At 62.5% G+C, this 54719-nt stretch carries 61 protein-coding genes and 1 tRNA gene (2 of these 62 only partly in view); 31 read left to right on the top strand and 31 right to left on the bottom strand.

What is annotated here, in order from left to right:
• Positions 1-5, top strand: partial view of an alpha/beta hydrolase gene (locus tag C7441_RS07430; RefSeq protein ID WP_109612325.1) — the end only. The gene continues 628 nt to the left of window position 1, outside the view; the window shows 5 of its 633 coding nt (coding positions 629-633); the start codon falls outside the window, past its left edge; the stop codon is at positions 3-5.
• Entirely contained in the window at positions 2-301 is a 300-nt protein-coding gene (locus C7441_RS07425; protein WP_019172316.1) for a GNAT family N-acetyltransferase, read from the top strand. The genes C7441_RS07430 and C7441_RS07425 overlap by 4 nt, the downstream gene beginning before the upstream one ends.
• A 43-nt stretch (positions 302-344) precedes the next feature.
• Here the strand turns inward: C7441_RS07425 and C7441_RS07420 are convergent, their stop codons facing one another.
• Genes C7441_RS07420 through C7441_RS07405 form a run of 4 tightly spaced genes read right to left on the bottom strand, consistent with a single transcriptional unit; the run spans position 345 to position 5179 of the window.
• Positions 345-596 carry a hypothetical protein gene (locus tag C7441_RS07420; protein WP_109612323.1) on the bottom strand — a complete coding sequence of 84 codons (252 nt, stop codon included), beginning with the start codon at positions 594-596 and terminating at the stop codon, positions 345-347.
• Between the two features lie 2 nt (positions 597-598).
• A complete protein-coding gene (locus tag C7441_RS07415) occupies positions 599-1852 on the bottom strand; it encodes an aminomethyl transferase family protein (protein ID WP_109612322.1) in 1254 nt (417 codons plus the stop codon).
• Positions 1853-1854: 2 nt separating this feature from the next.
• Positions 1855-3573 (bottom strand): phytoene desaturase family protein, encoded by a 1719-nt coding sequence (locus tag C7441_RS07410; protein WP_109612321.1) that lies wholly within the window; start codon positions 3571-3573, stop codon positions 1855-1857.
• Complete coding sequence (locus C7441_RS07405; RefSeq protein ID WP_109612320.1) at positions 3560-5179, bottom strand: phytoene desaturase family protein; 1620 nt, start codon at positions 5177-5179, stop codon at positions 3560-3562. The genes C7441_RS07410 and C7441_RS07405 overlap by 14 nt, the downstream gene beginning before the upstream one ends.
• 258 nt (positions 5180-5437) lie before the next feature.
• Between C7441_RS07405 and betI the strand changes: the two genes are divergently transcribed.
• The gene (betI, locus tag C7441_RS07400) at positions 5438-6127 is read left to right on the top strand and encodes a transcriptional regulator BetI (protein WP_244916081.1); all 690 of its coding nucleotides are present in this window, start codon (positions 5438-5440) and stop codon (positions 6125-6127) included.
• Between the two features lie 30 nt (positions 6128-6157).
• Entirely contained in the window at positions 6158-7240 is a 1083-nt protein-coding gene (locus C7441_RS07395; RefSeq protein WP_109612444.1) for an extracellular solute-binding protein, read from the top strand.
• Here the strand turns inward: C7441_RS07395 and C7441_RS07390 are convergent.
• The 4 genes from C7441_RS07390 to C7441_RS07375 all read right to left on the bottom strand — a co-directional run bounded on the left by C7441_RS07390 (position 7224) and on the right by C7441_RS07375 (position 10748).
• Positions 7224-7637: a VOC family protein gene (locus C7441_RS07390; protein WP_109612318.1), complete on the bottom strand. Its 414-nt coding sequence runs from the start codon at positions 7635-7637 to the stop codon at positions 7224-7226. The two genes, C7441_RS07395 and C7441_RS07390, sit on opposite strands and share 17 nt — an antisense overlap.
• A 261-nt stretch (positions 7638-7898) precedes the next feature.
• On the bottom strand, positions 7899-8972 hold the full coding sequence (locus tag C7441_RS07385) for an ABC transporter ATP-binding protein (RefSeq protein ID WP_109612317.1): 1074 nt from the start codon (positions 8970-8972) through the stop codon (positions 7899-7901).
• 37 nt (positions 8973-9009) lie between these two features.
• Positions 9010-9831 carry an ABC transporter permease gene (locus C7441_RS07380; RefSeq protein ID WP_109612316.1) on the bottom strand — a complete coding sequence of 274 codons (822 nt, stop codon included), beginning with the start codon at positions 9829-9831 and terminating at the stop codon, positions 9010-9012.
• Positions 9828-10748, bottom strand: a complete 921-nt coding sequence (locus tag C7441_RS07375) for an ABC transporter permease (protein WP_109612315.1) — start codon at positions 10746-10748, stop codon at positions 9828-9830. The genes C7441_RS07380 and C7441_RS07375 overlap by 4 nt, the downstream gene beginning before the upstream one ends.
• A gap of 237 nt (positions 10749-10985) precedes the next feature.
• On the opposite strand from C7441_RS07375, the gene C7441_RS07370 reads away from it, so the two are divergent.
• Positions 10986-12407, top strand: coding sequence for an aminotransferase (locus tag C7441_RS07370; protein ID WP_109612314.1), 1422 nt, complete (start codon positions 10986-10988; stop codon positions 12405-12407).
• An 18-nt stretch (positions 12408-12425) separates the two neighbouring features.
• On the opposite strand, the gene ybaK is transcribed toward C7441_RS07370, so the two are convergent.
• From ybaK to C7441_RS07330, 8 genes are all read right to left on the bottom strand, one after another.
• Positions 12426-12899, bottom strand: coding sequence for a Cys-tRNA(Pro) deacylase (gene ybaK, locus C7441_RS07365; RefSeq protein ID WP_109612443.1), 474 nt, complete (start codon positions 12897-12899; stop codon positions 12426-12428).
• A 111-nt stretch (positions 12900-13010) separates the two neighbouring features.
• Positions 13011-13664, bottom strand: a complete 654-nt coding sequence (locus tag C7441_RS07360; RefSeq protein WP_109612313.1) for a hypothetical protein — start codon at positions 13662-13664, stop codon at positions 13011-13013.
• A 173-nt stretch (positions 13665-13837) separates the two neighbouring features.
• Positions 13838-14356 carry a hypothetical protein gene (locus C7441_RS07355; protein WP_109612312.1) on the bottom strand — a complete coding sequence of 173 codons (519 nt, stop codon included), beginning with the start codon at positions 14354-14356 and terminating at the stop codon, positions 13838-13840.
• 140 nt (positions 14357-14496) lie between these two features.
• Positions 14497-15696, bottom strand: coding sequence for an aromatic ring-hydroxylating oxygenase subunit alpha (locus tag C7441_RS07350; protein ID WP_109612311.1), 1200 nt, complete (start codon positions 15694-15696; stop codon positions 14497-14499).
• Positions 15697-15924: 228 nt separating this feature from the next.
• A complete protein-coding gene (locus C7441_RS07345) occupies positions 15925-17190 on the bottom strand; it encodes an ABC transporter substrate-binding protein (protein ID WP_109612310.1) in 1266 nt (421 codons plus the stop codon).
• 87 nt (positions 17191-17277) lie between these two features.
• Complete coding sequence (locus tag C7441_RS07340) at positions 17278-18327, bottom strand: aldo/keto reductase (RefSeq protein WP_109612309.1); 1050 nt, start codon at positions 18325-18327, stop codon at positions 17278-17280.
• 4 nt (positions 18328-18331) lie between these two features.
• Positions 18332-18682 carry a TIGR04076 family protein gene (locus C7441_RS07335; protein WP_109612308.1) on the bottom strand — a complete coding sequence of 117 codons (351 nt, stop codon included), beginning with the start codon at positions 18680-18682 and terminating at the stop codon, positions 18332-18334.
• Complete coding sequence (locus tag C7441_RS07330; RefSeq protein WP_109612307.1) at positions 18675-19400, bottom strand: GntR family transcriptional regulator; 726 nt, start codon at positions 19398-19400, stop codon at positions 18675-18677. The genes C7441_RS07335 and C7441_RS07330 overlap by 8 nt, the downstream gene beginning before the upstream one ends.
• A gap of 184 nt (positions 19401-19584) precedes the next feature.
• Between C7441_RS07330 and C7441_RS07325 the strand changes: the two genes are divergently transcribed.
• Genes C7441_RS07325 through C7441_RS07305 form a run of 5 tightly spaced genes read left to right on the top strand, consistent with a single transcriptional unit; the run spans position 19585 to position 24510 of the window.
• Positions 19585-20397: an ABC transporter ATP-binding protein gene (locus C7441_RS07325; protein WP_109612306.1), complete on the top strand. Its 813-nt coding sequence runs from the start codon at positions 19585-19587 to the stop codon at positions 20395-20397.
• A complete protein-coding gene (locus C7441_RS07320) occupies positions 20394-21134 on the top strand; it encodes an ABC transporter ATP-binding protein (RefSeq protein WP_109612305.1) in 741 nt (246 codons plus the stop codon). Before C7441_RS07325 ends, C7441_RS07320 begins: the two co-directional genes overlap by 4 nt.
• Positions 21131-22042: a branched-chain amino acid ABC transporter permease gene (locus C7441_RS07315; RefSeq protein WP_109612304.1), complete on the top strand. Its 912-nt coding sequence runs from the start codon at positions 21131-21133 to the stop codon at positions 22040-22042. The genes C7441_RS07320 and C7441_RS07315 overlap by 4 nt, the downstream gene beginning before the upstream one ends.
• The gene (locus C7441_RS07310) at positions 22039-23037 is read left to right on the top strand and encodes a branched-chain amino acid ABC transporter permease (RefSeq protein WP_109612303.1); all 999 of its coding nucleotides are present in this window, start codon (positions 22039-22041) and stop codon (positions 23035-23037) included. The genes C7441_RS07315 and C7441_RS07310 overlap by 4 nt, the downstream gene beginning before the upstream one ends.
• A gap of 12 nt (positions 23038-23049) precedes the next feature.
• Positions 23050-24510: an aldo/keto reductase gene (locus C7441_RS07305; protein WP_109612302.1), complete on the top strand. Its 1461-nt coding sequence runs from the start codon at positions 23050-23052 to the stop codon at positions 24508-24510.
• Here the strand turns inward: C7441_RS07305 and C7441_RS07300 are convergent.
• The 3 genes from C7441_RS07300 to C7441_RS07285 form a co-directional block, all read right to left on the bottom strand.
• Positions 24474-25064 (bottom strand): DNA-3-methyladenine glycosylase, encoded by a 591-nt coding sequence (locus C7441_RS07300; protein ID WP_109612301.1) that lies wholly within the window; start codon positions 25062-25064, stop codon positions 24474-24476. The two genes, C7441_RS07305 and C7441_RS07300, sit on opposite strands and share 37 nt — an antisense overlap.
• A 192-nt stretch (positions 25065-25256) precedes the next feature.
• Complete coding sequence (locus C7441_RS07295; protein ID WP_146201436.1) at positions 25257-26360, bottom strand: helix-turn-helix transcriptional regulator; 1104 nt, start codon at positions 26358-26360, stop codon at positions 25257-25259.
• A gap of 228 nt (positions 26361-26588) precedes the next feature.
• Positions 26589-27806, bottom strand: a complete 1218-nt coding sequence (locus C7441_RS07285) for a tyrosine-type recombinase/integrase (RefSeq protein WP_109612299.1) — start codon at positions 27804-27806, stop codon at positions 26589-26591.
• A 307-nt stretch (positions 27807-28113) separates the two neighbouring features.
• Here C7441_RS07285 and C7441_RS07280 point away from each other — a divergent pair, with 307 nt between their 5' ends.
• The 11 genes from C7441_RS07280 to C7441_RS07230 all read left to right on the top strand — a co-directional run bounded on the left by C7441_RS07280 (position 28114) and on the right by C7441_RS07230 (position 37899).
• Positions 28114-28317 (top strand): helix-turn-helix transcriptional regulator, encoded by a 204-nt coding sequence (locus tag C7441_RS07280; RefSeq protein ID WP_109612298.1) that lies wholly within the window; start codon positions 28114-28116, stop codon positions 28315-28317.
• Positions 28318-28440: 123 nt separating this feature from the next.
• Positions 28441-28683 carry a hypothetical protein gene (locus tag C7441_RS23730; RefSeq protein WP_146201435.1) on the top strand — a complete coding sequence of 81 codons (243 nt, stop codon included), beginning with the start codon at positions 28441-28443 and terminating at the stop codon, positions 28681-28683.
• Positions 28664-30232 (top strand): AAA family ATPase, encoded by a 1569-nt coding sequence (locus C7441_RS07275; RefSeq protein ID WP_109612297.1) that lies wholly within the window; start codon positions 28664-28666, stop codon positions 30230-30232. Before C7441_RS23730 ends, C7441_RS07275 begins: the two co-directional genes overlap by 20 nt.
• A gap of 223 nt (positions 30233-30455) precedes the next feature.
• Positions 30456-31547: a hypothetical protein gene (locus C7441_RS07270; protein ID WP_146201434.1), complete on the top strand. Its 1092-nt coding sequence runs from the start codon at positions 30456-30458 to the stop codon at positions 31545-31547.
• 313 nt (positions 31548-31860) lie between these two features.
• Positions 31861-32370, top strand: coding sequence for a hypothetical protein (locus C7441_RS07265; protein WP_109612295.1), 510 nt, complete (start codon positions 31861-31863; stop codon positions 32368-32370).
• A 2-nt stretch (positions 32371-32372) separates the two neighbouring features.
• Complete coding sequence (locus C7441_RS07260) at positions 32373-32681, top strand: hypothetical protein (RefSeq protein ID WP_109612294.1); 309 nt, start codon at positions 32373-32375, stop codon at positions 32679-32681.
• A 2-nt stretch (positions 32682-32683) separates the two neighbouring features.
• Complete coding sequence (locus tag C7441_RS07255) at positions 32684-33799, top strand: phage major capsid protein (protein WP_109612293.1); 1116 nt, start codon at positions 32684-32686, stop codon at positions 33797-33799.
• Positions 33800-34506: 707 nt separating this feature from the next.
• Positions 34507-34719: a hypothetical protein gene (locus C7441_RS07245; RefSeq protein ID WP_109612291.1), complete on the top strand. Its 213-nt coding sequence runs from the start codon at positions 34507-34509 to the stop codon at positions 34717-34719.
• The gene (locus tag C7441_RS07240) at positions 34709-35125 is read left to right on the top strand and encodes a hypothetical protein (RefSeq protein WP_109612290.1); all 417 of its coding nucleotides are present in this window, start codon (positions 34709-34711) and stop codon (positions 35123-35125) included. The genes C7441_RS07245 and C7441_RS07240 overlap by 11 nt, the downstream gene beginning before the upstream one ends.
• Positions 35112-35528 (top strand): HK97-gp10 family putative phage morphogenesis protein, encoded by a 417-nt coding sequence (locus C7441_RS07235; RefSeq protein WP_109612289.1) that lies wholly within the window; start codon positions 35112-35114, stop codon positions 35526-35528. Before C7441_RS07240 ends, C7441_RS07235 begins: the two co-directional genes overlap by 14 nt.
• A complete protein-coding gene (locus C7441_RS07230; protein WP_109612288.1) occupies positions 35518-37899 on the top strand; it encodes a phage tail length tape measure family protein in 2382 nt (793 codons plus the stop codon). Before C7441_RS07235 ends, C7441_RS07230 begins: the two co-directional genes overlap by 11 nt.
• 27 nt (positions 37900-37926) lie before the next feature.
• Here the strand turns inward: C7441_RS07230 and C7441_RS07225 are convergent, their stop codons facing one another.
• Positions 37927-38178, bottom strand: a complete 252-nt coding sequence (locus C7441_RS07225) for a hypothetical protein (RefSeq protein ID WP_109612287.1) — start codon at positions 38176-38178, stop codon at positions 37927-37929.
• A 343-nt stretch (positions 38179-38521) separates the two neighbouring features.
• Here C7441_RS07225 and C7441_RS07220 point away from each other — a divergent pair, with 343 nt between their 5' ends.
• Together C7441_RS07220 and C7441_RS07215 are read left to right on the top strand one after the other, a co-directional pair.
• A complete protein-coding gene (locus C7441_RS07220) occupies positions 38522-38932 on the top strand; it encodes a TIR domain-containing protein (RefSeq protein WP_109612286.1) in 411 nt (136 codons plus the stop codon).
• On the top strand, positions 38929-39813 hold the full coding sequence (locus tag C7441_RS07215; protein WP_109612285.1) for a DUF4231 domain-containing protein: 885 nt from the start codon (positions 38929-38931) through the stop codon (positions 39811-39813). Before C7441_RS07220 ends, C7441_RS07215 begins: the two co-directional genes overlap by 4 nt.
• 130 nt (positions 39814-39943) lie before the next feature.
• Here C7441_RS07215 and C7441_RS07210 read toward each other — a convergent pair whose 3' ends face one another.
• The 4 genes from C7441_RS07210 to C7441_RS07195 form a co-directional block, all read right to left on the bottom strand.
• Positions 39944-40603, bottom strand: a complete 660-nt coding sequence (locus C7441_RS07210) for a 3'-5' exonuclease (RefSeq protein ID WP_109612284.1) — start codon at positions 40601-40603, stop codon at positions 39944-39946.
• 51 nt (positions 40604-40654) lie between these two features.
• The gene (locus C7441_RS07205) at positions 40655-40858 is read right to left on the bottom strand and encodes a hypothetical protein (protein ID WP_109612283.1); all 204 of its coding nucleotides are present in this window, start codon (positions 40856-40858) and stop codon (positions 40655-40657) included.
• Complete coding sequence (locus tag C7441_RS07200; protein ID WP_109612282.1) at positions 40855-41379, bottom strand: hypothetical protein; 525 nt, start codon at positions 41377-41379, stop codon at positions 40855-40857. Before C7441_RS07200 ends, C7441_RS07205 begins: the two co-directional genes overlap by 4 nt.
• A 192-nt stretch (positions 41380-41571) precedes the next feature.
• Positions 41572-41778: a helix-turn-helix domain-containing protein gene (locus tag C7441_RS07195; protein WP_109612281.1), complete on the bottom strand. Its 207-nt coding sequence runs from the start codon at positions 41776-41778 to the stop codon at positions 41572-41574.
• Positions 41779-41896: 118 nt separating this feature from the next.
• Here C7441_RS07195 and C7441_RS07190 point away from each other — a divergent pair, with 118 nt between their 5' ends.
• Complete coding sequence (locus tag C7441_RS07190) at positions 41897-42322, top strand: hypothetical protein (RefSeq protein ID WP_109612280.1); 426 nt, start codon at positions 41897-41899, stop codon at positions 42320-42322.
• Entirely contained in the window at positions 42319-42591 is a 273-nt protein-coding gene (locus C7441_RS07185; protein ID WP_109612279.1) for an HNH endonuclease, read from the top strand. Before C7441_RS07190 ends, C7441_RS07185 begins: the two co-directional genes overlap by 4 nt.
• Before the next feature lie 243 nt (positions 42592-42834).
• On the opposite strand, the gene C7441_RS07180 is transcribed toward C7441_RS07185, so the two are convergent.
• Both C7441_RS07180 and C7441_RS07175 read right to left on the bottom strand, forming a co-directional pair.
• Positions 42835-42911 (bottom strand) — tRNA-Arg (locus tag C7441_RS07180).
• A gap of 160 nt (positions 42912-43071) precedes the next feature.
• Positions 43072-44235 (bottom strand): M20 aminoacylase family protein, encoded by a 1164-nt coding sequence (locus C7441_RS07175; RefSeq protein WP_109612278.1) that lies wholly within the window; start codon positions 44233-44235, stop codon positions 43072-43074.
• Positions 44236-44463: 228 nt separating this feature from the next.
• On the opposite strand from C7441_RS07175, the gene C7441_RS07170 reads away from it, so the two are divergent.
• Complete coding sequence (locus C7441_RS07170) at positions 44464-45609, top strand: D-alanyl-D-alanine carboxypeptidase family protein (protein WP_109612277.1); 1146 nt, start codon at positions 44464-44466, stop codon at positions 45607-45609.
• A gap of 2 nt (positions 45610-45611) precedes the next feature.
• Positions 45612-46721, top strand: a complete 1110-nt coding sequence (locus C7441_RS07165) for a CobW family GTP-binding protein (RefSeq protein WP_109612276.1) — start codon at positions 45612-45614, stop codon at positions 46719-46721.
• Positions 46722-46823: 102 nt separating this feature from the next.
• On the opposite strand, the gene C7441_RS07160 is transcribed toward C7441_RS07165, so the two are convergent.
• The 5 genes from C7441_RS07160 to C7441_RS07140 all read right to left on the bottom strand — a co-directional run bounded on the left by C7441_RS07160 (position 46824) and on the right by C7441_RS07140 (position 50701).
• Positions 46824-47057 (bottom strand): sulfurtransferase TusA family protein, encoded by a 234-nt coding sequence (locus tag C7441_RS07160; protein WP_170125038.1) that lies wholly within the window; start codon positions 47055-47057, stop codon positions 46824-46826.
• Positions 47058-47064: 7 nt separating this feature from the next.
• Positions 47065-48345: a L,D-transpeptidase family protein gene (locus C7441_RS07155; RefSeq protein WP_109612274.1), complete on the bottom strand. Its 1281-nt coding sequence runs from the start codon at positions 48343-48345 to the stop codon at positions 47065-47067.
• A 239-nt stretch (positions 48346-48584) separates the two neighbouring features.
• The gene (locus tag C7441_RS07150; RefSeq protein WP_019172287.1) at positions 48585-49535 is read right to left on the bottom strand and encodes an acetyl-CoA carboxylase carboxyltransferase subunit alpha; all 951 of its coding nucleotides are present in this window, start codon (positions 49533-49535) and stop codon (positions 48585-48587) included.
• A gap of 86 nt (positions 49536-49621) precedes the next feature.
• Positions 49622-50545 carry a site-specific tyrosine recombinase XerD gene (locus C7441_RS07145; protein WP_109612273.1) on the bottom strand — a complete coding sequence of 308 codons (924 nt, stop codon included), beginning with the start codon at positions 50543-50545 and terminating at the stop codon, positions 49622-49624.
• A 6-nt stretch (positions 50546-50551) separates the two neighbouring features.
• Positions 50552-50701 carry a hypothetical protein gene (locus tag C7441_RS07140; RefSeq protein ID WP_019172285.1) on the bottom strand — a complete coding sequence of 50 codons (150 nt, stop codon included), beginning with the start codon at positions 50699-50701 and terminating at the stop codon, positions 50552-50554.
• A 120-nt stretch (positions 50702-50821) separates the two neighbouring features.
• Between C7441_RS07140 and C7441_RS07135 the strand changes: the two genes are divergently transcribed.
• The 4 genes from C7441_RS07135 to C7441_RS07120 form a co-directional block, all read left to right on the top strand.
• The gene (locus C7441_RS07135) at positions 50822-51445 is read left to right on the top strand and encodes a shikimate kinase (RefSeq protein ID WP_425326567.1); all 624 of its coding nucleotides are present in this window, start codon (positions 50822-50824) and stop codon (positions 51443-51445) included.
• Positions 51442-52563 (top strand): 3-dehydroquinate synthase, encoded by a 1122-nt coding sequence (gene aroB, locus C7441_RS07130; protein ID WP_109612272.1) that lies wholly within the window; start codon positions 51442-51444, stop codon positions 52561-52563. Before C7441_RS07135 ends, aroB begins: the two co-directional genes overlap by 4 nt.
• Complete coding sequence (locus C7441_RS07125; RefSeq protein WP_019172282.1) at positions 52560-53831, top strand: HlyC/CorC family transporter; 1272 nt, start codon at positions 52560-52562, stop codon at positions 53829-53831. The genes aroB and C7441_RS07125 overlap by 4 nt, the downstream gene beginning before the upstream one ends.
• A gap of 112 nt (positions 53832-53943) precedes the next feature.
• Positions 53944-54719 carry the 5' portion of an AI-2E family transporter gene (locus tag C7441_RS07120; protein WP_244916080.1) on the top strand. Its footprint extends 427 nt past the window's final position, so only the first 776 of its 1203 coding nucleotides appear in the window; its start codon is at positions 53944-53946; its stop codon lies off the right edge, out of view.

Genomic DNA, 54719 nt, shown 5'->3' with positions numbered 1-54719 from the left:
CGTGACGGAAGCGACTACGGAAATCGAACTCGAGGGAAATGATGCTGGCGGCCGTTATGTGCTGCGTGGGCCCGGTGGCGCCGAGGCGGAGATCACCTTCAGGCGCCCGGACAGGCATCAGCTTATCATCGACCACACCACAGTGCCGGATGTGTTTCGCGGGCAGGGCGTCGGCACGAAACTGGTCGCGCGCGTCGTCGAGGATGCCCGCGCAGCCGGCGTGAAAATCGTTCCGCTATGCCCTTTCGCGGCGGCGCAGTTCGCCCGTCATCCCGAATGGGCGGACGTGCTGAAACAGTGATCTGGAGCGTAGCGGGACGAAGAGGGGGACGCTTTGAGCATGATCAGCCTTGCTTCCCCTTCTCCATCCTCCCCAGCCAGTCCTTGCCGACGCCGCGGTCGCGGATGATCGGTAGCGGGTCCTGGCTGTCGAGCCGCGAGCAGGTGCGGTAGATCTCCAGCACCTCGGCATCCATGTCGCCGCGCTTGTGAAAATACATCGCCGCCGCATAGCGTGTGCGGCCCGACCATTCCTCGCCCAGCGGCGTATTTATGAGCCGCCACTGTTCGGCGAATTCGGCGTCCGCCCCGGTCATGCTCAGAACTCCGGCGGCGGGCTCGCGGTGCGGCGGTCGAGTTTTACGAAGGGCCGCGCCACCACCTTCGCCCGCTTCATGAGCCGTTCGTATTTCAGCTCGCGCATGGCATAGATCTCGACCCAGAGGTCGTCGGAAATCGTGTCGCCATAGGGCCGCACGAGACTTGCCAGCGCGATGTTGCGCTTGGCCATGGGCGACCAGATGGCGGCACTCACCAGCCCGACTTCCTTCCTTTTGCGATGATAGACGATGGCGTGCTCCGCGGGAATATTGCCCTCGATCTCCAGCCCGACCAGAACGTGCTGCAGCCTGCCTTTCGCGCGCGCCTCGACGATGGCGCGGCGGCCGTTGAAATAGCCCTTTTCCAGATCGACCATGAAGCCAAGCCCGATCTCGTCGGGCATGCGCACGCGGTCGGCCCGGATGGCATGCTCGGCGGTGACGAAATCGGCATTGGCCACGATCAGCCCGGCCTCCAGCCTCGCGCGGTTCAGCGCAGTGTAGCCGATGGCGCGGATGCCACGCGACTGCCCGGCCTCCATCAGCCTGTCCCATAGCGACAAGGCCAGTTCGACGGGCATGAACAGCTCGTAGCCGAGATCGCCGGTAAAGCCGGTACGCGAAATGGTGACACTGCCGTCTCCATGCGGGAAGTCGGCAAGGTCAAAAACCTTCAACCGCTCCACGCCTTCGAAGCCCGCTTCGCGCAAAATGGCGAAGGAGGTCGGGCCCTGGAGGGCAAGTGCGGCGACCGCCTCGGTTTCTTCCGACACGGTGACGTCGAAGCCGATGGCGCTGTCGAGCAGCCAGGGCAAATGTCGCTCCTGGCAGCAGAGCCGGAAACGGGTTTCGGCAAGGCGGAACAGCGTGCCGTCGTCGAGCACATGGCCGGCATCGTCGCACCACGCGGTGTAGTGGACGCGGCCGGATTTCAACCTGGTCACGTCGCGCAGCGTGAGGCGGTTGAGGAAGGTTTCGGCGTCCGGTCCCTCGATCCGGTATTTTGTCATGGGCGAGATGTCGAAAAGTGCGGCCTGGCTACGGATCGCGAAATATTCCAGCTCCTCGTCCCACAGCGAGGCGGGCGCGCGATAGCCGCCCCAGTCGTACCAGTCATTGGTCTTCATCAGCGTGTCGATGCGCGGCTGGAACGGCGTGTCGAGGCGCAGCGTGCGGAAGTGGAGCTGGGCGGGGGAGTGAAGCGGCCGGACAGTCGGCTGCTCGGCGATGGGTTTCACGGCCGTCTTCGACATGCTTAGCCCCTCATCTCCAAAATCCGCCGCGCTGCGTTCAACCCCGGCACGCCGGAAACGCCGCCGCCCGGATGCGAGCCGGCGCCGCACAGGAACAGTCCGGCCACCGGCGTGTCGTAGCCGGCAGCGCCGAAGGCGGGACGCGACATCAGCATCTGGTCGGCCTGCAATTCGCCGTGGTGCCAGTGGCCGCCGGGCATGCGGTAACGCGCTTCGAGGTCGGCGGGTGTCAGCAGTTCGGCATGGCGCACCAGCCTGCCGACACCCGGGGCGTAAAGCTCGAGCTGGGCCATGATGGCGGCCAGAAACCTTTTCCGCCCCGCCTCCCAGCCTTCCTTCAGCGCATAGGGCGCATATTGCACCACGGCCGAGAGCACGCAGGCGCCATCCGGCGCGAGCGTGGGGTCAGACAGGCTCGGCAGGGTGATCTCCATCACCGGTTCGGGCGAAAACTCGCCATATTTGGCCGGGTTGAAGGCGCGCTCGACATGGTCGGATGAGGGCGCAATCACCAGGCGGCCTCGATGGCCGGCGGCCTCGAGGCCCGAAAACTCCAGCGGCCGGTCGAGCGCCAGATGGAGCTTTGCCGCATCGCCCTTCATTCGGATGTTTTTGATCCGCCGGACGAAACCGGTGTCGATTTCGCGCGTGCCGACGAGGTCCAAAAAGGTGTTTTGGGGATTGATGGCCGAGACAATTGTGCGGGCGCGGATTTCCTCGCCGCCATCGAGGGCCACACCTGCGGCGCGATCCTTTTCGACGAGGATTTTCGCCACCGATGCGTCGGTGCGAATGGTGACACCGGCAGCCTGTGCCGCGCGCAGCACGCTTGCCATCACCGCACCCATGCCGCCCACGGGCAGCGCCTGTGCGCCGGCCTGGCCGCCGATCTCGCCGGCAAGACGAAAGTAGAGGCCGAGCAGCGAGGTGGGCGAGCGAGGCCCGAGATGACTGCCGAGCGTGGCGTCGAAGGCAAGCAGGCCCTTCAGCCGGTCGTCCTCCAGATGTTCGTCGGCGACGTCCGAAACGTTCATCAGAAGCATACGCAGGAAATCGCGCATGTCCTCCTTGCCGAGCCGGCGCAGCGACAGGCCGGTCACGGCGAAGGCCGAACTTTCCATCAGCGACATATTGCCAAGGTCGGGCGGCCGGCGCGCCAGCAGCGGTTTCAGAATGCCGGCATAACGCAGGAGTTGTGCCCGCAATTCCTGCCACGCCGCCTGTTCGGAGGCCGAGGCGCCGGAGAGGCTTTCGCCATAGCCACCATGAAGCGTCAGCGGCTCGCCGTCGCGCGACAGCGCAACGCTGGGAGCAAACCGGATGCCCACACCCCTAGCCCCTCCTGACAAGGGGGAGGGGGATGTTGGTGCTGCTTCCGCCAAGGCCGTTGATGTTTCGCGATGGACAGAGCCGACGCCCGATTCCCCTCCCCCTTGCGGGGAGGGGGCAGGGGTGGAGGTAATTCCAGAGAAAACAAGCCCGTGACGCTCCAGCTCCAGCGTCTTCACCACCTCCGGATGCAGGCGGTTGAGCAGATGGGCGGTGGAGACGCGAAAACCCGGCGCGAACTCCTCAGTGCGGGCCGCGCCGCCGACCTCGCCGGCGGCCTCCAGAACCAGCACCTTGCGGCCGCTTTTGGCCAGCGTTGCTGCGGCGACAAGGCCGTTGTGGCCGCCGCCGATGACAAGCACATCCCATTTGGGTGCATCAAATGACATCATGGGCCGGGCTCATATGCTTGGTGGGGCGTGACAGGTCACGCAGGATTTCATTTGCCGCGTTGCGGCCGGGCGCACCCATCACGCCGCCGCCGGGGTGAGTTGAGGAACCGCACATATAGAGCCCGTCGACGGGCGAGCGATATTGCGCGTAGCCGGGCACCGGGCGGTTGAACAGCAACTGGTCGAAGGTCAGCTCGCCCTGGAAGATGTTGCCCTCGGTGAGGCCGACCTCGGCTTCGATCTCACGCGGCGTGCGCACCTCCATGTGGATGATGCGGTCGCGGAAGCCAGGCGAATAGTCGGCGATCTGCGAGACGACCGTCTCGGCGAAGGCGTCGCGGTCGGCGTCGGTCCAGTCGCGGCCTTCGACCTTGGGCGGGCAATATTGCACGAAGCAGCTCATGAAATGCTTGCCCGGCGGGGCCATGGTCGGATCGAGCATGGTGGGCATCATCATGTCGAGGAAGGGATCGGCCGACCAGCGCCCGGCCTTCCAGTCGTCATAGCCGCGCTCCATGCGCTCGACGGAATCGGTGAAATGCATGTCGCCGCGATAGCAGGGCGAATCCTTGGGCAGAGCGGGGAATTCGGGCATCGAATCCAGCGCGATGTTCACCTTGCCCGACGAGCCGCGCATCTTGAAGTTCTTCACGCGGCGCAGGAACCTGTCGGGCAGTTCCTTTTCCTCGACGAGCTTCAGAAAGGTGCGCTTGACGTCGGCATTGGAGACGATGAGCTTGCCGAAAATCTCCTCGCCGCCGGCCAGAACCAGCCCGCGCGCCTTGCCGTTCTTCACCAGCACCTGTTCCACTTCCGCGCTCGCGCGGATGGTGCCGCCGGAGGCGAGGAAACTGTCCGCAAGCGCCTTGGTGACGGCACCCATGCCGCCGCGCGCATAGCCCCAGGCACCGACCGAACCGTCTACCTCGCCCATATAATGATGCAGCAGCACATAGGCCGTGCCGGGCGACATGGGGCCGAGGGCGGTGCCGATGATGCCCGAAAGCGCGAAATTGGCCTTGATGACGTCGGTCTCGAAATATTCGTCGAGGAAGTCGGAGATCGACATGGTCCAGAAGCGCAGCGTGTCGGCCATTTCGGCCGCGCCCAGCCCGGCGAATTTTTTCCCGAGGTAGATCAGCTCGCCGATGTCGCGCGGACGAAAACTGGTCGGGTCAGGCGCGGTGCGCATCAGAAGTGGCTGGATGAAGCGGCACTGGCGCGTCACGTCGCGGGCGTAGCGGTCATAGGCCTCGGCGTCGCGGGCGGAGAAGCGCGCGAATTCTCGGCGGTGGGCGTGGTGGTCGCGGTAGTTGGCGAGGTAGTCGCCATCACGGGTGAACACCGCGCCGCCCTCATAGGAGATGACCTGCAGCCCGAAGCGTGGCAGTTCGAGGTCGCGCATGATCTCGGGCCGAAACAGCGAGCAGACATAGGAGCAGTTGGAGTAGAGGAAGCCGGGCGTGAGCGAGCGGCTTGTCGCGGCGCCGCCGATCCAGTCGTTCTTCTCCACCACCAGCACGTCGAGCCCGGCGCGCTGCAGGTAGCAGGCATTGACGAGCCCGTTGTGCCCGGCGCCGATGACGATGGCGTCCCAAGTCTTCATTCCGGTTCCCGCTCTTGTGTTCTTTTATGGCAAATCTGACACGACAATGCCGATGCTGTCCATAGATTCTGAATGAATGTTCAACAAATAAACGTTGCGTTTTGACTGAAGCGGAGTAGGCTTCCGTCGCAAGGGGACAATGAGGGCCGGCGGGCCATGCGGAAGTTTCTTGACAATGGCGCCTATCGTCTTGCTGATCTTCGTCGGTGGAAGCCGGGCGGGGATCGTTAACCGGCGATGTGGAGCATGACAGCGGCGATGAAGACAGTGCAACGGCCGGCCGAGAAGGCGGTCGAGAGGAACGACACGGAAAAACGCAGCCGCAAGGCATCGAAGGAAACGCGGCAGTTGCAGCTCATAGAGGCAACGATCGATTCGCTCGCCAAGCGCGGCTATTCCGACACCACGATGGCCGATGTGGCCGATGGCGCCGGGCTGTCGCGCGGCATCGTCAACTTCCATTTCGAAAGCAAGGAAAGGCTGCTCGTCGCGACGTTGCAGCATATGTATGACGAATATGCCGCCCATTGGCGCACTGCGCTCGACAAGGCCGGCGGCGACGCCGCGCGGCGGCTCCATGCGCTGGTCGCGGCCGATTTCGACCGCTCGATCTGCAACAAGCGCAAGCTGGCGGCCTGGTGCGCCTTCTGGGGCGAAGCCAAATCGCGGCCGACCTATCAGGCGCTGAGCGGGGCGCGCGACAAGGTCTATCAGCAGACCATCGTCGACCTGTGCGAGCGGCTCAAGGACGAGGCCGGCTATGGCTACGACGTGGAAGCCACCGCGCTGGCCCTGAGCGCGATGCTCGAGGGCCTGTGGCTGCGCCTGATGATAGGCGCCGAGAACGTCACGCGCGAAAGCGCCTTCCGCGCGGCTGCCGACTATCTCGCATCGGTTTTTCCCGATCATTTCTCGCGGGGAGGCGAGGCACGGGAGAAGATCGCCTGACACCAAAAACAAGACCAAAGGATGGGAACGATGAAAACACGCACCAAACGGCTTTCGCTCGCGCTGGCGTTGACAGGGGTTCTGGCGGCGTCCGTGGCCGGGCTTGCGAGAGCGGCCGACGACAATCTGCTGGTCTTTGACTGGGCCGGCTACGAAGACCCCAGCTTCCATCCGAAATATGCCGGGAAATATGGAGATTCGCCGAGCTTCGCCTTCTTCGGGGAAGAGGAGGAAGCGTTCCAGAAGCTGCGTTCCGGCTTCAAGGCCGACCTCGGCCATCCGTGCTCGCAGAATGTCGTGAAATGGCGCGAGGCGGGGTTGCTGCAGCCGCTCGACACGTCGCGGATCGAAGGCTGGAGCGATCTCAACCCCGACATCATGGCGATGAAGGACCTTGTCACCAGCGATGACGGCAAGGTCTGGCTGATGCCCTATGAATGGGGCAACACCCAGCTCACCTACAACAGCGACAAGATCGATGAGAAGGACGTGCAATCGGTAAGGGCGTTCGCCGATCCGAAATTCGAGGGCCGCGTCTCGATCGGTGACAATGTGGACGACGCCTATGCGCTCGCCGCCATCGCCATCGGCCTCAGGAACGGCGCCGTGATGAACGACGAGCAGTTCAGGCAGGCGTCGGATTTTTTGCGGCAGGTGCACAAGAATGTTCGCCTCTACTGGGCCGACACCACGGAAATCGTGCAGGCGTTGACCGGCGGCGAGGTCGATCTGGCATGGGCATGGAACGATGCGGTGGCCCAGTCGGTGGCCAATGGCGTGCCGATCAAGGCCAGGAAGGATACGGACGAAGGCTATTCCACCTGGGTCTGCGGCTATGTGATGTTCAAGGATGCGCCGGGTAACAAGGACAAGGCCTATGATTTCCTGAGCGCGCTGAACGACCCGGAAGTCGCCAAGACGCTGGTGGGCGACTGGGGCTACGGCCACGCCAATGCGAAAGGCATGGCAGGCGTAGACCCGCAGGTGCTGAAGGAACAGGGCTACGAAACCGCCCAGGAAAGTTCGGACAGGATCTGGTTCCAGTCGCCGGTGCCGTCAGACCTCAAGCAGAAGATGATCGCCGAATTCGAGAAGATCAAGGCCGGCTACTGAGCAGCCTATCCCGGGACCCCTGTTGCTCCATGGTTGCCTTGTCCTGGATCAGCTCGATGCGATTGCCGAAAGGGTCGCTGACATGGCAGCGGCGCGTGCCGGCAATCGCATTGTCGGGCGTTATCGCGATGCCGGCGACTTCAAGACGTGCCGTGAGGGTGGCGAGATCATCCGTTACCAGGGCGGGATGCGCCTTGCGGGCCGGCACGAAAACGGCCTCCACGCCGAGATGGATTTTCACCGTGCCTGCCTCGAACCAGCAGCCTCCGCGTGCCGCGAGCGCTGGCGGCTTGGGCGTTTCGGGGATGCCGAGCAGGCCTTCATAGAAGCGCCGGGCTTCTTCCTCGCCGCCCGCCGGCATGGCGAGCTGGACATGGTCGAGCGCGGTGATCGTCATGCGGGCGTCTCCCTGTTTCGGTCAGGCAATTGCATTTGAAATGCCCCACCCCAAACCCCTCCCCACAAGGGGGAGGGGAACCCAGCTGCATGTCCGGCTGGCACTGATCTTCACCGTTTTGGCGACTATGGCGACGAAAATCATTCTCCTCCCCCTCGCGGGGAGGGGGTAGGGCGAGAATAGGGCGGAGTAGATTCATCAAGGCGGGAGGGAGTCCGTGACGCGGAAGTTTCCAGACCCTGCCGGAAATAACCGGCCGGTTCAATCGGCCAGCGCCACCAGCGCATCGGGATCATAGGCCAGCCGAACGGCCGAGCCGACGGGAATGTCGTCGGCGCCGAAATCATTTGTCTCGGTCACCGACAGCGGCTTTTCAAGCCCCGGAATTTCGACGATCAGATGGGTGATCTCGCCGAAATAATGGCGCTCGACGACCCGGCCGGCCACCTCGAATTTCGACGTCGCGTCGTCCCACAGCACGCGCAGTCGTTCCGGCCGGATGCCGAGCGTGGCCGACCCGCCATTGCGCGTGAAGGCCGGCGGCTTGTCTGTCCTGACGCGGCCGAAGCCGAGGGTGTCGACCACGATCGAAGCGCCGTTTTCCTCCACGATCTCGGCCTTGACGAAATTCATGCCGCCGAGGAAGTCGGCCACCTGGCGGTTCACCGGGCGCTGGTAGATTTCCTTGGGCGAGGCGACCTGCGTGATGCGCCCGCCGAACATCACCGCGATGCGGTCGGACATGGCGAGCGCCTCATACTGGTCGTGCGTGACGAGGATGAAGGTGATGCCCACCGCCTGCTGCAACCGGCGCAGTTCCACCTGCATCTGCTCGCGCAGTTTCTTGTCCAGCGCCGACAGCGGTTCATCCAGCAGCAGCACCTTCGGCCGCATGACGAGCGCGCGCGCCAGCGCCACGCGTTGCCGTTGGCCGCCGGAAAGTTCGTTTGCGCCGCGTTTGCCGAGACCGGTGAGCGACACCTGCGCAAGCGCCTCCTCGACGCGACGTCTTTCTTCCGTAGCGCCGAGCTTCAGGCGTTTTAGCCCATAGGCGACGTTCTGCTCGACATTGAGGTGGGGGAAGATGGCGTAGCTCTGGAACACCATATTGGTGGGCCGGCGGTTCGCCGGAATGCCTTCCATCGGCTGGCCGTCAATGGCGATTGTGCCGGTGGTCGGATTGTCGAAGCCGGCGATCATCCTGAGCAGCGTGGTCTTGCCACAGCCGGAGGGGCCGAGCAGCGAGAAGAACTCGCCCTCGCGGATCGTCAGCGAGGCGTCGTCCAGCGCCTTGAAGGCGCCGTAACTGCGGCTGACATGCGAAATCTCGATCATCGTTCGATCGCTGAGCGGGCGTTCGGGCAGGGGCAGGTCAGGCATGGGCGCCTCCGGTGTTCTGGGTGCGGCGCGCGGCGCGCCGGCGCAGCACTTCGGCGATGGTGAGAAGCAGGAAGGAGCCCACCAGCAGCACGGTGCCGAGCGCCAGAACGCCCGGCAGCTTGGAAGCGAAGCGCAACTGGCCCCAGATATAGATCGGCAGCGTCGGCTCCGTTCCGGTCAGGAAGAAGGCGATGATGAACTCGTCGAGCGAAATGGTGAAGCTGACGAGCAGGCTGGAGATGATGGCCGGCGCCACCATCGGCAGCGTCACCCGCCGGAAGGTGCCGAAGGCGCTTTCACCGAGATCGGCCGAGGCTTCCTCCAGGCTGCGGTCGAAACCCTCGAAGCCGGAGGTCAGCACGGAGAGCGAATAGGGAATGCATATCAGCACATGGCCGAACACCACGGTGATCAGTGACAGGCTGAGTCCGAGTTGCAGCATCACCAGAAGCATCGACACCGCGAGTATGATCTCGGGCAGCACCAGCGGCGCCATGATGAGCCCGTTGATGGCGCGCCGGCCCGGAAAGCGATAGCGGGTGATGGCGCGCGCCGCGCAGATGCCAAGCAGGGTGGCCAGAAGCGCCGCCGAAACCCCCACCATCAGGCTGTTCCAGGCGGCGTCGATCAGCGCCGGCGTATTGGGCAGGTCGCGATACCATTTCAGCGTCAGGCCGGTGAGCGGAAATTTCGGCGAAGCCGTGGTGTTGACCGAGAAGATCGGCAGGAACACCACCGGCAGATAGAGAAAGACGATGTAGAGGAAGGCGTAGGCCGGCAGCCAGCGTGACAGCATCCTGTTCATCATCGTCATCGTGCCAGCCTCGCAGCGGAGCGGATGATGAGCACGGTGGCCGCCGCCATCGCCGTCACCACCAGCATGGTGGTGACCGACAACGCTGCACCCAGCGGCCAGTTCGACGCCTTGCCGAACTGCGCCTCGATGGCGTTCGCGATCATCACGCCATCCTTGCCGCCGACGAGTTTTGGGGTGACGAAATCGCCCACCGTCGGGATCATGACGATGAGTATGGCCGAGACGACGCCGGGCACGGACAGCGGCAGGGTAACGCGCAGGAAGCTGCGCAGCGGGCCGTCGCCAAGATCGGTCGCGGCCTCGATCAGCGAACGATCGATCTTTTCCAACGACACGAAGATCGGCAGGATGGCGAAGGCGGCCCAGGCGTGGGTGAGCGTGATGACCACGGCGCTGGTGTTGTAGAGCAGCGCCGTCGATGGCTCGCTGGTGATGCCAAGCCCCATCAGCCCCGAATTCAGCACGCCATTGTAGCCGAGGATCACCTTCCACGACATCACCCGCAGCAGGTAGCTGGTCCAGAAAGGAATGGTGATCAGGAACAGCCACAGCCCCTTGTGCCGGCCGCCGTGGAACGAGATGTAGAAGGCGATGGGATAGGCCAGCACCACCGTGAAGAAGCTGACCAGCAGCGAGATCCACAAGGAGCGCATGAGAAGGTCGCGATAGATCGGCTCGGTCAGCGCGACGCGGTAGTTTTCCAGTGTGAAGGTGCGGTCGATCGTGAGATAGTTCTGCGTCCAGAAGCTGTGCGCCAGGATCACGACGATCGGAACGACGAGCAGCACCAGCGCATAAAGAAAGGTCGGACTGATCAGGGCAAATCCCTGTGCGGCTTCCGATTGCAACAGGGAAGAACGCCCGCGATGCCGCCTCAGTGGCAGAGGTGACGCGTCTTCCGCAGCCGCCGTCATTGGTGCGGCTTTCCCGCATATGCAGGCTCGAAAACGTTCTGCATGATCATCCCATTCTGCGTCGGCGTCATGGTTCCCGCATGCGCCCGCTTTTCATCATCATGAGCTTATCCGCGGATTGAAATCAAGCGATATTTCTGTGATATTGATTGAACGGATATTCAAAATAAACGAGGAGCGCACCTTCCTTCAACGCCGGAACGGCGTAGCGGGACGGGTGTCGGAAAGGGGAAGGGCATGGCTGCGGTACATGATATGATGGCGGCAAGGGCAGGCGATGCGCCAACCGGTGAGGACGCTGTGGAACTTGCCAGGCGCCATCTGGTGCAGCCCTGGCCGACCGCCGGCGAGATCGGCGCTGAAACCCGCAGCCTGATCGGCGAGGGCGAGGGCATATACATCACCGACAGCGACGGCAAACGCCTGATCGACGGACCGGCGGGCATGTGGTGCGTGAATGTCGGGCACCGTCGCGAGGAACTGGCCCGCGTCATGTACGAGCAGGCTATGCAGCTTTCCTACAACACGCCCTGGTACACGATGAACGAAGCTTCCGCCGTGTTGGCAGGGCGCATCGCGGGGCATGCGCCGGGCGATCTCAACCAGGTCTTCTTCACCACCGGCGGATCGTCGGCGGTGGAAAGCGCGCTGCGTTTCATGCAGTTCTACAACAATGTGCGCGGCCGGCCGGAGAAGAAGCTGATCCTGTCGCGCGGCGGCGCCTATCACGGCTCGACCTATCTGTCGGCCTCGCTCAACGGCCGCCCGCGCGACCGCGACTGGATGGATGGCGCCGACGATCTGGTGATCAAGCTGTCGTCGCCCGATCCGTTCCGCCGGCCGGCGGGCATGAGCATCGCGGCCTTCGCCGACAGTCTGGTGGCCGAGTTCGAGGAGACGGTGAAGCGCGTCGGCGCGGAAAAAATCGGGGCTTTCGTAGGCGAGCCCGTGCAGGCCTCGGGCGGTGTCATCGTGCCACCGGAAAACTATCTGCCGCGCATCCGCAAGATCTGCCGCGACAACGATATTCTCTATGTGTCGGACGAGGTCGTCACCGGCTTCGGGCGGCTCGGCCACGTATTCGCCTCCGAAGAGGCGTTCGGCATCGAGCCCGACATCATCACCTTCGCCAAGGGCGTGACCTCTGGCTATTTCCCGCTCGGCGGCATGGTGGTTTCCGAGCGCCTGCTGGAAGAGTTGCGCCGCTCCAACCATCCGACGGCCATGTATGCTCACGGGCTGACCTATTCGAGCCATCCGGTGGGATGCGCGGTGGCGCTGAAGAATCTCGACCTGCTCGAAGGCGGCATCCTTGCCCATGCGCGGGCAGTGACGCCCTATTTCCAGGCGCGGCTTAAGACGCTGGAGGAATTGCCGCTGGTGGGCGAGGTACGCGGGCTCGGCCTCATGGCCTGCGTGGACTGCGTGGCCGATCGCGAAAGCAGGAACCCGCTGGAGCTCGACCGCAATGTCGGCATGCGCATCGACGCGCATTGCCATGAACTCGGCCTTCTGGTGCGGCCGCTCATCAATATGTGCGTGATGTCGCCGCCGCTTACGATCACCAAAGAGCAGATCGACGATATGGTTTCGATCCTGCGCGAAGGCATTTCGCGCACGATGGATGAGTTGAGGAAAGAAGGCGTCTGGCGGGGGTGAGGGGAGCGACGCCGGTTTCTAGCGAATAAGGTCGGCCATCCTGGCTCCAAGCGCCTGTGCGAGGTCGTCCGGACGCATGCGGATTTGCAGGCCCCGCTGGCCGCCATTGAGGAAGATTTCGTCTTCCAGCGTCGCCATTTCCTCGATTGCCGCCGGCACCTGCCTGCGCTGGCCGAACGGGCTGATGCCGCCGACCTTGTAGCCGGTCAGCCGCTCGGCGTCGGCAGGCTTCATCATGCTGGCCGACTTGCCGCCAAAGGCAGCGGCGACCTTCTTCATGTTGACCTCCTGATCGGAGGGCACCACCACGCAAGCCGGCTTGCCATCGACCTCCACCATCAGCGTCTTGAACACGATGGAGGCCGGCACGCCCATGGCCCCGGCAGCCTGCAGCCCGACGCGATCGGCATTGGGATCGTAGTCATATGTTGCGAGGGTGAAAGACACGCCAGCTTTCGTCAGCGCCAGCGTAGCGGGTGTGGTCTTGGACATGCCTTTGTCTAGCAGAGCCGGCGTGGCCCGCAAGATGGAAGGCCGTCCGGCAGGCGGCCTCGGGTCCAGACCTTCCGAAACGCCCGCCGGCCAGTCCGCGCCTGACACTCGTCAGGCAAACACCATGTCGCTTGCTGCAACATAGCCATAGACAGGTTCATCCTGCGTGCTGAACAGCGCCAGAATTTTAATCCAGTCGGTGTCCTGATAACGCACTTCCGCCACGGCCTCGTATTGCTGGGTGTCGAAGCATCCAAGCGAGGCGGATGCGCTGTGAGGAAGCGCATGGATCGCAGTGGTCCGTCGGAAGCCGACCAGGGCTGCCGAATCCAGCTTCCTTTCCTCCGATAGCATCCGGTCAAGCTCCTGACTGAAATCGGTGATCTCCGATCCCATCGACTGGAGGCTTCCCGTGAAGTCTTTCCAGGGCTTGTAGCCTTTGAAGATCGCGGCGCCTTCCCCGTCGTCGTAGACGAATGTGGGTGACGCCAGATTCTTGAACCTGGGCTTGAAGCCTTCGGCGGCGATGAAATTGGCATCGTGGATCAGTTTCTCCACCTGCGGCGGGAAACTGGGCGCGGGGGTGTTGTCGACAAACGTCCGCTTGATCCCGTCAACATTGTTCAGCACGATGTCTGCCATCTGGCGGCGATGCTTCATCTGAACGGCATCGAACGGGACGAACCGAAGCTCGAATTTCAGCTTGCCGTCGAAATACTCATTCACGGAACGGCGGCAAACCGGGCACCAGGGGCCGCCGATCATATATACGCAATCCTCATATTCGCCGGATGTCGATCCCCAAAGGGCATGCTTGATATCCCAAAGCAGGGTCTGTGGCCAAACTTCGCATAGGGACTGAGCGAAGGACCGCCCGGGAAGTGAGGCGGCAAAAGCTGTCCCCGCCAGGCCTACCATCACGCTACGTCTCGTTTGCATCATATCTCCCCGCAATTCACGTCGCCCTGCAATATCCTGGTTTCCGTTTCTTTCACGGAACGAAAGACATCCCACTCCTCGAATCGTGCGTACGCCTGATCATCGGCGTTTACTTTCAAAAGGACCTGGGACGGGTTTTCGGAAATCGTATTTCGAAGCGTCAAAGAATTTTCTTCCCGTCCGAAGTGACCCGACCCGAAGAAAATAAGGTCCTTGCCGCCGTCGCCTGCGCACATCCAGAGTTCGTACTCGAGCGGGTTTTCCGACCGGGCCTTCTGGAGTTGGATGGCAATATCCTCTCCGTCGCGGCTGGCCTTGCTGACATAGACAATGTCGGCCGCCTGGACCGCAGGGCCGAGGCGGTCCCTGATCTCCCTGAGGGTTTCCAGTTCCGGCGATATCGCCCAGGCGCCCCAGCAGAGGCCGGCGCAGCCAAGGCATAGCTGAAACTTGTCGAAGAGGCTGAGTGCGGACCACTCGCCTTTCAGGAACATCAGTATTTTGGCCTGGTTAATCATCAATCCCCCACACGCACCACCGATTGAGCTTGTATGGGGAAGTTTCCCAAGAAAGGGTGAACCGGCTTCGCCGGAATTGCCGCCATACCAGCGGCAATTCCGGCGTGACGTTCTGCCTGTTTCGCGCCGCGGCCTGGCGACTATTTCTGCGCCCGCAGCGCTTCGTTGACGCTCGCCATCTCCGTCTCGTCTGGCGCCGTGTCGAGGTTCAGCACCGGAAGCTGCGCGCGCAGATGGTCATGGTGCGTGCGTACGCCATATTCGAGGTCGGAGAGATAGAAGCCGCCGAAGGCCTCCGACAGCATGGACTCATTCGACCAGACCGAAAGTTGCACGTCCTCCGACATGGTCTCCCGGTCGATGCGGTAGGACAGGTAGCGAGCGGCGGCCTGTTCGCGGCTTTCGTCGCGATAGCGGTAGATCGCGCCGCGCAGCAGCGTCTCGCCGGTCGAGAGCGGGAACTCCTGATAGAACTGCACCGTCTCCGGCATCACCGAGATCACCGCGTTGGGGAAAATGCCGTAATAGATCCAGGCCTTCTTCAGTCGCTCGGGCAAATGCTTCGGCTCCGGTGCGACATTCACATAGCGCGCGACGCTCCAGCGCCGCCCGGCGTGAGGATTGTAGGTGGCGAAGGAACGCGACACGCCGTTGACGAAGGGCTCGTCGTAATAGCTGGCGCCATAGAGGTCCTGCAACGCCGGGTGGGCCATGGCGACGTGATAGCCTTCGTTGTCGACATCGCGCACGGACTTCCAGTTGACCGGGCTGGTCTGCGTCCATGGCTCCCCGGTCGGCACCATGTCGGCGACGCGGTAGTGCGACAGTTCCTCCTCGAAGGGCTTCAGCAGCTCGGCCATCGAAGGTTGCGGGCCTTTGCGGAAACGGATGAAGATCAGCCCCATCCAGATTTCCAGGTCGAGCGGCACGAGGCCGAACTCGGTTTTGTCGAGTTCCGGAAAGGATTTTGGCCGGGCCGCACCGCGCAGCGTGCCGTCGAGATTGTAGACCCAGCCATGGAACGGGCATACCAGCGCGTTCCTGCAACTGCCGCGCACGTCGGCGACGACGCGGCTGCCGCGATGGCGGCAGATATTGTGGAAGCCGCGCACCACGCCGTCCTTGCCGCGCACCACCAGCGCGCGCTCGCCCACCACATCCATGGTGAGATAGTCGCCCGGCTCCGGCACGTCGCAGACGTGGCCGATGATCTGCCAGTGATTGCGGAAGATGTGTTCCCTTTCGAGCTCCAGAAAGGCCGGGCTGTGATAGGCCCATCCGGGCAGTCCGCGCCGATCCCAGTCATCGGGAACCCTGATATCGCGAATGTGCGGGTTCATCGTTCCACCTCTTTATTGAATTATCATTCAATACGATCACATTTATTGTTTAATTGCAATATGTTATGGAATTTTGATGGGTTCGTTCAGACCGTGCCGGCCGGCGCGGCGCGGAAAAAGACCCGAGATTTCCGGGTGTTAATCGACAGCGCAGGGCGCAAAAAAAGCGCCGGCTCGAAGGCCGGCGCGGAGGGGAGTGCTTTCGGTTTTTGTGTGTCCTGGGAGGATTTATTTCTCCGTCTCGGCCTTGATCTTGCCGACCTCGTCGGCGCTCATCTCGCCGATTGTGGTGACCTTGCCGTCCTTGATCTGCCACAGGCGGAAGGGGCCGGTGATGTCGCCATACTGGTCGAAGCTGACCGGTCCGATGACGCCTTCATACTTGATCGGCTTGTCTTCCTTGATGAGCTTCAGCGCCTTGGCGAATTCCTCCTTGCCGGCGTGGATCGGCTCGCCGTCGGCGGCCACGACTTCCGGGATCGCCGCCTTGATCGCCGCGGCTTCGGGCTTGCCGGCCTTGGCGATGGCGAGCGCCACGATGGCGCCGGCGTCATAGGAGCGGTCGGCCGCCGGCGCATCGGGCTTGATGCCGCCGGAGAAGGCTTCGAAATTGCCGTTGAAATATTCGGTCGAGGACGTCGGACTGGTGCCGGACGAGGTGCCATAGGCTTCGTTAAGGTACTGTGCACCGACGCTTTCGATGAACTCGGAAGAGTTCATGCCGTCGTTGAGCAGGAATTTCTGCGCGCCGCCGCCCGAGATCCAGGCGCGGGCGATGGTCGCGCCGTCCACCGGATAGCTGATCAGGTAGAGCGCTTCGGGGTCACCCTGCATGGCGGCACTGGCTTCGGAGGCGTAGTTGGCCTGCTTTTCATTGTAGGGCGTGTCGGAGGTGATGGTGCCGCCGAGCTTCTCGTAGGCCGCCTTGAACTCGCGCACCATGTTCACGCCGAAATCATTGTTGACGTGGATGATGGCGATCTTCTTGAGCCCCTGGTCGATAGCGTATTTGGCGGCCGCCGTGCCTTGTAGCGCATCGGACGTGATGGTGCGGAAGAACACGCCGTTGGTCTTGCCGTCGCGGCCGAGCTCGGTGAGCGTCGGCGAGGTCGAGGCGGGCGAGACCTGTACCACGCCGGCAGGCGCCGTGACCGAGGTGAGGATCGGGATCGACACCGACGAGATGATGCCGCCGATGATGACCGGCACCTTCTTGATGTTGACGAGCTGGGTGGCCTGGTCGACCGCGACATTGCCCTGGCTCTGGCTGTCGCGGGTGTCGGTCACCAGCTTGCAGCCGTCCACGCCGCCCGCCTCGTTGACGTCGCGAAACGCCATTTCGACGGCCTTGGCCCCGGCCTGGCCGTATTCGCCGGCAGGGCCGGTCAACTCCATGACGAGGCCGACCGGAATGTTGCAATCGGCGGCAAGCGCGGGCAGGGCCGAGGCGCCGAGCGCCGTCAGCAGGGTGGTGGCGAGAAGCATGTTGCGCATTTCAGTTCCCCTTGGTTGTGGCCACCGGCTTTCTGCCCGGATGCCGTTCCTGTTTCGATTTCAGGCTGTCTGTCGAGGGTGCGGCGCTCATGCCGCCCCCTTGTTGAGATTGTATTTCATGATCGCGCCGTGGCGGCCGTGTCGGTCGCGCTCCAGCGTGTAGACATCGCCTTCGATCCCGTTTGCATCAGCCAGCACGCCATTGATCATCTCGTGGTCCTCGCTTGTGAGTTCGAGGTCCGAGATCGCAAGGTTCGAAGGCAGGTGCGAGCGGTTGCGCGCGCCGACGATGACGCCGGCGACGCCCGGCCGCTCGAGCATGACAGCACTCGCCACCGTGGCGATGTCGGTGCCGTGCCGGTCGGCGATGCCGCGCAGGGTCTTCAGCAGTGTCTGGAACAGCTCCCAGCCGCCGAAATCGTCTATGATCAGCTTGTATTTGACCAGCGAGCGGTTTTCGAGGGCGCCGTCCGGCTCGCTCGCGCCCAGCCACTGGTCGCTGAGGAAGCCGCCGGCCACCGTGCCGTAGCAGAGGAAGGAAACGCCGTGATTGGCCGCCGCCGCCGCCATGCGCTTGGCGGGGCGGTTGTCGAGCAGCGAATACTGCACCTGCATCGACACCAGCGGCACGCCCGCCGTGACGATATCGACCATATGGTCGGTGTCGAAATTGGTGCCGCCGATGTTGCGGATCTTGCCGGCCTGGCGCAGTTCGCCCAGCCACTGCGCCGTTTCCAGCCAGCGCGGCGCGTCATAGTCCCACCAGTGGAACTGGACGAGGTCGAGCCGTTCGAGGTTCAGCCGCTTCAGCGACTGGTCGATGACGCCTTCGACATAGGATTTGGTGATGCGCGGCAGCACGTCGAGGTCGGGCACGAATTTGGTGTGCACCTTGATCTTGTCCAGCGCTTCCTGCCCGCGAACGTCGCGATAGTGCAGGCGGAAGCGGCCGATCAGCTCCTCCACGCCGGTGTAGATGTCGGCACAGTCGAAGGTGGTGATGCCGGCATCGGCGAAGGCCACCATGTCGGACACCGGGTCGTCGCTTACCTGCGCGCCGTGGCCGCTGGCCATCTGCCAGCCGCCACGGATGACGCGGGAGATTTCGTGGTCCGGTGTCAGTTTAGTTCTTTGCATGCTCTCAATCGTCCTCAAGCGGCACGGCGGTCGTCGCGGCATGGCTGAAGCGGCGCAGGCCGGTGCGGGTGATGCGGAAGCGAGAGGTGCAGTTGGGGTCCGGGCAGGCCACTTCCGCGTCGGTGGTCATCCAGTCGTTCTTGTGGGTCGGCCGCTGCTTGGCCGGCAGAAGCGGCAGGAGCGAGGCCAGCGAATAGATCGAAAAACCCTGGTCCGGCGGCATATGCAGCATCTCGCCGCGCAGTTCGAAATAGTCGCCCACCTTGGCGCCGCAATAGATGGCGCCGCCTTCGGGCGCGACCACTTCGACCCGCAGGTCGTAAAGCTCGAAGGAATCGTCCCTGGCGTCAGCCATTGTTCGTGGCCCTTTCTGCGGCTTCCCCAGAGTCGAGGCGGCCGCGAATGAGATTGAAGGAGCGGGTGATGTCGTCGGTCAGCGCCTTGACGGAGCCGGCGGTGTCACGGCGTTCCAGCGCCCCGATCAGCGCCCAGTGATGATGGGTCGCGGAAATGTCGCGGAACTCGTCGTGGATATGGGCGGCCGCCCGCACATAGGGCCCGGATTGCAGCCACAGGCTTTCCACGATCGGAATCAGCACTTCCGAGCCGGCGGCGCGGTAGATATAGAAATGGAAGGCGTGGTTCAGTTCGGACGTGGCCTGCGCCTTGTCGATCTCGTCGTCATGGCTGCGGAAGGCTTCCTCGCAGGCGACCGTCAGTTCCTTCAGCCGGACAAAATCGTCGTCCGTGAGGTTCGGCACGGCCAGCGCCGTGATCTGGCCTTCGATCAGGCAGCGGGCGCGGGCGAGGTCTTCCAGCCGCTCGCGGTCGATGAGAGGCACGCGCACCGAGCGGTTGGGCAGCGCCTCCAGCGCCTTTTCCGATACCAGCCGGCCCAGCGCTTCGCGCACCGGCATGGTGCTGGTCTGAAGCGTTCCCGCCAGATCCTGGATGCGCAGCATCTCGCCGGCGTCGAACATGCCGTAGATCAGCGACCGGCGCAGCTCGGCATAGACGCGGTCCTGCAGCGTTTCGCGGCCGACCGGCGACAATGTGCTGCGACGATTGTTCATATACGCCGCTCCCGGCGGCGTGTGCCGTTTCGCACTGATTGCTGATGTTTCCGATCGGGCATGAGGACCGCCATTCGAAATTCGGATGCCGCAAGCTGTGCGGATGACAAATTTTTAGTTGCAATCGGGACCGGTGTAAAGTTTGATCAAACATCACCGATCAGAATTTGGTATCAGGAACCGGATGCCGAACACTCCCGCACATAACGGCCCGAAGGACATCGAAGCGCAGCCGCCGCTTATTGAGGCGCGCGATTTGGTGCGGAAGTTTGGCGGCGTGCGTGCCGTCGACGGCATGTCGATCACGCTGCGCCGTGGCGAGATGGCGGGGCTGATCGGGCCGAACGGGGCGGGCAAGACCACGCTGTTCAATCTTCTGGCCGGCAGCCTGAAGCCGAATTCAGGCTCGATCCGCATCGTCGGCCGGGAAGTGGCGCAGGAAGGGCCGGAGCGGCGTATTGCGCGCGGTGTCGGCCGCACCTTCCAGATACCGCGCCCCTTCGCCGAGATGACCGTGCTGGAAAACGTGCTGACCGGCGGGCAGGATCAGGCCGGCGAGCACATCTGGAAGAATTTTTTGCGGCCCGGCCGTGTCGCCGCGCAGGAAAAGGCGGCGGTGGAGAAAGCGCGCGCGCTGCTCGATTTCGTCACGCTCTCGGCGCTGGAGCATGAGCCCGCGCGGGTGCTTTCGGGCGGCCAGCGCAAGCTGCTCGAACTGGCGCGCATTCTGATGGCCGACCCGGAGGCTATCCTGCTCGACGAGCCGGCGGCCGGCGTCAATCCGAGCCTTCTGGAACTCATCATCGACCGCGTGCTGGAACTCAACGCGCAGGGCAAGTCGATTCTGCTCATCGAGCACAATATGGAGATGGTGGCGCGGCTGTGCGGGCGCGTCGTCGTCATGGCCACGGGCAAATATCTGACGGAAGGCGCGCCGGATGTGGTGGCGCGCGACCCGGCAGTCATCGAAGCCTATCTCGGCGGGGTCGCGGCATGACGGCGGCACTTTCCACGCGTGCGCTGGTCGCCGGTTACGAGCGCGATCTGCCCATCGTGCGCGGCGTCGATCTCGACGTGAAGCAGGGCGAACTGGTGGTGGTGCTGGGTCCGAACGGGGCCGGCAAGTCCACCTTCGTCAAGGCGATCGCCGGGTTGGTGCCGATCCATTCGGGCGCGACCGCGCTCGGCAGCCTCGACATCACCGCTGTCCCGGCGCATCAGAAGATCAGGCACGGCCTGGCCTTTGTGCCGCAGACCGAGAACATTTTTGGCACCATGTCGATCAATGACAATCTGCTGCTTGCCGCCAACATCCTGCCCAGGGAAAAGCGCGCCCGGCGCATTGCCGAGCTTTACGCCATGTTCCCCGACCTTGCCGCGCGGCCTTCGCTGCGCGCCGGCCAGCTTTCCGGCGGCCAGCGGCAGATGCTTGCGGTGGCGCGCGCGCTGATCGTCGAGCCATCGGTGCTGATCCTCGACGAGCCGTCGGCCGGTCTGTCGCCCAAAATCGTGGCGGACGTGTTCGCCCGGCTGAAAGAAATCAACGCCAACGGCGTCACCATCGTGCTGGTGGAGCAGAATGTGAAGGCAGCACTTGCCATTGCCGACCGCGCCGTGATCCTGGTCGAAGGCCGGTTGCGCCATGAAGGCCCGGCCGCGACGCTGGCCGACGACCCCATCGTCGCCGAGCTCTATCTCGGCGCGCGCCGCGAACCGAAGACGGTGACGCCATGAACCCGCAGGCACTCATGGACGGGCTGATCACCGGCTCGATGATCGGGCTCGGCGCCATCGGCGTGACACTGACCTATTCGATCCTGCGTTTCGCCAATTTCGCGCATGGCGAATTCATCGCCTGGGGCGCCTATATCGCGCTCGCCGTCAGCAGCGCGCTGGGCTACCTGTCCGGCGGCCTGCTTGCGCCCATCGGCCCGTTCTCCTTCGGCTGGTCGCTGCCTATCGCGGCGGTGGTGGCGGTCGCGCTTACCGGCGGGCTGGCGCTCCTGGTCGATGCGCTGCTTTTCGGCCGGCTGCGGGCGCAGCGCAGCACCGTCATCATCATGGTGATGGCAAGCTTCGGCGCGGCATTGACGCTGCGCAGCCTGCTCGAATTCATCTTCACCTCGAAACCGGCCTACTACACCAAGGCGCTGCAGATCGCGCTGCCGCTGGGCGGCGGCTTGCGCGCCACGCCCGACCAGATGCTGTCACTCGGGGTGGCCGCCGTGCTGGTGGTTGCGGTGCATCTCCTGCTTACGCGCACGGCCATTGGCCGCTCCATGCGCGCCGTCAGCGAAAACCAGCAGCTTTCCGGCGTCGTTGGCATCGACGTGCGCAAGGTGGTACGGATCGTCTGGCTGCTTGGCGCGGGGCTCGCCTGCATGGCCGGCATCATGGCCGGCTTGCTGGTCCAGATCCGCCCGCATATGGGCCTCGACCTGCTTTTGCCGCTGTTTGCCGCCGCGATCCTCGGCGGTATCGGCAGCGTGCCGGGCGCGATGCTGGCCGGGCTGATCGTAGGGCTGGCGGAAGCCTTCGCGGTGCAGATCGTCGGCGCCGAATGGCGCGCGGCGATTGCCTTCGTCATTCTTGTGCTGGTGCTTCTGGTGCGGCCGCAGGGTCTGTTCGGGAGGCCCGAATGAGCGTCGAACTGATCGGCTACGGCTGTTTCTTCCTCACCATGGCGCTGACCTATGCCATCATGTGCCTGGGCCTCAATGTGCAGTGGGGGCAGACCGGCCTGTTCAACGTCGGCATCGCCGGTTTCGTTGCTATCGGCGCCTATGTCTCGGCGCTTCTGACCACGCCCGATACCGCCAACCGCTTCGGCGGCTTCGACATGCCGATCCTCGTCGGCTGGCTGGGCGGGGCGGTCGCGGCCGCGCTGATCGCCTTCCTCATCGGCGCGCTGACGATCAGGCTCAGGGCCGACTATCTCGCCATCGCCACTTTCGGCGTGGCGGTGGCGGTACAGCTTAGCGCGCTCAATCTGGAGCGGATCACCGGCGGTCCCTTCGGCATCGGCTTCATCCCGCGCCCCTTCGGCGGTTGCGCGGGCGATCCGCTGCTGTTTTCGCTGTTCAATCTCGGCGTGCTTATCGTCGTGGTGGTGTTGCTCTATCTTGCGCTGGAACGGTTGGTGCGCAGTCCCTGGGGGCGTGTGCTGCGCGCCATCCGCGAGGACGAGACGGCGGCGCTGGCGCTCGGCAAGAGCGCGGTGAAATTCCGCCTGCAAGCCTTCGCCATCGGCGGCGGCATCATGGGGCTGGCGGGCGCGGTGCAGGCGCATTTCATCGGCTTCATCGCGCCGGAAAACTATCTGCCAATGCTGACCTTCCAGGTCTGGGCGATGCTGATCGTCGGCGGCTCGGGCAACAATCGCGGCGCCATCCTCGGCGCGGTGCTGGTGTGGGGGCTTTGGGCAGCCTCCGCCAGCGTGATTGCATCCCTCTTCCCGCCGGGCCAGCAGGCGCGCGCGGCCGCGCTCCAGATCGTCATGATCGGCGTCGGGCTTTGCGCCATCCTGCTGCTGCGCCCGCGCGGCATTCTGGGCGAGGAAAAGGTGGTGTCGCGCCATCTCGGCAAGCTCCCCCGCGCCCTGCGTCCCGGTACGAAGCCGGAAACTCCCAAGCAATGAACGGTGCCTCCCATGCAGAAAATTCCTGACCACATCGAACTCGGGGGCGGGCTGAACATCAGCCGCCTGGTCTGCGGGCTGTGGCAGGTGGCGGATCTCGAAAAAGACGGCGCCACGCTCGACCCCGAAAAGGCGGCCGATGCGCTCGAAGCCTATGCGAAAGCCGGCTTCGACACCTTCGACATGGCCGACCATTACGGCAGCGCCGAGATCATCACCGGGCGGCTGCTGGCCCGCTACGGCGGCGGCGAAACGCGCCCGCTCGCCTTCACCAAATGGTGCCCGGAGCCGGGGCCGATGACGGCAGAGATCGTGCGCAAGGGCGTGCAGGAGCGGCTCGACCGGCTCGGCGTCGACAAGGTGGACCTGCTCCAGTTCCACTGGTGGACTTTTGAGCATCCGGCCTGGCTCGACGCGCTGCACGAAATGGCGCGGCTGAAGGAGGAGGGGCTGATCGGCGCCATCGGCGTCACCAATTTCGACGCCGCGCATATGGCCGTGGCGCTGGCCGACGGCGTGCCGCTGGCCACCAATCAGGTGTCGTTCTCGCTGGTCGACCGCCGCGCCGCCGGCGCGCTTTCGGAGCTGTGCGCGCGCACGGGAACAAAACTGTTCGCCTATGGCACGCTGTGCGGCGGTTTCCTGTCCGACAAATGGCTGGGCAAGCCCGAGCCGACCGAGATTCCCGACTGGAGCCGCTCGAAATACAAGCGCTTCATCGACACCGCCGGCGGCTGGGCCCCGTTCCAGGGCATTTTGTCCGCCGCCGCCGAGATCGGCCGCAAGCATGGTGTCTCGATTTCCAACGTCGCGTCGCGCTGGGTGCTGGAGCACGAGGCGGTGGCGGCGACCATCATCGGCGCACGCATCAGCGAGAACGAGCACCGCGCCGACAACCTCAACGTCTTTTCCTTCGCGCTCGACGCCGAGGACAAGGCCCGGCTGGAAGAAGCTTTTGCAGGGACAAAACCGATCCCGGGCGATTGCGGCGATGAATACCGCCGGCCGCCCTATCTGACTGCCTCAGGCGATCTCAGCCACCATCTCGACGCCATCCCCTCGGTCTACAAGGCCGAGCAGGTAGCAGGCCGGCCCGACCGGCTGCGCGTCTCCTCCGGCAGCATCTGGGAGCCGATCGCCGGCTTCAGTCGCGCGGTGCGGGTGAAGGACGCGATCCGCGTTTCCGGCACCACCGCCACCCATGGCACCGACCGCTGCGTGGCGCCGGGCGATGCCGGCGCGCAGACCACCTACATCCTCGACAAGATCGCCGCCGCCATCACGGCACTCGGCGGCCGCATCGAGGACGTGACGCGCACCCGCATCTACATCCGCGACGCCGCCAAGTGGGAGCCGGTGTCGCGCGCGCATGGCCGCGTGTTCGGCGAGGTGCTGCCCGCCAATACGCTGATCGAGGCGGGTGATCTGATCGGCGACTACGAGGTGGAAATCGAGGCCGAAGCTATCGTCTGAGCCTCTTCATGGGCAAAGCGCCGGCTGACGAAGCGTGAGCCGGCGAGCCCGAAGCGCCATGGATGCTCGATGGCGCGGCTGATGCCGATGCGGCGCCCGGCCACGATGCCCACCTTGCCGTTGCGCGGCGACAGCGTGATCTCGGGTCCGTCGAGCGGCAGCCCGTCATGCGAGCGGTCGATGGCCAGCGCCTGGCAGAGTTTTCCGGGACCGGAGCAGAGTTGCTGCAAGTTCGACAGCCCGCGCCGCGCCTGCATCGTGTCGATGCCGGTGGTGGGCTCCAGTGCGCGGATCAGCACCGCGCTGCCTGGCAGACAAACGAAATTCAGGCACCAATGGATGCCGTAGGAGCGGTAGACATAGGCGTGGCCCGCCGGCCCGAACATGGCGGCGTTGCGCTCGGTCGGCCCGCGAAAGCTGTGCGAGGCAGGGTCGTCGCCGCGATAGGCCTCCGTCTCGACGACAATGCCGCCGACGCCATGGACGCGGATTTCGACGCCGATCAGGTCGGGCGCGACCGCAACGGCGTCCCGCTCGAAGAATTCTATATCCATATGCGTCTTCGGCTCCGGAAATGGGTCCGCTTGAGTTGCCGCCGAACTTATCAATACGGCTTCACGAGCGGCAACATCAGCGGGTTGGCGGCACAAACGGCCAGATGATCAAACTCACTGCAGATGCCAAGTCACTGGCCGCACCCGCGCTGGACGCGAATCGCGTTTTGTCGTTTCAAGCCCTCCCAGCCGTCAGGACGTCATCGTTCTGAGGCGGGCAATCAAAGCCACCAGGTCTTGCTGGTTGCGGGTGCTGGTCTTGCTGAAAATGGAACGAAGTTGCGTTCGCGCCGTCTCGTAGCCGATTGCCCGCTTCTCCGCAGCCCCGCGCAAGGACACGCCGTTCGCCAGGGTGGCGGCCAGCGCGGCTTCAGCCTTCGTCAGGCCCAGGACGTGAGCAAGATTTGCCGCGTCCGAAACTTTGGGTTGATCGAGGTCTTCGATCAGGCAAACCCCTGCGGAATGGGAGAATACATCCGGGAGGTTGCCTCCCAAGCGTTGGATGCGCAGCAGAATTGGCCGCGCATCGATCCGCTGTACCAAAATGGGCTTGGCGAGCTCGGGGTTTAGCCAAATGCTGGTCAGCACGGCGGCCATGCGCTTCTTTATCTGAACGGTTTCGGCGTGAACCCTTGATCGAAGCTCCCCACCCGAAACCTGCAGTTCACGACCAAGGAACGCAGATGCTGCGTCGTTCAAGGTTGTGACCTTCCCGAAGCGGTCGAAAAACACCGCCCCGATCTTTGCAACCTCGAATGCTTCCCGCATGCCTTCGATTCTGTGCGAGGCGGCATTGCGCATGATCGACGCCGACACCATCAGGCGATCGCGCACGGCACGGAAAATCTGTTCATCGTCGATGTCGAAGGGGTCTTCGTCTATCCGGCGGTGTAAGGCGAAGCAAATTGCATCACTGGGGTTGGAGATGCCGATGACACAGGTGCGCCCCAATCCGTATTTGGACTGGGCGCGATAGTATTCCTCGTCCTTGAATTCATCGCGCGTCGTGTAGTGCTGCTCGAGCACGGTGCCCTGTCGCTTGAGCAGCGGCAGGCCGCGCACGCGCCATTCTTTCGTATGCCACCCGCCGTCAAAATATCCTTCGATGGCGGGTTGGAGACTGTCGGTCATGACCAGCCCGCCAGGGAAGATGCCGCGCATGGACAGGATATTGACCCCGAAAGCCTCTGTTGCTTCGGCTACCTGCTCAAGGATGGCCGGCCATAGTGAATGATCAGCAGACGCCTCGATAGCCCGGTCGAGAGCGCTATCCAGCTTGGCTGTATTTACAAGCATCCCTGCAAGCCCCCAAAGCCGGATGCAGCTTCGCGCAGGCAGGGCAAGGCGTCAACCATGTTGCGTGGGTTCGCCTCGTGCAGTCGGGGCTCCTTGGAAATCAGTGAGACCGGTTGCCGCGCAACATGAAATCGAAGCGGGCGAATATTTAAATTGACGATCTTTATGGTGATCCCGACAGGAATCGAACCTGTGACCTACAGATTATGAATGCGCAGAAAAACCCATCTATTCTGCGGCTTTTGGCGTGTCATGCGCCATTTGTGCGCCATCTCTGAAAATGGACGCGGCGATTTTGTCCATCGTAGCTTTGTGGTCGTCGCTGGGAAACAGGTGTCCATAACGGTCCATCGTGATGGCCAGGGTGGAGTGGCCAGCGAACGTCTGGACCGTCTTCGGCGTGAGTCCGGCTTCGATCCACGTTGAGATGGCGAAGTGGCGAAGGGCGTGCCAACCAACTGACGAAAACTTGCGCTTCGCTTCGGCCTCCTTCTTGGCGGCCAATTTCAGGAGTGGCTTATATTTGCGCTTCATCATGTTGTCGTGGTTCGTAAAGGCACCCGTATTGTTCGGGAAGACGAGATCGTCGTCTTTCGTGTGCTTTGACCGTGTGCGCCATTCCTTCAACGCCGTAATGACCGCGGCACCAAGTGGCACGCTGCGCATGCCAGCGTCCGATTTCGTCACGTCAAGATTGCCGAATGCATCGACGCGCCGATCGACTTTTACGCTCCCCGATTCCAGATCAAGGTTGCCCCATGGCATGGCGTGCAGTTCGGATGCCCGGAGGCCGCTCGCCGCTGCGAACATGATTTTGATGCGGAAGTCCTGATCGGCGTATCTCAGAATGGCAGCCATCGCCTCCTTGGTCGGCGGAACGATCTTCTTAGGACCATCGTCTCGCTTGCCGATGACACGAACGCCGGCCGCCACGTTGACAGCAACCTTATCGCTGCTGACGGCGTAGCCGAGGGTTCGTGAAAGACTCCCGAGGATCTGGCGGGTTGTCGGTACGCTCACGCCGGCATCGCGCAGGCTGTCACGGAAATCGCCAACGCCGCGGGCCGTCAGTTGCGATAACTTGGTCGCACCGATTCCGCCGTCAAACTCGACGTTCTGGTCTTCGTTGGGCGATACGTAGTTCCGAAGGTGAGCCTTGGTGGTCTTCAGGTAGAGCTGCGTGACCTTTTCACCGCGCTTGTTGCGACCCTCGAGATACTTGACGTAATCGCCGACCGCGTCGTCGACCGTTGTATTGGCGGCGTCGGCCCGAAAAGTCCCCTTGCTGACCTGGCCCTCGACCTCGACACGCCTGGCATCCGCTTCGCGCTTCTTGGTGAATTGCTCCTTATGCCGATTGCCGCCAGCATCCGTGTAAGCCAGCACCCACGCCTCACGTGTTTCGCCCTTTGACGTCTTCCACTTGCGTTTGATGACGGTAGCCATGCGACCTCCAGATTGCGTGGATCATGGCTAGCATGGCGCATAAAAACTGGCAAACGCAGGTAATGAAAGAAAACGCTTGCAAACAAAACCGAGTCAAACACAGATGAACTTCGCGACTTAGTGGTGGGTCGCGATTCTGCCGGGGTGGTGCCTGGCTGTAGCTGCGGGTTACCCCGCCGGAAGGTTCCCGAGAAAGAACCGGCGCTTCGGCGTCAATCAACCCCAACCCGGCACGGCCGGCTTCTCATTCGAAAATCAACCTATTCGAACTGCGGTCGGACTCTGTCCGGCGCCAGAGGAGTGCCACATGCAATCAGACAATGACAATTCCGGCGATCTGCTTATGGGCGCCGACACAATCGCAAAGTTCCTTGGTATCTCGCGACGCCAGACTTATCGGCTCGTCTATGACGGGCTTATTCCATCGTTCAAACTTGGCGGCACCGTGTCCGCTCGTCGATCGTCTCTGACGAAGTGGCTGGCCGAGCAGGAGGCGAGGGCAGCGGCGTGAGCGAGATAGAGACAGTTCCCCAGCCGGATCCCGGAGAAGGTGCTTATCAGGCTAGCCGGATAAAACGTTCCCGCCTGCGGTCACGGCGGGAAACCAACCCCATACGAACGGAGAGGTAGACCCTTGCAAGTTCTCAACGTCCGGCCGGAGCCTTCCGGTCGGGGGAATACTGTTGCGCGCTTCGACGTCCAGATGGACGGCATGCGCCTTTTCAATCTCGCGCTGAAGCAGACGGCCAATGGCTATCGCGTTTTCGCGCCTTCCGCGTTCGGTGGCGCCGTCGCCACCTTCACCCGCGAAACTGCCACTGCCTTGGTAGAGGCTGCACTTGGAGAGATGCACCAGAATGACCAGCGCGCAGCCTAGAGCAACACCGGCCCCAGACAGCCGCGAGTCCTTGGTCTTCGGTATCTACGACCGACTGCGCGACCACGATCATTGCGCCGTAGACGTGGTGCTTGTGCCGACTATGGCTGATGGCGAGCCAGATTGGGCAAAAGCGGACCCTGCCAATGTCGAGGCTCTCCCTGCCGATGAGTGGCCGGAAGATGAGCGTGTGGCTAGCCGTGCTGCGGTCCTGGTTGACCATGTCGACGGTTGCTGGACTGATTCCTCGTTCGTCATTCGACTGAACGGCGACACACCGGAATTGATCCAGATTCACGGACGGGAAGAAGACCGCCCAGTTGCCGAGCAGATCATCGCGCGTGACATCGGTGCCGAGCCGCCGGTTTCCGTGGCCAGCAAGCTGCAGGAATCTCTGGCCAAGCTGACCGAAAAGTTCGCTCGCGAGCGCGAGGCCGCGAACGATAACACGCCTCCCGCCGGTGCCGTATTAGAAGTCGTGGACCCTGCCGATTTGGCCGACAAGCCTGTCCCGCCGCGCCAGTGGTACGTGGAAGGAATGATCCCGGCGCGGAACGTGACGCTTCTGTCCGGCGACGGTGGTACCGGCAAGTCGCTGCTGGCGCTTCAGTTCGCCGTGGCTGGCGCTCTTGGGATCGGTACGCTCGGCCTGAATCCGGCGCATGGCCGCACATTAGTACTGGCCGCAGAAGAAGAACTAGACGAGTTGCACCGCCGCCTCTCCGACATCTGCCACGCGCATGGTACTGGCATGGCCGGTTTGCGGAACATGATGCGGGTGATCCCAGCCGCGGGCCGTGACGTCGAGCTTGTGCGTGCTGATCCACGCAGCAAGGCCGTCCACCCTACGAAGGTTATGGAGGCCTTGATTGACCAGATCGTCACCTTCCAGCCGTCTATGGTCGTACTGGATACCAGTGCCGACCTTTTTGGCGGGGACGAAATCAATCGAAGCCAGGTTCGACAATTCGTTTCCATGTTGCGCGGCATCGCGCTGAAATTGGATGTGGCGGTGCTGCTGCTTTCGCATCCGTCTGTTGCCGGGATGCAGACCGGCACAGGACTGTCCGGCTCGACGGCGTGGAACAACTCTGTTCGCAGCCGGCTCTACCTTACCGCCGACAAGGACGACGAAGACGCGCGGCTGCTCAAAGGGATGAAGTCGAACTATGGCCGCAAGGGCGACGAGCTAAAGCTGCGCTGGCAGGACGGCGCTTTCGTCTTGGATGACGGCAAGCCGACCGCAGCGGCTGGCCTCCTGAACAGGAGGGCCGACGAGAAGTTCCGCGAACTGCTTTCCGCCATCAACAGGACAGGACAGCGCGTCGCCCCCACAAAGGGCGTGAACTATGCCCCGTCGATAATGGCGATGCGCCCGGATACGGACGGCCAGGACAAGAAGGCGCTGGAGGGCGCGATGCATCGGCTTCTTGCCGGTGGGCTTATCAAGGTAGTGCTCGACGGCCCGCGCTCCAAACAGCGGCAAAGGCTGATCGTTACAGCGGAAGATTTCGGGCCTGATAGAGAGTCGGAACAGGAGGCGGCATAGATGTTCCAGCATCCCTTCCACCCCTGTTCCACCCCATTCCACCCCCCTGTTCTTCCACCCCCCTATAACCCCCCGGTGGGGTGGAACACCCACCCCCGGCTGGAACCGGGGTGGAATTCCACCACCAGCAACGACGAAGCAGCTTGAGCCAGCTCGGAGGGAAACGAGCCATACAGCCGGTCTACCAACCCGGTGAACACCACGGGAGAGGAACAGAGCAACAATGAAAGCAGCTTCTTACGCTTCGGCGGACGGGCGCCTGATGATCGAGGTGGCTCCGCATTGCTTCGTGAATGAGGTAAGCGCGATCGTCCTTAGCATCATTAGTGGCCGCAAACCACAAGTCCAGCAACCCAGACAATTGTCCGGAATGGAAGTGCAGGAGCATTGTTCCCGCTTGAAGGGCGACCACCCGTATCGCACCACGACAAGGTTCCAGCGTCACACCGACGGAGCGCTTATGCGGGACGCAGAAGGCTATCTGGTTCCACTGGTCATGACAGATGAGCCGGCATTCAAAATCATCCGCACACCGGCAGAACGAGCGGCAGGACGCCAGCGCGCGGCACTGAAAGCAAGAGAGGAGCGAAAGGCAATGGCGAAGCAGACAAGGCGCATCAACAAGCGCCAATCGATCGGCGATCCAGATTGCAGACCGAGCGAGAATGAGGACTTCCCGCTCTTGGCTGTTCTACGGCGCGACCGGCGCGACGATTTTATTGTGGCAGCTCTGGCCTATCGTCAGTTGGTGGCACTCTGTGAATCCGAACCGTTGAAGGGGCAGTCCTACGATGCTGCCAATGGCATGGAGGTCGAGCGTCGAAGTGTTCTCCGGGATGGCGTGAAAGAAGTCGACGCGGCCGCGGCTGAGGGCTTCAAGGATGGTGTCGTTCCAGGCGGTGAGATTGAGTACCGGAGCGAGATCAAGCGGAGCAAGGGGGCTTACAATCTCCCGGCACGGCGCATTTTGGCTGCCGTGGCGGCAAACGATGGCGACCCGATCATCGGGCGCACGCGCAGCCTTCATACCAAACTCACCGTGGACACGCTGGCCGATTATATCGACAAGAAACCAGTGCTGGCCAAGATCAGGACGGCGCTTGGCGGATTGCGGGATCCGCTGGAAGATGCCGTACTTGGTGGTAGGACGATGCAGCGGATTGGCGAGGACGAAGGCTTTACCGGTTCGGCGGCGCCATCAGTCGGAAAAGGCCTTGTTTATCGTGGGCTCGTCATCTTGGACGGTTTCCTTGGGGCGAAAAAATACAAGCCTGCAAACGATAACTATTTGATTGAACGAAGAAAAATCGCCTGATTTGGAGTAATTCAGTTCCAAATCTGTAAGGGTGGGCAGGGCAGCTTCGGCTGCCCTTTTCTATTTCGCGCAGCAGTTCCGCTCTGTTCAGCTGCGGAGCCGGTCGCTGCCCCTCACAGCACCGGCCCACTTTATGAACCCCAGGAAGTCCTCTGTCCCCTAGCTGGATATGACCCTGGGGTAATTCATCCCGGCGCCCCTGGTGTCGCCGGTTGATCCTGACCCCACGCTGTGCGTTCTCCTCTCCGCAGCAGCGTGGGGTCACGCGTTTTTTAACCCTTCAATTTCCAACTCTCAAAGAAAGGAGTTCGCTATGCGGCTGTTTCATGCCGTTGGCATGCTTGCGCGCCGACTGGATGTTCGGCCCAGTCGTGTCAAACATATCGCGTCACGCCTGCAGGATTCGGGCCACGTCTCCCGCGTCGAGGGCTCTCGGCGGTTTCCCACGGAGATAGGCGAACCTGAATTTGTTTCGCTGTTCCTTGCCGTGATCGGCGAGGCTGGCATCGGCACCGCGACCAGCACTGCCGAGACGTTCGGCTCACTCACCAATGATGCGGGCCAGCGCCTGGATCGCGCTCTCACAAACTTGGTGTATGGGCCGTCGCGCTCAATCCAGCATCTCATCGCACGGCAACACCCACCGGGCGTCTCACTCATCGTCGACGGCCAGCACATGGTTTTCGGCGCTGACGCCAGCGACGCGGCCACCACGGCGCGCATCGTCCCCGGCACAACCCTGGCAGCCATTGCCGCTGAGGCGCAGGGCGCAACCCCTGAAGATGCGGATGCCATGGCGGCTATCTCGAAACTTAGGATCTAACCTTGAATGACATTTCTGAATTGATCGACGCCGCAGCGCGTGCCGCAGTGGAACATAACGGCACCATCGCCGACGGCGAGTTGGCTGCGGTTCTCCAGCACGGATCTGATGCCCGTCTGCACGTTTGGGACCGACACTACGCGAATGCCGACGAACGCCGCCGCCTCGACCAAAAACTCGCGACGTCATCGCCAGAGTTCCAGTCTGCGGTTGCGGCTGTCGAGCGCGTGCTGGCCGAAGAACTGGCCGACGACAATGTACGCCGCGCTCGCGTGCGTGCGGAAAACCCCGGACTTTTTAAGGAATATTGAGAATGACCAATCTCGCATCCATGATTTCCGAACTCGGCGACAAATTCACCAACACCACTGGCGATCTCGCCTCTCGCCTTTCCGAACTGGAGAAGCGCGCAGCGCGCGAACCATCTGGCGACTACATCGCCGTGAATGATGACAACCCACTGGCCGCCGCGATGCTGGATTCGAAGGAAGTCCAGAACCTCACCAGCACTTTCCGCGGCAAGGCCATCGTGAAGATGACGGGTGAAAACGCCGCGATCACTTCGGCGCCATCGACTGTTGGCAGCAACACTTCGCCAGGCACATCGCTCGTGCCGGCGCATCGCGTTCCGGGGATCATTACACCTTATGAGCGCGAGCTTCGTGTCCGCGACGTTATCGGCTCCGCCCGAACTACGTCGAACAACGTTGAGTATCCCCGCGAGACCGGCTTCGACAATAAGGCCGCACCGGTTGCCGAAGGGAATAAGAAGCCGCAATCGGACATCACCTTCGACCTGGACAGTGCGCCTGTGCGGACTATCGCGCACACCTTCAAAATCAGCCGCCAGATGCTGGATGATGTGCCCGCACTCGCTGCCTATGTCGGGCGCCGTGGCACTTATGGGCTGAAGTTCGTTGAAGACCAGCAGCTCCTTTTTGGTGACGGTACTGGTCAGAACATCCACGGTCTCGTGCCGCGGGCTACTGCATTCAACCCGCAGTTCACCTCGCCTAACGAGACTTCCATTGATCGAATTCTTCAGGCGATCAGCCAGGCAGAAGACGCCGACGTTCCGGTCAACGCCGTGGTGTTGAGTAAACGCGATTGGCGCAAACTCACTGGCACCAAAGACCTTGGCGGAAATTACATTAGCGATCAGGCACCCTTCGGCCTTGTCGATCCGCGTGTTTGGAGCCTGCCGATTGTTGCGACGAACGCCATGCCTGTCGGCGAGTTCTTGACCGGTGCCTTTGGCGATGGCGCGCAGATTTTCGACAGGCTCGATGTGGAAGTTCTGATCTCCACCGAAAACGAGGACGATTTCATTCGCAACCTCGCGACGGTTCGTATCGAGGAGCGGCTAGCCCTTGCGGTCTATCGCCCAAATGCATTCGTGGCTGGCGACCTCGAGCCCACCACGCCCTGATACCCGACGAATAAGGCGGCAACTCCTCGGCGCTAAGCGCGCGCCGCAAGCGTCATGGTTGCCGCCACCGATCGGTCATAGCCATGACGCAGCGCACATCGCTGGCCGGGCAGTCCTAGCTGCTACCCGCGGTTCCCGACCTGACCACTTGCCGGCGTCCCTAGTGGACGTCGGCCTTTTCTTTTCCCCAGACAGAAAGACAGAACAACATGCCAATTGGCGAAATTACAAAATGGAATTCGGATCGCGGCTTCGGCTTCTTGAGTGATGACGACCGCCCATCCGATATGCGGGGGACTTTCGTTCATATCACCGCATTGAACGGAAGAATGCCTCACATCGGTGAGACCTTTGAATATGAGGTCATCCCGACAGGCGATGGCCGCACGATGGCAGCGAATCTCCGGCACATGACTGCTGCACGTGAGGAGGTGGACCGAGTTTTCGGGACCGCCTGACGGGAGGGGCGCATCCGAACTCGGGGACGCAGGCACTGCCTACCGCCGCCCCCTTCGACTCTTTGCGCTAATACAGTTTTTCCCTTCACGTACGCGCCCGCGTGCGCAACGCGCGCGAGGGGGTGTCTCGAAGTCTGAAAATTTTCATTTTCGGAGACCAGCCGCCCCCCAACGCGCACGCATCCGCATTTCAGAATATGACCCCCCACTCGCCCGCTTACCGCGGGCTTTTTCATTTCCGGAGAAATCATGGACAATTTCACCATCGCCTCGCAGGCGGCGAACGTCACTGCGCACGGCCTGGTAGCCAAGGAACTGGACCCAGTCGTGGTCGCCGACGCGATGCTCACCGCGGCCATGGCAGTTTGGGTTGCCGCAACCGGCCGGCACGCAGCGGCTCGAGAATTCTTGAAAGTCTGGGTTGAGACGAGAGATGCGGAGGTAGCTGCCAATGCTGGTTGATGGCATCAAGGCACGTTTCAATGGGCGGGACATGGTGGTGAAAATTCACCGCGAGGACTTGCCGTTCTTCGAATATCGAAACGAATCGGCCTTCGTTATTTATAAACGGATAGCCGCCGGAGAGTGGACGACTAGCGACATCGCAAAGGTGCTGCGCTTCGCGCTTTCTCCGCGTCCTGATCGGTCGAAGCCAGTCGATGCGTACGCCGCGTGGGAAAGCTTGAGGGCTAATCTACATCGGATTGGCGCAGTGCCCGCGCCGCCGCCAGACCCGATTTACGCCGCGCTCACCTCGCGCCCTATCGCGCAATACGCCGCGCTGGCGCAGCTAGTTCTCGGTGCCGCGCTCTTTGGCATCGAGGAGGCTGACGCGACCTTCACGGACGAGCCAGATGGCGAAGAATAACGGTCTTCGCGATCTTCAGAGGCGGTTGGGGAAAATCCCCGCCGCCATCAAACGGGTGGCCGAAGCGACTCTCGACCAAGGTGCCGAAGAGATCGTTCAAATCCAGAAGAGACTTGCGCCACACGAGGACGGCACGCTTCAGGATTCCATCCGATGGAAGCGCGATGGCGAGCTTCGCAGGCTGATTACAGCAGGTGGGCCAACGACCACGAAGAAGGTTCGCAACTCCGAAAAGGGCAATGCACCTGAGTATGATTATGCACTCGCGGTGGAGTTTGGAACACAGAAAATGGCCCCGCAGCCGTTCTTCTGGCCGGGTTATCGTGTTGCGAAAAAGCGCGCGGTAAACAGGGTCAAGCGAGCTACCGCTAAGGCCATAAAGGACACTTTCAATGGTAAGTGATGCAAACCTCGCGGTAGGTTTTGAACTTCGCGTGCGCGATGTCGAGCGCCAGATTGCGCGGGTTAACAAGAGTTTAGCGAACGGCATGCGCCAAGCCGAGAACCGAGCGGCGAAAGCCAGCACAAGTGTTTCTCGATCCCTTTCATTCATGGGCAAAGAGGTGGAAGGCCACCTTGCCGGTATGGGTGCCCGCCTTGGCCCATTGGGATCTGGCATCTCTGCTCTAGGTACTGCCGGCACGGTTGCGGCCGCGGGAATCGGTGCGCTCGTTCTTGGCCTTACGGCTGGCATGTCATCAGCGGCGCAGGCGGAAACGATCTTCCGGCGCCTGGATGCGGTGTTGAAGCTTGCTGGCAATGCGGCGGGCATGACAGCCGGCCAGATCGACGGTTTTGCCAAGGATCTGGAGCGCGCCACCGGTATTGCCGCCACCGAGATTAACGCCGCTGCTGCGGCGTTGGCGACCTACACGAATATTTCTGGCGAGCGGTTCAAGGGCATCATCAAGCTTTCCACGGACATGGTGGCGGTTTACGGCGGCAACCTTAGAGAATGGTCCGACAAGATAGCGCGCGCCATTGATGATCCGATCCAGGGTTTTGCCGCCCTCAAGCGTGCCGGCTTCCAATTGACCGATGCGCAGCTCGAAACCGTCGAGGCGATGCGCAAGGTTGGCGACGTGGCCGGTTACCAAACCGAAATGGTCAAAATCCTTTCGGATAGCCTTGGCGGTGCTGCTGGTGCGCAAAATCAGGGAATGGCCGGTGCCGCGATCAGGGCGAAAAATGCTGTCGGTGCCTTCCTCGAGGAGATGGCACGCTGGTCCCTGATACGCGGCCCGGTCGAAGGCACGCTGAATGCCATCGCGAGTGGCCTGGACGGGCTTGCCGCGAAGGCGGAACGAATGCGCAACCTTGAGGTGGATGTTGGTTTTAACGTCGTCACCAAGAACAGGGAGTTGTTTGATTTTGAGGATCGCCTGCAAAAAATGCAGGATGCTAACGTCCGCCAGCCCGGAACGTTCGCCCCGGAACAGCTTGACGCAGTGCGCCAGCAGAAGGAGAGGTTGGAGCGGGAAATTGACGACCTGATTCAGCGCGGCCATAAGGAAGTTGCCGAGTTGACTAAGGTCGAGACGGGCGAGCGCGTGGCCCAGTGGGGCGCCGCGACTGACCTCATCAAGGACAACGCCACCGCCGCCGAAGAGGCCGGAAAAATCTACCTCACCACCCGAGAAAAGCTTGCTGCACTCGGTCAGGGCTATGACGACACAAAGACCAAGATCGCGCAGGCTCGGGATCTGTGGAAGGAAAGCGGCGCTGGGCTTGCGGCGATGACAGCCGAAGAAAAGGCCGCATATGACGCGCGCGGTAAGGCAATCGATGAGTGGGCTGCGGCTGAACTCAACGCGTTCCAGCGGCACCAGGCTGCCCTGCAGAAGCAGATCGAGAGCGAAGCTAAACGGGGTGCATCGGCGCGTGCCACGCGCGATGAGGTCAGATCGCTGATATCCGATCTTGAGCACGAGCTTTCGATTATCGGCCAGTCCAGCACCGCGCAGCGCATTTCGAATGAGCTTCGACGCCTGGGCGCCAAGGCCACGCAGGATCAGAAGGACCAGATTGCGGGCCTGATCACCAAAATCGACGCGCAGAAGGAATCCCAGGAAGCAGCCAACAAGGCTCAAAAGGATTTCAACGATGGGATGCAGCAGCTGGAATCGGATGCCGTTGATGCGCTGGGGCAGGTAATCGCGGGCACCGAGAACGCGGCCGATGCGTTCAAGCGTCTCGCCATCGAAATCGTGAAGTCGGCCATCACCGGCAAGGGGGCTTATGCCGACTTCTTCGCCGCGCTCACCAAGGGCAGCGGCGGGGGGCTTAGTGGCATTCTGGGGTCACTCTTCGGTGGAGGCGGTTCTCCGAACTTCGCGGCGCTTTCCGCGAGCGGCAAGTATCTGTTCGACGAGGGCGGCTATACTGGCCCCGGTGGCGTCAAGCAGCCGGCCGGCGTCGTCCACAAGGGCGAAGTCGTTTTCAGCCAGAAGGACGTGGCTCGCCACGGCGGTGTTGCCGCTGTCGAGGCGATACGACGAGGGATGGCTGGCTATGCCGCCGGCGGCCCGGTTGGCTTGCCAACAATGCCAACAATGCCGCAAATCCGGATGCCGACAATGCCGAAACTTGATTCCGTGCGCGCTGCCAATCAGCAGCCAATCGTCGTCAACTTCAGCCCCAACATCGATGCCCGCGGCGCGTCCGTCGAAGCAGTGGCGCGGCTCGAGCAGGTTATGGCCAGGCAAAAGCGCGACTTTGAGGCGAACGTGATTAACACGATCCGCAGCGCGAACAGACGTGGCGTGAAGTACTAATTGACGGCAAGGCGGGTGAGCGGATGCTTAGCCGCCCGCCTTCAGTTCGTCGTCAATCTGTCGGATCTCCGTAACCACGTCCCGCATGGATGGATGATTGTTCAAGTCGGTCGGGTTTTCAAACCCACTGCCAGGATTCGTTATGACCGCTCCAGACACATTCACCGTTAGCGGCTTGTTGCCGTACATCTGATAGGTAAGTCGGTAATTGGGAACCGTATTGAAGCGCGACCCGAGCGCGAACTGAGCCGCAAAATCATTACTTGCTGGCTTGTCCATGACGATCAGGTGCGGGGTTTGCTGCTTTATAATGTACCGCGGCCAATGCGCCGCTGCAGGAGCTTTTCCGTGAACTGTTCAGCCGTCCCCGCAACTTGAACTGTCCTAGATAGTGGCGGTTCATTGCTGGCTGTTTGACAGCCAGCGAGAAGCAGCGCGGCAAGCGCGCCGATAGCCAATTTTGATTTCATGTCCCCTCCCAATCATCGCCGCGATAGTAGCCCTGGGCGGCAGGACGTCAACTTTCCCCCGTTCTCCACATTCACACAGGAATTTTGCTGGACCGACTTGGCTTTCGGTTGCGTGTTGAAGATAGTCACCTGACTGCGTCGGGGGACTATATATGCCATATCTTCACAACTACAGGCTGTTTATTAGCCATGCGTGGCGATACAGTGAAGGGTACATTCGCGCTGTACGCTTTCTCAATGATGCCAATCACTTCAGTTGGACGAATTATTCAGTACCGGAGTCGAAGGCCTTTCAGGGCCTCACCGGGCCGCAGCTTGGCGAGCAACTGAAAGCACAAATTCGACCTGTTCAGTGCGTCGTTATTCTTGCTGGAATGTACGTCAGCCACAGTGGCTGGATTCAATATGAGATAGACTTCGCCAAATCGCTCGGCAAGCCAATCTTGGGCATAGTCCCATGGGGCGCCGAACGCACGCCTAAAGCAGTTCAAGACGCCGCGACGCTGATGGTCAACTGGAATTCTAGCTCGATCGTAAGCGGAATCCGGACGGTTACACCGTGAGCGCTTCGCAACCACTAGTCTACCCAGGGCTTTATGACACGGCGAGTAAGTTGTCTGCGAATTCGCAGTATTGGTATTTTCTTCTCGTGTGCGTTGAGTATTGTCTTTTATTTCTAGCATCTGTTCTTTCGTTGAACGTTTCGTATGATGGAAACTACCACGTTGCCACCGCGCTTGTTTTAATTCTATCACTTGGTGTCTTGATTTCTCGATTTTGGCTAAAGCCAGAACGCGATTGGTATCGCGGGAGAGCTCTTGCGGAATCCATAAAAACGACCTGCTGGAAATACTGCATGCGGGCCGAGCCGTTCGGTGACGCACCAAATGTGCATGTCCCTCGGGCAGAATTCCGCGCATTTCTGAGAAGCATATTGGATGCGAGTCGGCACATCGGAGACCATTTGCCGTCTGACGGCGCTGCTAGTGACCAGATAACGCCCAGCATGGAGTCGCTGCGTGCGCTGGATCTTGATGAGCGGAAGGCGTTCTACGACGCGAACCGAATCCGTGAGCAGCGGGGGTGGTACGCAAAAAAGGCAGGTATAAATAAGAGGGCTAGTAAAAGGTGGGTATGCTACGGAGTGGTGGCATACCTCACTGCAATTGTTTTGACCTTGCTGAGGATCGCCAACCCAAGTTGGGATTTTTGGCCCATAGACCCGATCATTGTTATCGCATCTTCGATGCTTGGTTGGACGCAAATCAAGAAGTTCAACGAGCTATCAGCGTCCTACACCCTTACTGCTCACGAGATAGGAATTATTCAAGGAAAGATTGAAGAAGTGAAAGATGAGAAGCAGTTTTCATCTTTCGTTAACGAAGCAGAGCAGGCATTCTCTCGCGAACATACGCAATGGGTGGCGCGCCAGTCGCATCAGTAGAAGCCTGGGCGCTTCCATCCATTTTTCAGCCGACGCCAAGCGTCATCTTGATTCTTGGCGGGCTGGCTTTCGTTGGTGCTGCGGGCGTTCTGTGGAACGCGCCGCAGCGCTGATAGCGAAGCGGAGAAGCTTAACGGCTTGCCCTTTTGGGCGCGCGCCTGGGTAACTCGCCGTTGGGGCGCGGCGGCGCCGGCTTGGCATTCGACGGTCCAGGCCAGCGGCGGGCCTTCTTGAGTAGGTCTATCAACCCCGATTTTTGGCCGGTCATATTGATAAGGAGGCCGGCGGTCAGCGCAGCATCTTCTAGCGCACCGTGCTGATCTCCAACCCTTTGAAGTCCGACGCGGCCCAAACAATCGTCCAGCTTGGCTGACTGGCCGCGCCATCTCGACCTGGACATTTCCATGGTGCATAGCGTTGGCTGGGGTAGCTGGCCGACTTCGGCTTTGCGGAGTTCGCGCTGGACATAGTGCATATCAAAAGCAGCGTTATGGGCGACGATCTCGTCGGCCCACGATAGCCAGTCGAAAATCCGCGGCGCCCAATCGGCAAACAGATCTTGATAACGGGTTGTCCAGTCGTCCCAACCGTGGATCGACAAGGCCTCCGGGTGGCTGTCCTTGCGAGGGTCGAACACCAGGTGAAGCGCTTTGCCGACCTCCGTGCCCTCCAGGCGAACGGCACCGAGGGTTACTATCCGGTCATATTGTTGCACGCCGGTCGTTTCAGTGTCGAGGACGATGACCCGTTTTGCGCGCGTGTGAACAGCTGGATTGCCAACGTCTGACATGGCCCTTCTCCCCATAAACCCGCAGTCATCATGGCGGGGCCGGGAGGGGAGTCAATCCTCGCGTCCAGCTAACATTCTCTCCGGATCCTTTGGCCACGGCAGAAAAGCATCATCATAGGCGTCACTGGAGAAGTAGGTCAGCGTATCCTGGCCTTCATCCGTGTGGAACAGACCACACTCATCGAGGAGCCAGCCGATGATCTGGTAGGCCTGACCCAGCTTGTTTTCCAACTCATCGTAAGTGGGTTTGGTCATCTTCGCCTCCCTTCGCGCTCTCCACGCTTGCGATTCCACCGATCATAGGTGCGCAGTTCGTCCTTGCCTCGTGGCGTAATCATGACATTTGCGAGCCCGTCATCATCCGTTCCGCATTGCGTGACTAGCCCTTTCTGCAAAAGGTCGTCGATGGTTCGTGGGCCGCAACGCTCGATTTCGGCGTAAGACTTCGGCTCTTTCTGCCTTTCGAGCCATCTGAGAACTTCCAGCACGCGCCGGTCAACCTTAGTGGGCGGTCGGTAGGAGAGCCATTTGAGCGATTCTGTAACTCCGTGGAGCCTGGGCAGCGGCGTGATACCAGAAGTGGTTCGGCGTTCTACAGCAGGCTCCCGCATATCCTGCCAAATCGCGAGAAGGTCGGACTCGGAGAAGAGATAATCCCGGCCGGCCCGCGAGCAGTGACCGGATTTCCGAGCGATCTTGATGAGCGCGCGATTGGTTAGCCGAAGGCGCTCCGCAGCTTCGGCAGCAGTATAGATTTTGTCGAGGGCTTCGGTCATGCGACGACGGTATCGGCGCCGATCGATCCTGTAAGACACAAAAAGTAAGGGAGTGGTCTAAGGTTCGGCGCTATCCACAGGTTGCAGTTGGCGTCCTAGGGAGTCGGCCGAGGGGATAGGAGTCCCCAATTTTGGGGAGCAAAGGGCGCTGGCCTTAAAAGTTAGGCCAGCGCCCTCAACGCAAAATTGCGTTCAGGTCTTCCGCAGCCTCACACCGGGACCGTCGCCGTTGCTTGCAATGAAGATCACGCCAGCCGCTTCGAGGGCGGCGCGAATGGCGCTGATGGTGCGAGGCTTCAACACCTCTTCGCCTTTTTCAAATCGGGTGATCGTGTTGGTTGATACCACTGCCATCTTGGCCAAATCGCGCACTCCGAGGTCCAGTGCAGCGCGAGCCATCTTACATTGTGTCGGTGAAATATTTGCGTCCATGTAGCGATTTCGCCTTGACGTATCGATTTATAATGATGACAGTGTAGCGAAACCGAAACGGAATCGCAACGAGGACGCCACCGGCATGCTTAACAATTCCTATTCGCACGCAGCCCCACAGAGTTGCCGCACCATCCCCCAGCTTTTCGCGGAACGCACCGCAGTTATTGCCAGCCTACCGGGCCTGCCGGACAATCGATTTGACGCAACCATCGAGGACGCTGACGGGCTGGAAGTTGCGATCCTCAAAGCGCCGTGCGCCGATGCGCGCGACCTTAAGCTGAAACTCAAAGTCTGGGACGCATTGATCGCCGATCCTGCTTGCATCATGGAGCAGCACATCGAACTGTGGGACGTGCTGAAGGACGACATCGAGCGCGTGATTGCTGGGGAGACAGACGCCAAATTATCTTCTGAGCGCGCCAATGGTTCCCGCGTTGCGGCCGAGCTTGAAGCGGATCGCGAAGATATGCGCAAGCGCGCTGCGGTAATAAGAGGGTTGGCGGCATGAACCAGGCGCAACGTCGACATCTGCGATGGCTGCTGTTCGGTCAGCAAGACGGCCGGTGCTTTTATTGCCGCAAGCCCATGGCGCTGAGTTTCGCCGCTAAGGACCACATCTGGGACAATGCCGCCACGCTAGAACATCTTCACCGCAAAGCGGAGGGCGGAAAGGGCGGCGGCAACCTTGTGCTTGCATGCCGGGAATGCAACCAGCGCCGGGACGAACGTCCTTGGCCTGACTATCGAATGGCGCGCTTGGACGGGCGCACGGCTTGAGAACCCCAGGGCGCGCCGGCCACCACCGGCTCCGACACTGCCGCGGTGCGCCCGTAAGGAACTACACCACCCACCACAGCGGCCAGCCCGTCGGCCTCACCAGCCGGCGGGCATTTTCATGCGCCATCCATGTTCCAACGAATCCCCGCTAACCCTAGGAAAAGCCCGGAAATGCTGGAAATTCTGGTAAATCCATGGAGCATGGAAGTCGCCGGAAAAATCGACCTAAGTCCTTGATTTCGTTGGTGATCCCGACAGGAATCGAACCTGTGACCTACAGATTAGGAATCTGCCGCTCTATCCTACTGAGCTACGGGACCAACCGAAACGACACATAGCCGCTTCAAACCGTTTCGCCAACGGTTTTCGGACATTTTTCCAATGCCGGTGCGACCAGCGTTCATGCAGGCATTGGCTGCGGTTGCCCGGAATGGGGCGCCGGCTCTTTTCGAAACGGCGCCCTTTCCATGCCGCGTCGGCTCAGGCGGCCAGCGTGGTTTCGGCGAGCTTTACCCAATAGCTCACGCCATGGGCGATTGCCTCGTCGTTGAAGTCGTAAGCCGGATGATGGAGATTGGCCGTATCGCCATTGCCGATGAAGATGAAGGCGCCGGGGCGGGCCTCCAGCATGTAGGAAAAGTCCTCGCCGCCCATCAGCGGCTGAATCTCGCGATGCACATTGCCGTCGCCGGCGATGGTGGCGGCCACATTGCCGGCCAGAACCGTCTGGTCCGGATGGTTGAAGGTGACCGGATAGTTGGGATCGTAGTCCACCTCCACCTTCGCGCCGTTGGCGGCGGCGATGCCGGCGCAGATGGCGCGAATGCGGTCGCCGGCGGTCGCGGCCACTTCCTTGCGCAGCGTGCGCACCGTGCCGGCCAGTTCCACCTGCTCGGGGATGATGTTGTAGGCATCGCCGCCGTGGAACTTGGTCACTGTCACCACCACCGAATCGAGCGGGTCGATGCTGCGCGAGGCGATCGTCTGCATGGCGGCCACGATCTGGCTGCCGATCACGATCGGGTCGATGGCATGGTGCGGCATGGCGGCATGCCCGCCCCTGCCCTTCACGGTGATGGTGAATTCGGCCGTCGCTGCCATGATCGGGCCGGGGCGGATGGCGAACTGGCCGACAGGCAGGCCGGGCATGTTGTGCATGCCATAGACCTGCGAGATGCCGAAGCGGTCCATCATGCCGTCTTCCACCATGGCGAGCCCCCCGGCGCCGCCTTCCTCGGCGGGCTGGAAGATCACCGCCACGGAACCGGCGAAATTCCGGGTTTCGGCCAGATATTTTGCCGCACCCAGCAGCATCGCGGTGTGCCCGTCATGTCCGCAGGCGTGCATCTTGCCGGGATTTTGCGAAGCATAGGCTTTGCCGGTCGCCTCGACGATGGGCAGGGCATCCATGTCGGCACGGAGCCCGATGGTCGTGCCCGGACCGAGATTGCCGCGAATGATGCCGACGATGCCGGTGCGCCCGACGCCCCCCGCAACTTGGTCGCAACCGAAGGATTCCAGCTTTTCGGCCACGAAAGCGGCCGTCTGGTAGACGTCGTAGTTCAGTTCCGGGTTCTGGTGCAGCGTGCGGCGCCAGCCGGTAACTTCATCCTGCAGTTCGGCGGCTCGGTTCAGTATGGGCATAATGAAAGACTTTCGCTGTTAGGGGCAGGCCCCAGGGAGGCCTTGTCGCCCGTTTGCTCGCAATCGTGATCGCACATGCTTTGCCATCTTGACGTCACATAGGCTAAATAGCACCGCGAGATGCGGCCGGGGCACGGGGCCAGATCCCGCTTTGTCGAGTGCCAGCCCGATCCCGAAATCTTAAGGATCCCGAGGCGGCGACCGCAAGAGGCGAAATCGGAAATCATCATGCGGCATCTGTTTTTCTCAAAAGGATTTTTTCTGGCGCTGGCGGCGCTCCCGGCCTTGGCGAGCGTGCCGGCGGCGGCAAATCCGTCCATCCTGTTCGATGTCCGCACCGGGCAGGTGCTGGAGCACGAGGATGCGTTCAAGCGCTGGCATCCGGCTTCGCTCACCAAGCTGATGACGGCTTATGTCGCCTTCCGGGCCATCAAGGCGGGCGAGGTGACGATGCAGTCGCCCGTCAAGATGACCAAGGTGTCGGCGGCCGAGCCGCCAAGCAAGATGGGCTACAAGCCCGGCTCGGTGATGACGCTGGACAATGCGCTGAAGATGATGCTCGGCAAGTCGGCCAACGATGTCGCCGCCGCGGTGGGCGAGAATATCGGCGGCACCATTGCGGCCTTTGCCGGGCGCATGAATGCCGAGGCGCAGCGCCTGGGCATGACCGGCAGCCATTTCACCAACGCCAACGGCCTGCACGACCCGGAAAACTACTCCACAGCGCGCGATCTGGCGCTTCTGGTGCGCGCCATCCGGCTGGAGTTTCCGCAATATGGCTCCTATTTCTCGATCGAGGGGCTGACCACCAACGGCAAGAACAGGATACGCGGCTTCAACCCGCTGCTCGGCCGCTTTGCGGGTGCGGACGGCATGAAGACAGGCTTCGTCTGCGCTTCCGGCTATAATCTCATCGGCACGGCCACGCGCGAGGGCCGCACGCTGGCAGCGGTCGTGCTGGGCGAACGCACGCCGTGGGGCCGCGCCGACCATGCGGCAGACCTGCTGGGACAGGGCTTTTCCACATCTGCCAGCGGAACGCTGACGCTGACCAGCCTCCAGCCTTATGGTGCAGACATCGACACACCCACCGACATGCGCGGCATCGTCTGCAGCAAGGAAGGGGCGTCGGAGCGTTCCGATGGGCTCGACGCACAGGGCCGGCCGAAGTTCAAATCGTCCTATATGGCGGATATGAAGCGCGACCTCAGCCTCGTGCGCGTGGGGCTCGGCGGGGCCACGGGGCCGGTGCCGGCCGCGTTCGCGGCGATCGATGCCAAGAACAACCGGGCCGACGTGCCGATCCCGACCTGGCGGCCGGACAAGCCGGCGCCCGGCACGCCGGTTGCGGCCCAGGGCGACGTTGTGCAATAGCCATGCAGAACTTTCATCCGATCCCCGTTTCGGTGCTCACCGGCTTTCTGGGTGCCGGCAAGACGACGCTGCTCAACCGGCTGCTGAAGGATCCGGCGCTTACCGACACGGCCGTCATCATCAACGAGTTCGGCAATGTCGCCATCGACCATCTGCTGGTGGAGCAGGCGTCCGATGGCGTGATCGAGCTTTCCGACGGCTGCCTGTGCTGCACGGTGCGCGGCGAACTGGTCGATACGCTGGCCGATCTGGTCGACCGGTTGCAGACGGGCCGCATCGCCAGCCTGAAGCGCGTGATCATCGAAACCACCGGTCTTGCCGATCCGGCGCCGGTGCTGCAATCGATCATGGGCCACCCGGTGCTGGTGCAGGCTTTCCGGCTGGACGGCGTCATCACGCTGGTCGATGCGGTCAATGGCGAGGCCACGCTGGACGCCCATGTCGAGGCGATCAAACAGGCCGCGGTTGCCGACCGGCTGGTGATGAGCAAGGCCGATCTGGTGACGGATGACGCCACGCTCGCGGCGCTGAAGGCGCGACTGGCGCGCATCAATCCGTCAGCCCTGCTCCTCGATGTGGCGACGACGGGTGCCGCCGCTCTGTTCGAATGCGGCCTGTACGATCCCGAGACGAAGACAGCCGATGTGCGCCGCTGGCTGGGCGAAGAGGCGGCACATGCGGCTGCGCATCATCACGGGCATGGTCATGACCATCACCATGATCACGACCATCATCACGACGAGCGCGTACGCTCCTTCAGCCTTGTGCATGACGGCCCGGTGCCTTTCGCGGCGATCGAAATGTTTCTCGACCTGCTGCGCTCGACGCATGGCGAGAAGCTGCTGCGCATGAAGGGCATCGTCCAGCTTGCCGAGGACCCCGCGCGTCCGCTGGTCATCCATGGCGTGCAGAAAATCCTGCATCCGCCGGCGCGCCTGCCGTTCTGGCCGGATGGCGTCTCCGGCACGCGGCTGGTGCTGATCACGCATGACATGCCGGAGGATTATGTGCGCCGGCTGTTCGCCGCGATCACAAATCAGCCAGGCATCGATACGCCCGACCGCGCCGCGGTGGAGAACAATCCGCTGGCGATTGCGGGGATGCCGCGGTGACGGAATTCAGGGGGTAGAGCGGGTACGAAATCGCCCGAAACGCTTTATCTTTTTGTTACACGTTTTCGGACGCCAATATAACGTTGCGCCCGGAGCGCACGGCTACGCTCCGCGTTCCACCAGAAAGCGATGGCCGCCGGATTGCGGCTGGGTCTCGACCAGCCGATGGCCGTTTTCCGTACAGAAAGCGGGAATGTCGATCACCGCGAGCGGATCGGTGGTTTCCAGCCACAAAAGACTGCCCGGAGCCATGCCGGCCAGACGCTTGCGCGCCTTGAGCACCGGCAAGGGGCAGTTCAGCCCCTTGAGGTCGTAGATTTCAGCTTCGGACGTCAAGGGCACCTCAGCCGCCGAAAAGGCTGGCCATGCGTTTGCGCACGCCACCCAGAAGACCGGTCCGCTCCGGGGCTTCCGCCGGAGCGGCTGCTACCGCTTCCGCCGTCTCGGCCGGGGCGGGAGACGGGGCCGGCACGGGCGCGTTCTTCTGCGCCTTGGCGAGTGCGATCGCGGCGGCCTTCTCCTCCGCGGCGCGCTTCTTTTCCTCGGCGATCTTCTGCTTCTCGGCTTCCGCGGCCTCCAGCGCTGCCATGCGCCGGCCGGCCGGCGAATCGATGCGCCCCATGCGACCCGTTACTTTCACGGAGCCGTCGGCCTCCAGTGATGGCGGCTCGATGGGCACGCGCTCGCCGCGCGCCCGCTGCTTGGTCCAGTCGGAGACGATGTTGGCTTCCTTGATGCCGTTGATCGTCGGCTTCGGCGCGGGGGTGGAAGCCTTGACCGCGCTGGCGAAGGCGGCCTCATAGCTCGACTGATAGGTCTGAAAGGCCATTTTCAGCGAATCGGGCTGTGTCGAGGCCGGGCATGCGCCCGTCGGCGAGAAAGGCGTGCCATTTTCAGGAATGCGGTTGAAGACATAGCGCTTCTCGCAAACATCGACCTTCGGCGGCACCTTGGTGATTTCGAAATAGTCGTAGCCTTCCTTCAGCATCTTCCAGAACGCGTAGTTCGGGTCGGTGCGGTAGCGCGCCATGTTGGCGGCGGTCATGCGGAAGGGGAAGGCCTGAATCTGGAATTCCGTCTGGCCGCCGGCAAAGGCATCGCGGCCGAAGGCGTAGATCTGCTCGATCTGGGCATCGGTCATCGAATAGCAGCCCGACGACGAGCAGGCGCCATGCACCATCAGGTTGGAACCGGTGCGGCCATTGGCGCGGTCATAGGCGTTGGGATAGCCGATATTGAAGGCGAGGTGATATTGCGAATTCGGCTTCATCTGGCCGGGACGCACGCTGTAGAAGCCTTCCGGGGCCTGACGGTCGCCTTCGATATATTTCGGTCCGAGCTTGCCGGACCATTTGCAGATGTCGTAGCTGGCGATCACATCGTAGCGGCCGTTGGCCTTCTGCTTCCAGATTTCCAGCTTGCCTTCTTCCTTGAAGATGCGCGCAAGCACGGGCGAATTGCGCGGCATGTCCTTGGCCTTCATCTCGGCCAGGATCTTCGGTGGAATGTGGACCTCGCCCTTGGCAGCCAGGCCTTCGAAAGTGGACTGGGATTCGCTGCAACCGGCCATGGCGAGCGCGCCGATCAGCAATCCTGCACGAGCGATGGTGGCAAGTTTCGGCATCAGTATTCTTCTTCGTTTCCGTCGCGTCCGGCGGGAACTGCAATCCCCCTGCCGGCCTGCTCTCTCAGGCGCGGACCATAAACCGTTAACCTTGCGAATTGATTACCGCAAGGGGCGCGGCCGCTGTCGGCAGATGCCTTTTGACGAGGAAGTGAAGGCATTTTTGTGGCAAAAATCGGCGGGCTGCCGCAATTGCACAACTTATCCGGGCGTCGTCCGGTGGGCGACGCCCGCAGCCTTCAGAGATTGCGGCCCATGGCCAGATATTTCTCGCGGCGCAGTTCGCGGAAATCGGCCGGGTTGGCGGCGAATTCGGCCAGCGTGCGGGCAATCAGCTCGCCGGTGGCCTTGATCACAGTCTCGGGCGCACGGTGCGCGCCGCCCATCGGCTCGGGAATGATGGCGTCGATGATCTTCAGCGTCAGCAGGTCCTGCGCCGTGATCTTCATGTTGGTGGCGGCGTCCCTGGAGCGCGTGGTGTCGCGCCACAGGATCGAGGCCGCGCCTTCCGGCGAAATCACCGAATAGATGGCGTGCTCGAGCATGAAGACGCGGTTTGCCGTGGCGATCGCGATCGCGCCGCCGGAACCGCCTTCGCCGATCACCACCGAGATCGACGGAACCTTGAGCCCAAGGCAGGCGGAGGTGGAACGGGCGATGGCCTCGGCCTGGCCGCGCTCTTCGGCGCCGACGCCGGGATAGGCGCCGGCGGTGTCCACCAGCGTCACCAGCGGGATCGAGAAGCGATCCGCCAGTTCCATGATGCGCACGGCCTTGCGGTAGCCCTCGGGGCGCGGCGAGCCGAAATTGTGCTCCAGACGGCTCTTGGTGTCCGAGCCCTTCTCCTGGCCGATCACCGCGACGGGTTCGCCGTTGAAGCGCGCGAAGCCGCCGACGATGGCCTTGTCCTCGCCGAAGGAGCGGTCGCCGGCCAGCGGCGTGAAGTCGGTGAACAGCGCATCGATGTAGTCGAGGCAGTGCGGCCGGTCGGGATGGCGCGCCACCTGCACCTTCTGCCAGGGCGTGAGCGACTTGTAGACGTCGCGCAGCGCGTCGCGCGAGCGCTTTTCCAGGCGGGCGATCTCGTCAGCCACATCGACGGCCTCGCCGTTTTCGGCGAGCTTCTTCAGCTCCAGGATCTTGCCTTCGAGGTCCGCGACGGGTTTTTCGAAATCGAGATAATTGTACATGCGTGACTGACCGATACGCCTTCATACAAGGACGCCGGTGCTCCGAAAAACGGATCCGGCGTCGAGAAATTTGCTTTCACATAACGTCAGTGCCCGTCAACGGCAAGCGGATGATGGTCATTGACCAGCCTTACCAGCCGTTCTTCCAGCACATGCGTGTAGATTTGCGTGGTGGAAATGTCGGAATGGCCCAGCAGTTGCTGCACCGCGCGCAGGTCCGCGCCGTTCTGCAGCAGATGGCTGGCAAAGGCGTGGCGCAGCACGTGCGGAGAGATTTTCGCGGCGGCGATGCCTGCGCGTGCGGCCAGCCCCTTGAGCTCGCGGGCAAAGACCTGACGCGGCAGATGGCCGCTTTCGGAAGCGGCCGGAAACAGGAACAGGCTTTCAGCCCAGGCCGGAACCCTGCCGCGTTCGACAAGCCACAGCCGCATCGCCTCGCGCGCCTTGGCCGACAGCGGCACCACGCGCTCCTTGCTGCCCTTGCCGCGCACGATGAAGAAGCGTTCGTCACGCAAAGCCACGGTCAGCGGCAGGCCGACCAGTTCCGACACGCGCAGGCCCGTCGCATAGAGCACCTCGACCAGCGCCTGCATGCGCCGGGCGGCGATCCGCGCACTGTCGCCGACCGAAGCATCGGCAGCTTCGGCGGCCGCGCGGTCAAGCAGGCGGCCGGTTTCGGCCTCGCTCATGATCTTGGGCAGTGCGCGGCCTTTCTTCGGGCTGTCCAGCGTGCCGGTGGGGTCGTCCGGGCGCAGGCCCTCGGCGTAGAGAAACTTGTAGAACTGCCGCAGCGCCGAAAGCCGCCGCGCCTGCGAGCTGGGAGCGAAGCCGCGCGCGGCGATGTCGCCGAGATAGGCGCGGATTGCGGCAGGATCGGCGCCCGCGAGGTCGCCGATGTGCCCGGCGGCGTCTTCCAGGTCGCGGCGATAGGAGGCGAGCGTGTTGTCGGCCGCGCCGCGTTCGGCGCTCATCATCTCCAGGAACGCCTCGATGCGCGCGCCGCTTCTCATGGCCGGTCAGTTCTTCGGATTGATCTTGTCGGCGGGTATGCGGATGGTGATCTCGCCGCGCTTGGGCTGGACGAAGGTGACGAGAGCGAACATCGCGCCATAGGCCAGCCCCGCCAATATGCCGAGCGTCACGAGGAACCGGAAAAGAGTCGGCATTGTGCGGCTGTGTCCCGTCGCTTGATCGTCTGTTCCGTTATGGTTCACCCATCACGGCATTTCAAGGGCGCGGACAGTGGTCCGGCAGGCCGTTGCGGCCTTGACGCGCCAATGGTTTTCATGTCGAACGCTCGCATGACGAGCGACACGCCTCAAGCCCCGAGCGACAATCCGGCAGAGCTGCTGAAGCAGCTCGGCACGCGCTCCATCGTCTTTGTCGGGCTGATGGGAGCGGGCAAAACCGTGATCGGCCGGCGCGTCGCAAGCATGCTCGACCTGCCCTTTATCGACAGCGACCACGAGATCGAAGCGGTCTCGCGCATGACCGTGCCGGAGCTGTTCGAGCGTTATGGCGAGCCCGAATTCCGGGCCCTTGAGCAGCGTGTCATCCAGCGTGTGCTGGAAAACGGGCCGCAGGTGCTTTCCACCGGTGGCGGCGCCTTCATGAACGCGCAGACGCGCGCGGCAATCGCGGCCCATGGCGTCTCGGTCTGGCTGAAGGCCGATCTCGACACGCTCATGGAGCGCGTCGGCAGGCGCTCCGGCCGGCCACTGCTGCAGACCGCCGATCCGCGCGCGACGCTGGAAAGGCTGATGACGGAGCGCTATCCGGTCTATGCGACGGCGCATGTCACCGTCCTGACCCGCGACGAGCGCAAGGAGGTCATCGCGGACGAGGTGATGGCCGCGCTTGAAACGTTTTTGTGCGGACGGGGGCAGGGCGCCCAGGAGAATGCGGTATGACTAACAGCGGCGTGGTCAAGGTGGAGGTCGGGCTCGGCGACCGGGCCTACGACATCCTGATCGGTGCGGGCCTGATCGCGCGCGCCGGTGCCGAAATCGCCGCGCGTTTGCCGGGAGTTCGTGCCGCGATCGTCACCGATGAAAATGTCGCCGCCGCCCATCTCGATGCGCTCACCGCCTCGCTCGACACGGCTGGCGTCGCCTCCACGGCCATCGTCATGCCGGCCGGCGAAAAGACGAAGAGCTTTGCCCATTTGCAGGACGTGGTCGATGGCGTGCTCGCCGCGCGGCTGGAGCGCCGCGACGCGGTCATCGCGCTTGGCGGCGGCGTTATCGGCGACCTCACCGGCTTTGCCGCCGGCATCGTGCGGCGCGGCATGAATTTCGTGCAGATTCCGACCTCGCTGCTGGCGCAGGTGGATTCGTCCGTCGGCGGCAAGACCGGCATCAACAGCAGCCACGGCAAGAACCTTGTCGGCGTCTTCCATCAGCCGAAGCTGGTACTGGCCGACACCGACGTGCTCGATACGCTGCCGGCCCGCGAGTTCCGCGCCGGCTATGCCGAAGTCGCCAAATACGGCCTGATCGACCGGCCGGACTTCTTCGCCTGGCTGGAGAAGCACTGGCAGGAGGTGTTTTCGGGCGGGCCAGCGCGCACGCAGGCCATTGCCGAATCCTGCCGCGCCAAGGCTGACGTGGTGGCACGCGACGAATTCGAGACCGGCGACCGCGCGCTTCTCAATCTCGGCCACACCTTCGGCCACGCGCTGGAAGCGGCGACGAACTATGACGGCGCGCGCCTCGTCCATGGCGAGGGCGTCGCCATCGGCATGGCGCTGGCGCACCGGTTCTCGGCGCGCATGAACCTTGCCTCGCCCGACGATGCCGCCCGCGTGGAGGCGCATCTGGAAGCCGTCGGGCTGCCCTGGCGCATGGCCGACATTCCCGGCGAATTGCCGGACGCCGAGCGGCTCCTGGGCTATATCGCACAGGACAAGAAGGTGTCGCGCGGCGCGCTGACCTTCATCCTCACCCGTGGCGTCGGCCGGTCCTTCATCGCCAGGGACGTGCCGGCCTCCGAGGTGCTGGCATTCCTGAAGGAGAACCATCCGGGATGACCATGGAAATATGGATGACGATCGGCGCCATTCTGGTGCTTCTGGTCCTGTCTTTCCTGTTTTCCGGAACTGAAACCGGCATGACCGGCGCCTCGCGGGCGCGGCTGCACTCGCTCGAGCAGGCGGGAGACAGGCGCGCGGGGCTGGTCCAGCGGCTCATCGAGCGCAAGGACCGGCTGGTCGGCGCGCTGCTCATCGGCAACAACCTCGTCAACATCCTGGCTTCCGCGCTGGCGACAAGCCTGCTTCTGGAACTCTTCGGCGTGCGGGGCGTGGCCTATGCCACCATCGTTATGACGGTGGTGCTGGTGATTTTCTCCGAAATCCTGCCGAAAAGCTGGGCGCTGGCGCGGCCGGAACAGTTTGCGCTGCGGGCGGCATCCTTCGCGCGGCTGGCGGTCGTCGTCTTCGGCCCGCTGTCGGCGGCGGCCAACTGGATCGTGCGCATCCTGCTTGCCCTGTTCGGGGTCAGCCTGTCGCGGGACGAATCGCTGCTGACGCCGCATGAGGAACTGCGCGGCGCCGTGGCCGTGCTGCATCGTGAGGGTGGAGTGGTCAAGCAGGACCGCGACCGCATGGGCGGACTGCTCGACCTGCACGAACTGGAAGTCTCCGATGTCATGGTCCACCGCACCAAGATGCGTTCGGTCAATGCGGACAATCCGCCCGATGCGGTGGTGCGCGAGATCCTGCAAAGCCCGCACACGCGCATGCCGCTGTGGCGCGGCGCCAGCGACAACATCGTCGGCGTGCTGCATGCCAAGGACCTGTTGAGGGCGCTGGAGGAGGTCGGCAACGACTTTTCCCGCATCGATGTGATGAAGATCGCGTCCAAGCCGTGGTTCGTGCCCGACACCACCACGCTTCAGGAGCAGCTCAACGCCTTCCTGCGCCGCAAGGCGCATTTCGCGCTCGTCGTGGACGAATATGGCGAGCTGGAAGGGCTGGTGACGCTGGAAGACATCATCGAGGAGATCGTCGGCGAGATCGCCGACGAGCACGATGTCGATGTGCAGGGGGTGCGCCAGGAATCGGACGGCTCGATCGTGGTGGACGGCTCCGTACCGATCCGCGACCTCAACCGCGCGCTCGACTGGAACCTGCCCGACGAGGAGGCGACCACCATCGCCGGCCTCGTCATCCACGAGACGCAGTCGATCCCGGAGGAGAAGCAGGCCTTCACCTTCCACGGCAAGCGCTTCATCGTCATGAAGCGCGAGAAGAACCGCATCACCCGCATCCGTATCAGGACCGCGGCGGAAGGGTAGGCCGGCGCACAACCAGCCGCCGGCGACGCCGTGCGACACGAAAATCCTTTGTGTGTCGGGCGCAACAGGGTAGTGAAAGAGAGCACTGCATAAGCGGCGGGAGAAAAGTCTTTTGAGCGAAAAGGAAAACGGGACACCCAGGCGCGAACCCCGGTTGCTGGGGCTTTCCACGCCTGCCCGCATCCCGCTCATTCCGCCGCTGACGGCGGCGCGCTGGCTTCTGGTGCTCATCGTCGCGGCCGGCATCTACTTCTTCCACGGGTTCCTGGTGCCTGTCCTGGCCGCGCTGGTCATCGCGTTCGCGAGCTGGCCGCTCTATCGCCGGTTGCTCGATGCCGTTTCCGGCAACCGCACGCTTGCGGCGTCGCTGGCCATCGCATTCATCGTCACCTTCCTCGTGGTGCCGATCACGCTGGCCGGCGTCTATACCGTCAACGAGGTGCGGGAATGGTTCAGCTGGGCGGTGGAAACCAACCGCAACGGCGCGCCCACGCCCGAATGGATCATCGCTTTGCCCATCGTCGGCGAATGGGCGCACGAGCAATGGACGCGCTATATCGGCCATCCCGGCGCCATCGGCGAACTGATCCAGATCGTCAGCGGCGCCAATATCGGCAGCATATATCGCGGTGTTCTGGCGGCCGGCGGCGGCGCCTTCAGCCTGCTCCTGACGCTGCTGTTCATGCTGATTGCCCTGTTCTTCGTCTATCGCGACGGCGAGAGCTTCGCCCGCCAGATCGCCCGGCTGGGCGAACGTATCCTGCCTACGCGCTGGGAGCGCATTTCCGGCGTGGTGCCGGCCACCATCAGCTCCACCGTAACCGGCATGACGCTGATCGCCATCGGCGAGGGCGTGGTGCTGGGCATCGCCTACTGGATCGCCGGCGT

The sequence above is a fragment of the Pseudaminobacter salicylatoxidans genome (assembly GCF_003148475.1).
GTDB lineage: Bacteria > Pseudomonadota > Alphaproteobacteria > Rhizobiales > Rhizobiaceae > Pseudaminobacter > Pseudaminobacter salicylatoxidans.
Note: the sequence above shows the minus strand (reverse complement) of the source record. Positions and strands in the feature narration are given on the sequence as shown.

Bases quoted from the DNA above. Each gene is read 5' to 3' on its own strand.
- C7441_RS07205 (WP_109612283.1), bottom strand. From the start codon at position 40,858: ATGACCAAACCCACTTACGATGAGTTGGAAAACAAGCTGGGTCAGGCC.
- betI (WP_244916081.1), top strand. From the start codon at position 5,438: ATGAAGACAGTGCAACGGCCGGCCGAGAAGGCGGTCGAGAGGAACGAC.
- C7441_RS07355 (WP_109612312.1), bottom strand. From the start codon at position 14,356: ATGATTAACCAGGCCAAAATACTGATGTTCCTGAAAGGCGAGTGGTCC.
- aroB (WP_109612272.1), top strand. From the start codon at position 51,442: ATGACTAACAGCGGCGTGGTCAAGGTGGAGGTCGGGCTCGGCGACCGG.
- C7441_RS07175 (WP_109612278.1), bottom strand. From the start codon at position 44,235: ATGCCCATACTGAACCGAGCCGCCGAACTGCAGGATGAAGTTACCGGC.
- C7441_RS07385 (WP_109612317.1), bottom strand. From the start codon at position 8,972: ATGATCGAGATTTCGCATGTCAGCCGCAGTTACGGCGCCTTCAAGGCG.
- C7441_RS07370 (WP_109612314.1), top strand. From the start codon at position 10,986: ATGGCTGCGGTACATGATATGATGGCGGCAAGGGCAGGCGATGCGCCA.
- C7441_RS07240 (WP_109612290.1), top strand. From the start codon at position 34,709: ATGCTGGTTGATGGCATCAAGGCACGTTTCAATGGGCGGGACATGGTG.
- C7441_RS07155 (WP_109612274.1), bottom strand. From the start codon at position 48,345: ATGCCGAAACTTGCCACCATCGCTCGTGCAGGATTGCTGATCGGCGCG.
- C7441_RS07415 (WP_109612322.1), bottom strand. From the start codon at position 1,852: ATGTCGAAGACGGCCGTGAAACCCATCGCCGAGCAGCCGACTGTCCGG.
- C7441_RS07170 (WP_109612277.1), top strand. From the start codon at position 44,464: ATGCGGCATCTGTTTTTCTCAAAAGGATTTTTTCTGGCGCTGGCGGCG.
- C7441_RS07295 (WP_146201436.1), bottom strand. From the start codon at position 26,360: ATGCTTGTAAATACAGCCAAGCTGGATAGCGCTCTCGACCGGGCTATC.
- C7441_RS07305 (WP_109612302.1), top strand. From the start codon at position 23,050: ATGCAGAAAATTCCTGACCACATCGAACTCGGGGGCGGGCTGAACATC.
- C7441_RS07200 (WP_109612282.1), bottom strand. From the start codon at position 41,379: ATGACCGAAGCCCTCGACAAAATCTATACTGCTGCCGAAGCTGCGGAG.
- C7441_RS07285 (WP_109612299.1), bottom strand. From the start codon at position 27,806: ATGGCTACCGTCATCAAACGCAAGTGGAAGACGTCAAAGGGCGAAACA.
- C7441_RS07185 (WP_109612279.1), top strand. From the start codon at position 42,319: ATGAACCAGGCGCAACGTCGACATCTGCGATGGCTGCTGTTCGGTCAG.
- C7441_RS07315 (WP_109612304.1), top strand. From the start codon at position 21,131: ATGAACCCGCAGGCACTCATGGACGGGCTGATCACCGGCTCGATGATC.
- C7441_RS07270 (WP_146201434.1), top strand. From the start codon at position 30,456: ATGAAAGCAGCTTCTTACGCTTCGGCGGACGGGCGCCTGATGATCGAG.
- C7441_RS07220 (WP_109612286.1), top strand. From the start codon at position 38,522: ATGCCATATCTTCACAACTACAGGCTGTTTATTAGCCATGCGTGGCGA.
- C7441_RS07310 (WP_109612303.1), top strand. From the start codon at position 22,039: ATGAGCGTCGAACTGATCGGCTACGGCTGTTTCTTCCTCACCATGGCG.
- C7441_RS07145 (WP_109612273.1), bottom strand. From the start codon at position 50,545: ATGAGAAGCGGCGCGCGCATCGAGGCGTTCCTGGAGATGATGAGCGCC.
- C7441_RS07280 (WP_109612298.1), top strand. From the start codon at position 28,114: ATGCAATCAGACAATGACAATTCCGGCGATCTGCTTATGGGCGCCGAC.
- C7441_RS07345 (WP_109612310.1), bottom strand. From the start codon at position 17,190: ATGCGCAACATGCTTCTCGCCACCACCCTGCTGACGGCGCTCGGCGCC.
- C7441_RS07325 (WP_109612306.1), top strand. From the start codon at position 19,585: ATGCCGAACACTCCCGCACATAACGGCCCGAAGGACATCGAAGCGCAG.
- C7441_RS07340 (WP_109612309.1), bottom strand. From the start codon at position 18,327: ATGCAAAGAACTAAACTGACACCGGACCACGAAATCTCCCGCGTCATC.
- C7441_RS07230 (WP_109612288.1), top strand. From the start codon at position 35,518: ATGGTAAGTGATGCAAACCTCGCGGTAGGTTTTGAACTTCGCGTGCGC.
- C7441_RS07235 (WP_109612289.1), top strand. From the start codon at position 35,112: ATGGCGAAGAATAACGGTCTTCGCGATCTTCAGAGGCGGTTGGGGAAA.
- C7441_RS07275 (WP_109612297.1), top strand. From the start codon at position 28,664: ATGACCAGCGCGCAGCCTAGAGCAACACCGGCCCCAGACAGCCGCGAG.
- C7441_RS07210 (WP_109612284.1), bottom strand. From the start codon at position 40,603: ATGTCAGACGTTGGCAATCCAGCTGTTCACACGCGCGCAAAACGGGTC.
- C7441_RS07360 (WP_109612313.1), bottom strand. From the start codon at position 13,664: ATGATCGGCGGCCCCTGGTGCCCGGTTTGCCGCCGTTCCGTGAATGAG.
- C7441_RS07350 (WP_109612311.1), bottom strand. From the start codon at position 15,696: ATGAACCCGCACATTCGCGATATCAGGGTTCCCGATGACTGGGATCGG.
- C7441_RS07335 (WP_109612308.1), bottom strand. From the start codon at position 18,682: ATGGCTGACGCCAGGGACGATTCCTTCGAGCTTTACGACCTGCGGGTC.
- C7441_RS07390 (WP_109612318.1), bottom strand. From the start codon at position 7,637: ATGACGATCACCGCGCTCGACCATGTCCAGCTCGCCATGCCGGCGGGC.
- C7441_RS07375 (WP_109612315.1), bottom strand. From the start codon at position 10,748: ATGACGGCGGCTGCGGAAGACGCGTCACCTCTGCCACTGAGGCGGCAT.
- C7441_RS07410 (WP_109612321.1), bottom strand. From the start codon at position 3,573: ATGATGTCATTTGATGCACCCAAATGGGATGTGCTTGTCATCGGCGGC.
- C7441_RS07190 (WP_109612280.1), top strand. From the start codon at position 41,897: ATGCTTAACAATTCCTATTCGCACGCAGCCCCACAGAGTTGCCGCACC.
- C7441_RS07135 (WP_425326567.1), top strand. From the start codon at position 50,822: ATGTCGAACGCTCGCATGACGAGCGACACGCCTCAAGCCCCGAGCGAC.
- C7441_RS07150 (WP_019172287.1), bottom strand. From the start codon at position 49,535: ATGTACAATTATCTCGATTTCGAAAAACCCGTCGCGGACCTCGAAGGC.
- C7441_RS07125 (WP_019172282.1), top strand. From the start codon at position 52,560: ATGACCATGGAAATATGGATGACGATCGGCGCCATTCTGGTGCTTCTG.
- C7441_RS07195 (WP_109612281.1), bottom strand. From the start codon at position 41,778: ATGGCTCGCGCTGCACTGGACCTCGGAGTGCGCGATTTGGCCAAGATG.
- C7441_RS07395 (WP_109612444.1), top strand. From the start codon at position 6,158: ATGAAAACACGCACCAAACGGCTTTCGCTCGCGCTGGCGTTGACAGGG.
- C7441_RS07225 (WP_109612287.1), bottom strand. From the start codon at position 38,178: ATGGACAAGCCAGCAAGTAATGATTTTGCGGCTCAGTTCGCGCTCGGG.
- C7441_RS07380 (WP_109612316.1), bottom strand. From the start codon at position 9,831: ATGACGATGATGAACAGGATGCTGTCACGCTGGCTGCCGGCCTACGCC.
- C7441_RS07320 (WP_109612305.1), top strand. From the start codon at position 20,394: ATGACGGCGGCACTTTCCACGCGTGCGCTGGTCGCCGGTTACGAGCGC.
- ybaK (WP_109612443.1), bottom strand. From the start codon at position 12,899: ATGTCCAAGACCACACCCGCTACGCTGGCGCTGACGAAAGCTGGCGTG.
- C7441_RS07245 (WP_109612291.1), top strand. From the start codon at position 34,507: ATGGACAATTTCACCATCGCCTCGCAGGCGGCGAACGTCACTGCGCAC.
- C7441_RS07405 (WP_109612320.1), bottom strand. From the start codon at position 5,179: ATGAAGACTTGGGACGCCATCGTCATCGGCGCCGGGCACAACGGGCTC.
- C7441_RS07300 (WP_109612301.1), bottom strand. From the start codon at position 25,064: ATGGATATAGAATTCTTCGAGCGGGACGCCGTTGCGGTCGCGCCCGAC.
- C7441_RS07255 (WP_109612293.1), top strand. From the start codon at position 32,684: ATGACCAATCTCGCATCCATGATTTCCGAACTCGGCGACAAATTCACC.
- C7441_RS07265 (WP_109612295.1), top strand. From the start codon at position 31,861: ATGCGGCTGTTTCATGCCGTTGGCATGCTTGCGCGCCGACTGGATGTT.
- C7441_RS07140 (WP_019172285.1), bottom strand. From the start codon at position 50,701: ATGCCGACTCTTTTCCGGTTCCTCGTGACGCTCGGCATATTGGCGGGG.
- C7441_RS07420 (WP_109612323.1), bottom strand. From the start codon at position 596: ATGACCGGGGCGGACGCCGAATTCGCCGAACAGTGGCGGCTCATAAAT.
- C7441_RS07330 (WP_109612307.1), bottom strand. From the start codon at position 19,400: ATGAACAATCGTCGCAGCACATTGTCGCCGGTCGGCCGCGAAACGCTG.
- C7441_RS07165 (WP_109612276.1), top strand. From the start codon at position 45,612: ATGCAGAACTTTCATCCGATCCCCGTTTCGGTGCTCACCGGCTTTCTG.